Here is a 45,142-nt window from a genome sequence, read left to right as displayed (position 1 = left end):
CTCAGCGTGTTGATCGTGCCGTTGCTGGCGGTCAGATCGGTGGTGCTGACGTTGGTGGCGCTCAGCGTGTTGATCGTGCCATTGCTGGCGGTCAGATCGGTGGTGCTGACGTTGGTTGCGCTCAGCGTGTTGATGGTGCCGTTGCTGGCGGTCAGGTCCGTGGTGCTGACGTTGGTTGCGCTCAGCGTGTTGATCGTGCCGTTGCTGGCGGTCAGATCCGTGGTGCTGACGTTGGTGGCGCTCAGCGTGTTGATGGTGCCGTTGCTGGCGGTCAGATCGGTGGTGCTGACGTTGGTGGCGCTCAGCGTGTTGATCGTGCCATTGCTGGCGGTCAGATCCGTGGTGCTGACGTTGGTTGCGCTCAGCGTGTTGATCGTGCCATTGCTGGCGGTCAGATCCGTGGTGCTGACGTTGGTGGCGCTCAGCGTATTGATCGTGCCATTGCTGGCGGTCAGGTCCGTGGTGCTGACGTTGGTGGCGCTCAGCGTATTGATCGTGCCGTTGCTGGCGGTCAGGTCCGTGGTGCCGACGTTGGTTGCGCTCAACGTGTTGATCGTGCCGGCGGTGGCCGACAGATTGGACGTCGTGGTGTTTGTCGCACTGACTGTTCCCGCGGTGAGCGAGCCGGTGCTGATGCTGGTGGATGTGAGATTCGTGATCGTACCCGTCGCTGCGGTGAGTACGTTGGCCCCAAGGTTGCCGGTGAAGGTCCCGTTGGTTGCCTGAACACCGCCGGTCGTTACGGTGCCGGTGATGTTGGCATTGCCGGCCGTCAAGGAAGCGATGTTGGCGCCTGCTGCGGTCACGTTTCCGGTGACGTCAATGCCGCTGGCAGTCACAGAGCCGGCTGTCAGGGATGTTGTGGATACACCGCCGGGCGCGGCAAGCACACCGCCATTGTTGCTGTTATTGACGACGCTACCGGCATGGACATTCTGTCCACCAATGGTGACCTGTGCGTTGGCCATTGGCAGAGTCATCACGTAACCGGCGCCAACAAGCACCGAAGCGAGAAGACGGCTCACGCCCGGACGGCGAACAATGAAAGAGCGAACACTGGAGCGCTGTGATGTAGTCATTTGGACTTTCTTCCTTGAAGAAATCAGTTGCCATTTCTGGTCTTTCACACGCCCTCGTCGCGTGAAAGCAGGGTTGGGTTTCATCGAGTTACCCAATGCAACCGATGCTAGGAATCGAGGTCTTTGCTGAACATCACCGGTATCCGTAGTTATGGATGTATGCATGTCGGCCGATGCGATGCCGACGAATGCATACAAGGGCCCCGAAGCCAATGCGCATGCGGCTTTGCGGGCATCGCATGAATCGCGTATTGACGTTTGAAGATGCGGTCTCGCACGCGTTTCGTGTGTCGCGGTGCTACGTAACACGCGCGGTAACCCGCACGTAACAACGGCCTGAAAGCGGCCTTCGCAAGGCCTTCGCGCGCGCTCGTTCTTCAGCTCGTTTCGAGCAATTTCTTCAACGAAATCAAAGTACTACACGCGTCCTTGCGCTGTGGGTGCCGGCGTTCGTCCGAGTGGGCATCGTTCCTGCGGTATCTGAAACGAAAGACAACATTTCGAAGCTACCCAAGGGTGGCGAAAGAGCCAGAGGACGTCGCGTGATCAATTTTTTCTTGGACATCGGCAAAGGCATCGGCACGCGCAGTACGGACCAGGTCCGCTGCGGCAAGGCAGGAAACGACGCAGGACAGCGGACATGGAAATGAACATCCACTACACCTCTTCGGCCACTTCGACGCCGGTACCGACGGCAGCGCAGTTGTATGGCGGCGTCTTCCATGCCGCGCTGATCGTCGCGGACGACACCGCCTGCGCCGACCGCATGCGGCGCATCCTTTGCGAGCTCGCACCGCATCGCCGCGTGGTGGTGGCGTCGGGAAGGGCCGAGGCGTTCAATCTGCTGGCTGCGTTGCCTTACGACCTGGTGCTGGTTGACATGCGGCTGCAGGGCAACGACGGTGCCGCCGTTCTTCATCATGTGCGCCAGACCTATCCGCGCATCGAGTGCATCGGCATGTCGGCAACCGACGACCAGCAGCTTGTGAACGCCGCGATCGCCGCCGGCGCCATCGGGTATCTGCTTACCGAAACCGACGATGCGGAGCTCGCCTATCTGCTGCGCTCCATCGAGCGCGGCGGCTCGCCGATGGATTCGCGCATCGCGCGGCGCATCCTCGGTTCGATCGCCGCGTCCGCGAAGGCGCGCACGATCGAACCCATCCGCGTGCAGGGCGAAGCGCCGCATCAGCAGCAACAGCAGAAGTCGCAGGCTGACGTCTCCGATTCCAGGCTGCCGCAGGGCCTGCTGTCGCCGCGCGAGCTCAAGGTGCTGCGCCTGATCGCGCAGGGCTGGAGCAACCGGCAGATCGCCGAGGCGGTGTACCTGTCGGTGAACACCATCGAGTTCCACGCGAAGAGCATCTATCGCAAGCTCTCGGTCAAGTCGCGGACCCAGGCGGTCCACGAGGCGATGCAGCACGGGCTTCTGAACTGAAGTCCCCGCGGCGACAGCATCCGGCCGCGCGGTCGCGGCCTCCTGCTGGCCGGCTGTCGGTTTTTTGCCCGTAGTACTTTCCCTGTCCGTGCGCCATCTCCGCCGACCGGCGCGATCCCTCGCGCAGGCCCGAAGGAGGCTGCGCGCGGGGCTTGCGGCGGCCGGCCACGCGCGTGGCGCCCATTGAATATCCTTTCAGCGCCCCGCTACAATCGCGGGTTGACTCCTGCTCCAGCGAAGAAGACAAGAGGATCCCCATGAGTGACATGACCTCCGGCTCGCCCCGGATCGACACCAGCAAGCGCACGTGGTTGATTGCATCCAGCTGCGCTGGCGTGGCAGGCGGCGTGGCCACCGCCATCCCCTTTGTGAGCACTTTCCAGCCCTCCGAGAAGGCCAAGGCTGCGGGCGCCGCGGTCGAGGTCGATATCTCGGGCCTCAAGGTCGGCGAGAAGATCACCGTCGAATGGCGGGGCAAGCCGGTCTGGATCCTCAAGCGCACCCCCGAGCAGATCGCCGAACTCCCCAAGCTCGACAGCCAGTTGGCCGACCCCCTTTCCAAGCGTCATCCCGACGAATTCACCCCCAAGTACGCACAGAACGAGCACCGCTCCATCAAGCCCGACGTGCTCGTCGTGGTCGGCATCTGCACCCACCTGGGCTGCTCGCCGACCGACCGCTTCCAGGCCGGCCCGCAGCCTTCGCTGCCGAACGACTGGGAAGGCGGCTTCCTCTGCCCATGCCACGGTTCCACTTTCGACCTGGCCGGCCGGGTCTTCAAGAACAAGCCTGCGCCCGACAACCTGCCGGTGCCGCCGCACATGTACCTGTCGGACACCAAGCTCCTGATCGGTGAAGACTCCAAGAAGGCCTGAGGCGGAAGAAGAACATGGCTGAATTCCACGAGATTTCCCCCAACGCACCCGCCGGCGCCAAGCTGCTGAACTGGGTCGACAACCGTTTCCCGCTGAGCAAGCTGTGGAACGACCAGTGGGGCAAGTACTACGCGCCGAAGAACTTCAACTTCTGGTACATCTTCGGCTCGCTGGCGATGCTGGTGCTGGTGATCCAGATCGTCACCGGCATCTTCCTCGTCATGCACTACAAGCCCGACGCGAACCAGGCGTTCGCATCGGTCGAGTACATCATGCGCGACGTGCCGTGGGGCTGGCTGATCCGCTACATCCACTCGACGGGCGCCTCGGCGTTCTTCATCGTGGTGTACCTGCACATGTTCCGCGGCCTCATGTACGGCAGCTACCGCAAGCCGCGCGAACTGATCTGGGTGTTCGGCTGCGCGATCTTCCTGTGCCTGATGGCCGAGGCCTTCATGGGCTACCTGCTGCCCTGGGGCCAGATGTCCTACTGGGGCGCCCAGGTGATCGTGAACCTGTTCGCCGCCATCCCGTTCGTCGGTCCCGACCTGGCCCTGCTGATCCGCGGCGACTACGTGGTGAGCGATGCCACGCTGAACCGCTTCTTCAGCTTCCACGTGATCGCCGTGCCGCTGGTGCTGCTCGGCCTGGTGGTGGCCCACCTGATCGCGCTGCACGAAGTGGGTTCGAACAACCCCGACGGCATCGAGATCAAGGCCAAGCGCGGCCCCGATGGCCATCCGCTGGACGGCATTCCGTCGCATCCGTACTACACCGTGCACGACATCTTCGGCGTGGTGGTGTTCCTCACGATCTTCTCGGCGGTGATCTTCTTCGCGCCCGAGGCAGGCGGCTACTTCCTCGAATACAACAACTTCATTCCGGCCGACTCGCTGAAGACGCCGAACCACATCGCCCCGGTGTGGTACTTCACGCCGTTCTATTCGATGCTGCGCGCGACCACCGACGACATGGTCAACGTGTTCTCGCTGATCATCGTCGTGGCCGCGGCCTGGAACTTCATCAAGGGCAAGTCGGGCATGGGCCTGAAGATCGCGGCCGTCGTCGTCGCGATCGTGGCGGTCTTCCTGCTCAAGACCTTCGACGCCAAGTTCTGGGGCGTTGTCGTCATGGGCGGCTCGGTCATCATCCTGTTCTTCCTGCCGTGGCTYGACCACAGTGAAGTCAAGTCGATCCGTTACCGTCCGGGCTGGCACAAGTACGTGTACGGCCTCTTCGTGTTCTTCTTCCTGATCCTGGGCTATCTGGGCATCCAGCCTCCCGGCGTCTGGGGCGAACTGGCCATCGGTTCGTTCAAGCTGGACATCGCGCAGACCATCTCGCAGATCGGCACGCTCGTGTACTTCGGCTTCTTCCTGCTGATGCCGTGGTGGAGCCGCAAGGGCGAGTTCAAGACCGTGCCCGAGCGCGTGGTCTTCGCCGCCCATTGATGAGAACCAGAAGCCAAGAGAGCTGAGAGAAACACGATGAAGAAAAGCATTTCCGGCTGGCTCGCGGTCCTGGGTCTCGCGCTGGGCCTGACCTTCTCCGCGGCGGCATCGGCCGAGTCCGGGGGCATCGCGTGGGACAAGGCCCCCAACAAGACGAACGACGTGAGCGCGCTGCAGAACGGCGCCAAGCTGTTCGTCAACTACTGCCTGAATTGCCACTCGGCCGCCTTCATGCGCTACAACCGCCTGCAGGACATCGGCATCACCGAGCAGCAGATCAAGGACAACCTTCTGTTCACGACCGACAAGGTCGGCGAGACCATGAAGGCCAACATCGACGCGCGCCAGGCCAAGGACTGGTTCGGCACCACGCCGCCCGACCTGACGCTGGTCGCGCGCTCGCGTGCCGGCCACGGCGGCACCGGCGCCGACTACCTCTACACTTACCTGCGCACCTACTACCGCGACGAAACCAAGGCCACCGGCTGGAACAACCTCCTGTTCCCTAGCGTCGCCATGCCGAACCCCCTGTGGGAACTGCAAGGCGAGCGCCGCCCGGTCTACACCAAGGTCGAACAGCACGGCCACGAAACCGAAGTGTTCAAGGGCTGGGAGCAAGTCACTCCCGGCACCATGACACCCGTGCAATTCGACAATGCGGTCGGCGACCTTGTGAGTTACCTGCAATGGATGGCCGAACCGGCACAGAACACCCGCGTGCGCATCGGCGTGTGGGTGCTGCTGTTCCTGGCCATGTCGGTGGTATTCGTGTGGCGGCTGAACGCCTCGTATTGGAAAGACGTCAAGTAGTTCCGTGCATGCCGACCGGATACCCTCGGGCATCCGGTCCCACAGAGTGGGTTGCCAACGCGACCCACTCTTTTTGATTTTTAGGAGTCTCTCGCCATGATGGTCTTGTATTCAGGAACGACCTGCCCCTTTTCCCACCGCTGCCGCTTCGTGTTGTTCGAAAAGGGCATGGACTTCGAGATCCGCGACGTCGATCTCTACAACAAGCCCGAAGACATCAGCGTGATGAACCCGTACGGCCAGGTGCCGATCCTGGTCGAACGCGACCTGATCCTGTACGAGTCGAACATCATCAACGAGTACATCGACGAGCGCTTCCCGCACCCCCAGCTGATGCCCGGCGACCCGGTCGATCGCGCCCGCGTGCGCCTGTTCCTGCTCAACTTCGAGAAGGAACTCTTCGTGCACGTCTCCACCCTCGAGAACCGCACCACCAAGGGCAACGAGAAGGCGCTCGAAAAGGCCCGCTCGCACATCCGAGACCGCCTCACGCAGCTGGCACCCGTGTTCCTCAAGAACAAGTACATGCTGGGCGACAACTTCTCGATGCTCGACGTGGCCATCGCGCCGCTGCTGTGGCGCCTCGACTACTACGGCATCGACCTGAGCAAGAACGCCGCGCCGCTGCTGAAGTACGCCGAGCGCATCTTCTCGCGCCCGGCCTACATCGAAGCACTGACCCCGTCCGAAAAGGTCATGCGAAAGTAATTAAGATCGCCCCCAGGCTTCGCGCACTTCGTGTCGCTTCGCCAAGCCCCTTCCGGGGGCAACACCAGCGGYCCGGCAAAGCCGGTTCCGCGGTGTTCCGCGAAGAGACGGTGGCCGATTCGAGGCCGCGATTTCGCGATTGTTTGGTACCAATTTCATGATCAACGCGCTCGAGTCGTCCTCCACCCGCCCGTACCTAATCCGGGCGCTGTACGAATGGTGCACCGACAACGGCTTCACGCCCTACGTCGCGGTGCAGGTCGACGAAACTGTCCAGGTCCCGCGCGAGTACGTGAAGAACGGCGAGATCGTGCTCAACATCAGCTTCGACGCAACCAGCTCGCTCAAGCTCGGCAACGACTTCATCGAGTTCAAGGCCCGCTTCGCGGGCACGGCGCGTGAAATCAGCGTGCCGGTAGGGCGCGTGATCGCCATCTATGCGCGCGAGAACGGGCAGGGCATGGCGTTTCCGGCGCCGGCTCCGGCCGTTTCTTCGAACGGCGATGCCGACGACGCTCCGGCGCTCACCCAGGCACCCGCTCGTGCGCCGCTGCGCGACGCCTCGCGCGGCAGCAGCAGCGGCTCCGAGGGCGATGCAGGCAAGATCGTTCATCTGGTGACGGGCGAAGAGGGCAGCGAGACAGTCGATGCCGGCGCTCCCGCAGACCCGGTCGACGAGCCGCCGCGCCCGCCGTCCGGCGGCGGCAGCCGGCCGTCGCTCAAGCGCATCAAGTAACAGTCGGCCGGCCAGCGCTGCCACTAGAATCACGCACTCAAATTCAGCCGCTTTAGCTCAATTGGTAGAGCACCCGCCTTGTAAGCGGAAGGTCGTCAGTTCGATTCCGACAAGCGGCACCATTTAAATCAGAAGTTCTCAAATTCAACCCCTGAGCGATGTTTAGCTCAGGGGTTTTTTATTGGCTCATTGCTGAATTTGGTTCTCAATTTTAATATTTTCGTACTAATCAAATAGGTTTTGAAAAATATCTAAATCTGGGATAAAAAGAGTAACGCTAGGTTAAACTTATTATGAATGGCTGCATGAGCTGCCTTTCATCTAAAAAAGTTTGACCGGTGCAAGAGGGAGGATTGCATGCACGCGGACTTGGCGTTGAAGATGATGTCGGACCTGTTCTGGACGGGGCTGCTGGTGTGTCTTCCTCTTTTGGGGCTGACCATGCTGATTGGAGTATTGATCAGCATCCTTCAGGTAGTTACCCAGGTCCAGGAAATGTCGCTGACATTCGTTCCAAAGCTGCTTACAGCAGCGGCCGTCATGATCGTTGCCGGCCCGTGGATGCTCCGCAAACTCACTCAATTCACCGTCCAACTCTGGAGCGGTATTCCGTCGCTGTTCTGAGCTTCGAGTCTTGATGTGAGCTTTCTTCTGCTCAATTCGGCGTGGCCGAGCCTCGTCGGTCTGCTCGCGCTGCGAGTGGCTGCGACGCTGCTCATGACGCCAGTCCTCTATGCCATTCCGATGCCTGCCTCGGTACGGATGCTGCTGGTAATCGGCATTTCGATTGCATTGGCAGCAGGCTTGTCGGCCCCTGAGACGCAATTCAACGGATGGAGTGGTTTGCTAGCGGCGGCCATGTCGGAGCTCGCACTCGGCGCTGTCCTCGGTCTAGGAGTTCTGCTGGCCTTTGCCGCGTTTGCCATTGCAGGCCAACTGTTGGACGTGCAACTGGGCTTTGGCATGGCCCAAATCGTCGACCCCGTCACGAAGCGTCCGGTACCTATCCTCACTTCCGCATTTGGATATCTCGCGGTTCTGGTTTTCTTCCTGGTCAATGGGCACCACGCCCTGCTGAGGGGCATCGCCTATAGCCTAGAGCGATTTCCAGTTGGTGCGGCCTGGTCTGTCGCGGGTGCCGCGGCTCCTGTGCTGAAGCAGGCCGCCGGCCTCTTCGGCCTCGGCTTTGCGCTCGCCGCGCCCGTGGTCTTCTGCATCCTGCTGGTCGAGTTCGCCTTGGGAGTCGTCAGTCGCAACTTGCCCCAGATGAACATGTTCACGATGGGCATTCCTGTGAAGATCATCGTTGGTCTGGTTGCACTGTCACTCTGGTTCATGGGTATAGGCGGCGTGATGACCCGGACCTACGCAAGCATCACTGACGCCTGGGAAGGCATCTTTGCCGCGGCATCGCCGAAGACGGGACAGGGGCGCTGATGGCCGAACAGGATCTCGATCGCAACGAAGCGGCCACGCCATACAAGCTGCAGAAGGCCCGCGAGCGCGGGCAGGTTGCAAAGAGCGCGGATGTCGTCGCAGCCGTGGTGTTTACCGTTGCCATCGTGTACATGACCTGGCGCGGGTTTGGCGCCGTGTCTGCCCAGTTCCGTTTCGACCAGGCCGTGCTGATCCATGCCGGGCGAATGGACGCCTCAGGCGTCGGGCTCTGGCCAATGATCGACCGATCCCTGCGTGCCACGTTGACGCTTGCTGCGCCATTCTTCGCGGCAGTCATGCTCGCCGCGGTCATTGGCAACATGATGCAGACCGGCCCGATCCTGTCCGTCGATCCGGTGAAGATGGACTTCGATCGCATCAATCCTGTGAACGGTCTGAAGAAACTGTTTTCGATGCGCATCCTGTTCGACGGTGCGCGGGCGCTCATCAAGCTGGTGCTGCTCTCGCTGGTTGCCGTGCTGAGCCTCAAGGCGCTGACGAGCCAGTTCTATGCGCTGGCCTCTCTTTCGGCCATCGGCTATCTGCGCATCCTTCTGGACGATCTGGCAAGCATCGGTCTCAAGATGGCGTTGGTGCTAGGCCTGATCGCGTTGCTCGACCTGATGTACACGCGGCGCGAATTCGCGAAGAAGATGCGAATGAGCCAGCGGGAACTCAAGGACGAGACCAAGAACCGCGAAGGCGATCCGCGAATCCGTTCGCGTCTTCGGGAGCTGCGCCGCGAGATGCTCAAGCGCAGCCAAGCATTGCGCCAGACGCGCAATGCCGATGTGGTGATCACCAACCCCACTCACATTGCGGTTGCGCTGAAGTATGAGCACGGCCGGATGGCATCGCCTCAGTTGCTGGCCAAGGGAGCAGGGCACATGGCGGCTGCGATGCGCGAGATTGCTGCGCAACATCGCATCCCGGTCGTCCAGAACCCGGTACTGGCAAGGCGCATCTACAAGGACCTGCCGGTTGATCATCCGGTGCCGCCCGAGCTCTATGCACAGGTGGCGCAAATCATCGTGTGGGTCTTCGCGATGCGGGATCAGCAGCAAGGCCGCAGGACGGCGGGAGCATCGTCATCGTGAGCACATTGGCGAGAGTGCTTGGCAAGCACAGCGACATCGCTCTGGTGCTGCTGGTGCTGGGTGTGTTGGTCGTGCTGTTCGCGCCCATTCCCAGCGGCCTGCTCGATTTTCTGATTCTCTGCAATTTCAGCTTCGCCTTTCTGGTCCTGCTGCTGACCTTCTACATGGCAAGGCCCGTGGAGTTCTCGACCTTCCCGTCGCTGCTCCTGATTGCCACGTTGTTTCGCCTGTCCCTCAACGTGGCGGCCACCCGGCTGATCCTTTCCGACGGTGACGCGGGCCGCGTCATCGGTGCTATCGGCGCATTTGTTGTGGGCGGCAACTACGTCATCGGCCTGATCGTCTTCCTGATCCTGATCGTCGTGCAGTACGTCGTGGTGACCAGCGGTGCGCAGCGAGTGTCCGAGGTTGCCGCGCGATTCACGCTCGACAGCATGCCAGGCCAGCAGATGAGCATCGACGCCGATCTCAATATGGGCTTCATCGATCAGGCGGAAGCCCAGCGTCGCCGCAAGAATCTAGAGAAGGAAGCCGGCTTCTACGGTGCGATGGATGGTGCAAGCAAGTTCGTCAAGGGCGATGCCATCGCGGGCATCATCATCCTGCTGATCAACATCATCGGTGGACTGGTGATCGGCGTGATGCAGCATGGCATGCCATGGGGCCAGGCGCTTCAGACCTATACCCTGCTGACCATCGGCGACGGTATCGTGACGCAGGTGCCGGCCCTCGTGATTGCCGTCGGCACCGGCATCATCGTCACAAGATCGGCTTCCGATGCCAACTTGAGTCGAGAGGCGTTGCGGCAGGTGAGCTCGTTCCCCAAGACGCTTCTCCTGGTCGCCCTGGCCCTGGGAGGGCTGCTGGCGTTGCCGGGCATCCCGGCGCTGCCCACGCTTGTGCTCTCGATCTGTTTCCTGCTCGCAGCCGTGGTCCTGTATCGCATCGCGAACGCCAAGTCCGTTGCGTCGGGGGGCAGCACCAGCAGCGACGCCGTCGGCGATGTGGCGCCTGCCGCGGATGGTTCGTCGGCTGCGTCGGCCGATGATCCGTATGCGCTGCTGCAGGTCGAACCCATCGAGGTCCACCTTGGCGCCAACTGGGTTCCGGTGATCAACCAGCCCGGCAGCGTCTTCATGGAGCGAATTTCCACGTTCCGCAAGCAGCATGCACAGGAGTTCGGTCTCGTGCTGCCCCGCGTGCGGTTCCGGGACTCGACGAGGCTCTCGGCCGACCGATACGAAATTCACCTCGATGGCGTGCTCGTCGGCAAGGGTGAGGCGCGCGCCGACAGGCTGCTGGCCATTCACCCCGCAGGGGACATCAAGTCCATTCCCGGCGAGCCGACGCGCGATCCGACCTATGGCTTGCCGGCTCTCTGGATCGAGGAAAGCCGGCGCGACGCAGCAAGCCAGGCGAAGTACACCCTTGTCGATGCGCCGACCGTCTTCATGACGCATCTGACCGAGATGCTCCGCCGCGAATCGGCTACGCTGCTGACGCGGGCCGAAGTTGACCGGCTGCTGTCCCGCGTGAGGCAGAGCCAGCCCGGGTTGGTGGAAGAGCTCATCCCGACGGTGCTTTCATCGAGCGACGTCCAGAAGGTGCTGCAGAACCTGCTGAGGGAGAAGGTCTCGATCCGTCATGTGGAGGCGATCCTCGAGACGCTGGCGGATGCCGGCCGAACGACAAGGGATGCGAGCCAGCTGACCGAGATAGTCCGGCAGCGTCTCGGCCACGCGATCTGCCAGGGGCTTCTCGGGGAGGCCACTTCGCTGCAGGTGTTGACGCTCGATCCGGCGATCGAAAGCCAGTTCCTGCAAAGCATCCACGTCGCCACCGAGGCCGCGGGCGCACAGCCCTTCGTGCTAGACCCGCGGCTGACCGAACAGCTCATGAAGCGTCTGGTCCAGCAGGCCGAACGCATGATGAAGAGCAACCTTCTGCCCGTCCTGCTGTGCGCGCCCGAGTTGCGGCGCCACGTGCGGTCGCTGTCGGAACGGGTCATGCCGCATCTGCGTGTGCTGTCCATGTCTGAAGTGCCGCACACCATCGAGCTGAAATCTTTCAGCGTCGTCCAGCTTTGACGAACCAGGAATCCATTCATGACCGACGTACTCGCCATCAGTCTCAACGGCATGCAGCAGGACATGGCGCGCCTGGAGCGCATCAGCATGAACATGGCCAACGCAGCGACACCGGGCTACAAGCGGGAGGTGGTTGCTTCGTTGCCGTCGAACGGGGCAGCCTTCTCCGATGCCATGCAGGCCGCGGGAGCAATGACCGGCGACGCACGGGCCGAGACATCGGGTATCACGCCGGCAATGTTGCTGATCCAGAGCGATACGCGGCCCGGAACATTGAGGACGACGGGGCAAAACCTGGACGTCGCGCTGGCCACGCCCGGCTTCTTCGAGATTTCAACTGAAGCCGGGTTGGCCTATACGAGGCAAGGCAGCTGGCAACTCGACGCGCGCGGGCGTCTCGTCACCCCGCAGGGCAACCCGGTCATGGGCGTAGGCGGGGAGATCGTGCTTTCCCGCCCCAATCCCGTGATCGATGCGACTGGCCAAGTTTTCGAGTCCAGGCCGGGCGGCGGTGTCGAGTCGACCCCGGTCGCTCAACTGAAGGTCGTCCAGTTCGAAGATACCAAGAGCCTTCGGCGCATGGGCGAAGGACTCATGACAACCGATCAGGTGCCGATGCAGCTGAGAGACAGCGACGTGCAGCTGCGTCAGGGCTTCCTCGAGAACTCGAATGTGAACTCGATGCAGGAAATGGCCCAGCTGATCCAGTCGATGCGCCACTTCGAATCCATGCAGCGAGTCGCCTTGGGCTACGACGAAATGATCGGCGGCGCCGTCCGAAAACTCGGCGAGCTCTCCTGACGAATTCTTCCCCCAATCCCATCTTTCAATAGGCAACCATCATGTTCGATGCTCTCTACATCAGCGCGACCGGCATGCAGGCCCAGCAGTTGAACGTCGACACGATCGCGAACAACCTGGCCAACGTCAACACCACCGGCTTCAAGAAGAACAAGGTCAGCTTCACCGACCTGATGGTGCGCGAGGCTGGCCGCATGATGCCTGCTCAGGAGGATGCGGGCATCCTTGGCGCGGGAAGCCGCGTTGGGGCCGGCGTGGGCGTCGCATCGACCTCCAAGCTGTTTGATATGGGCGATCTCAAGAAGACGGAGTCGGCCTTCGACATCGCCATTCAGGGCGAAGGCTTTCTTGAGGTGACGATGCCCGACGGCTCGAGCGCCTACACCAGAGGCGGAACCTTCAGGATCAATCGCGACGGCTTGCTGGCGACGGCTGGCGGCTTTCCGCTCAAGCCCAACCTGGCCATTCCCGACAACGCGCAGAACATGCAGATAGACAGCGACGGCCGGGTGCGCATTCAGGTCGCGGGGCAATCGACGCCGGTAGATATTGGACAGCTGGAGTTGGTTCGCTTCACGAGCCCTTCCGGCCTGCTCGCGCAGGGCGACAACCTCTATCGATCGAGCTCCAGCTCCGGTGAGGCTATTGCCGGCAAGGCGACCGAAGACGGCATGGGTACCGTGGCGCAGGGTTTCCTCGAAGGATCCAACGTCAAGTTGAACGAAGAGATGGTGAGCCTCATGGTGGCTCAGCGCGTCTACGAGGCCAACGTCAAAGTCATGCAGGCGTCCGACGAGATGCTGGGAATGATCAATGGCCTGCGCAAGTAGTGGTTGCCTGCGGGGCGGCTCGATCGTCCTGCGTGCTGCGTTCCCGGTGCTCGCCGCGGTGGCGTCGGCCGCGGCTGGCGCCGCTCCGCCCGCGGCTGCCCCTCTGGTTTCCGTCGAGCTGCGACCACAGGTCAAGATCGAACAGGCCAATGTCCGTCTGGGAGACATCGCATTCCTGACGACACAAGACTTGTCCACGCTGCGCCGCCTGATGGCATTGCCGCTTGGGCCCGCGCCCCGGCTCGGATCCACCGCTCTTCTCGATCGCGACACCATCGCGCGATGGGTCGAGGCGCGAAGCGGCCTGCAGACCGTGGACAGTGCCCTTCGCATGCAACCGTCGGCGATCCAATGGAGCGGTGCCGCGGAGGTGGAGATCACAAGCGCCGCGCAGCAAGTGCCGGGCGAGACCGTTGTGGGTGCCGCGCGAGCGGCACTTCTGGATTGGCTGTCGCGGCGAAGCTTGCGGGCCGAAGTGGAGCCGGTATCCACGGCACGCGACCTGCTGTTGCCACCCGGCACTCCGACTTTGCGCGTGCGCCCGATGGCCGAACAGGCCCAGCCCGGCCGGCGAATGCTGGTATGGGTCGATGCATGGGTCGACGGCCGCTTCGTACGGACGACGGCCGTGACTTTCGAAGTAGGAGCCTGGGCACCGATGACCGTCGCAACGACCGAAGTCGAGCGCGGCGTGTCGGTCGATCCCGTCGTCATGCGCGGTGCAATGACGTCGCGCGAAATGGATCTGACGGCAATCAAACAGGGTTCGCCGGTGACGGCAAACGCTGCTATCGACATGAGCGATGGGCGTCAGCGCCTGCGGCGTCCGCTCAAACCCGGCGAAGTGCTCACGAGTTCGCATCTGGAGACGACCCCGGCAGTCACTCGCGGCAACTGGGCGCATCTTCTGGCGCGCAGCGGCGATGTTTCCGTGGAAAGCCGAGTCGAGGTGCTGCAGGACGGCCGCGAAGGGCAGGTCGTGCGCGTCAAGGTTCCGGGCGCAAGCGGGGAGGTGCTCGCCCGCGTTACCGGCCGAGGCCAGGTCGAGGTACAGCCGTGAATATCCGTGTTCTGAAACGGCGAATCGGCGAATGCTCCATGGCAGTGGTTGTCGCGCTGTCTGCCTTGTCGCCTGCCTCCGCCGAAAGCCTGTACCAGGAGGGTAGCTTCCGGCCCCTTACCGCGGACAACAAGGCGTTTCGCGTGGGTGATTCGCTGACCATCCAGGTCTTCGAGAACTCGTCTGCATCGACGTCGGCCAACACCGGTACCAAGCGCGGCAACGACATCACCGGCTCCGTGACGCATACAGGCAACAGGGTCGTGGGGCAGCTCGGAATCGGCGTCTCCGGGGAATTCGATGGCGGAGGCCGCACCCAGCGCGCCAACAAGCTGCTCGCCACCCTTACCGTGACGGTGCAGGAGGTGCTGGCCAACGGTGAGTTGAAGGTGGCGGGCGAGCAACTGCTCACGGTGAACGACGAGCTGCAGAAGGTCAACCTGGAAGGACGTGTCCGCCCGCAGGACATCTCCGATGGCAATGTGGTTCTGTCGACCCGCCTCGCAGATGCCCGGATTACCTATGTGGGCGAGGGCGATGTATCCGACCGCACGCGTCGCGGCGGATGGCGGCGAATTCTTGACTGGCTGGGCCTGTGATGCTCCGAATCATTCGAACTCTTCTCTTGCGCTGTGCGCTCCCGGTTGCGGCTCTTCTTTGCATCGGCATTTCCGCGGTGCATGCAGCCGATGCCATACGCGTCAAGGATCTCGGCAAGCTCAAGGGGTGGCGCGACAACGCACTGTTCGGCACGGGCATCGTGACCGGCCTTGCGGGCACGGGCGATTCGCCTGCCAACCGGGCCACCCGTCAATCGCTGGCCAACGTGCTTTCGCAGTTCAATCTCACGATTGCGCCGGAGGCCGTGCAGAGCCGCAACGTGGCCGTCGTGATGGTGAGCGCAAGCCTGCCCACTTTCGCCCGCGAGGGCGATACCCTGGACGTGACTGTGAGCTCCGCCGGCGATGCGCGCAGCCTGGTCGGCGGGACCTTGCTGATCACGCCACTGAAGGGCGCGAACGGCCGCGTCTACGCGTTGGCCCAAGGCGGGCTCTCGGTCGGCGGCTATCGGTATGACGCCAATGGCAACGTGGTCCAGAAGAACCATCCGACTTCGGGCTCCATACCCAACGGAGCGACCGTCGAAGTAGGAGTCAACGCGGCGATGCTCGACGAGAAGCAGAGCGTGACCTTCGTTCTCTCTGAACCCGACTACACCACGGCCAGTCGGGTCGCCGCCGCCATCAACAGCCAGCTCGGTAGCGGCCTTGCCAGGGCGAAGGACGCTTCCGGCATCGAGATCGCGGTGCCAGAATCGCAGCGTGGCGAACTCGTCAGCCTTTTCACCCGTATCGAGAACGTCACCGTAGAGCCCGACCGTCGCGCGAAGGTGGTCATCAACGAACGAACCGGAACAGTGGTGTCAGGAGGCGACGTGCGGATATCGAAGGTGGCGATCTCGCACGGTGACATCAAGATCGCCATCTCCAGCCAGAACACGGCCTCGCAGCCGATCAACATCTGGAATGGCGGGCCCGACATTCGCACTGCCATCGTGACCAACACGCGAGTCGACGTCGACGAGCAGAACGGCGCTGGCTTCGTGACTGGCTCCAACACGGTGTCCGACCTCGTCCAGTCGCTTGCGCGCCTCAAGACCAGCACTCGCGACGTCATTTCGATTCTCCGCGCCGTCAAGGCCGCGGGCGCGCTGCACGGCGAGCTGGTCGTGCAGTGACGGCGCCTACTTTCCGCAAATCCATCAACTTCCATCCAGAAAGCTTCGGGAGAAAGACATGACAGATGGCATCGAAGCCGTGACCCGATCGGCGCTGGCATTGGCGCTCGACGCCGCGAGCCTGCGCCAGCAAGCAATCGCGACCAACATCGCCAATGCCAACGCGGTCGGCTATGTGCCGCTGCGGGTGAGCTTCGAAGATCAGCTCGTCGAGGCACGGCGCAGCATCGAGCAGTCGGGGCGCGTCGATGCATTCGCGCTTGGCCAGGTGCGCCCTCGTGTGGAGGTCGCCGTCGACGACTTCGGCGTTCCAGGGCAGGTGCAGCTCGATGTGGAGGCGGCGGAGATGGCGCGCAACGCGGTTCAGTATCAGGCGCTGGTGAAGGGCCTCTCGCGTCATTTCGCAATTCTTTCGATGGCCGCCGGCGACGGCAGGAAATAAGCCATGGACTACACGCAAACCTTCGCAATCAGCGCGGCTGGAATGAACGTCGAACGCATGCGCGTCGAGGTGGCTGCGCTGAACCTGGCCAACGCCAATGCCGTGCAGGGAGTGGATGGCCGCAGCTATCAACCGCTGCGCGTGGTGGCCGAGGCTCGCTCGTCGACCGGTACGGCGATTGGCGCTGCGGACGGATTCGGCGCGTTGGTCAGCAACGGGTTGGATGCCTCCGACAACATCCTGCAGGCAGCCCCTCAGGTTCGTGTTGTAGCAGCTGGCGTTGCACCTCGAATGGTCTATGAACCAGGCCATCCGCTTGCGAACGAACGCGGTTTCGTGGCGTATGCCAACGTCGACTCCGCCACGGAGATGGTCAGCATGATGAGCGCGACCAGGGCCTACGAGGCCAATGTCTCGGCCATGAACACGGCTCGCACCCTTGCCCTCCGGGCGCTCGACATCGGAAGCAACGCATGACCGCATTCCTCCCCATCGAGGCTCTGGCCTCGCTCTCACCGCAGGCGCAAGCCATGGTGGCCGGCACAGGCGCACAGGTGCTGCAGGCCCAGGCCTCCACCACCATGCCTGGCGTGTCCGGTATTTCTTCCGAGGCTGTCGCCGGTTCATTCGGACAACTCGTTTCCGAGGGGATCTCCAAGGTCAACGGACAGTTGATCGGCAATCAGGTCGACCTGCAGAAGCTGGCCATGGGCGATGCGCAGAACCTGCACCAGATCATGATCAACCTGGAGGAGAGCCGCGTGTCCTTCCAGCTGATGATGCAGGTGCGTAGCCGCCTGCTCGAGGCCTACCAAGACATCATGAAGATGCCGATATGAACTTCTGGCAAGGATTGACGCTGCGCGCGCGCGCCGGTCTCATTGGCGGAGTGGTGGCCATTCTGCTGGCGACCGGCGGGCTCGCATGGTGGGTGTTCCACACCGAGTACCAGACCCTGTTTTCCGACCTGAAGCCGCAGGACGCGCAGGCAATGACCACCGAACTGGAACGGCTCAAGATTCCCTACCGCCTGGGCGACAGCGGCACGTCGATCCTCGTCGACAAGGCGACCGTGCATGCGACGCGCATCAAGCTGATGGGCAAGGAACTGCCGCTGCAAGGGGCGGTCGGGCTGGAGCTGTTCAACAACACGGACTTCGGCATGACCGAGTTCGCCCAGAAGATCAACTACCAGCGCGCGCTCCAGGGCGAGCTCACACGCACGATTCAGTCCTTGTCGGAAGTGCGCGAGGTCCGGGTGCTGCTGGCGCTGCCCGAACAGGGCCTGTTCAAGCAGGCGACCTCGAAAGCGAAGGCTTCCATCACGCTCATGATGCGGCAAGGGCAGGCACTGCGTCCCGAGCAGGTCATCGGCGTGCAAAGGCTGGTGGCGGCCGCTGTGCCGGGCATGGCGACGCAGGATGTCACCATCGTCGACGGCCATGGCGTGGCGCTCACCCGTGCGGAAGCGGGCAACGGCGATGCCGAACTGAACGGCGCGCGGCTGGAGCTCAAGCGCGACACCGAGGCATACCTTGCGCGAAAGGTTGCGGCCGTGCTCGACCGCAGCTTCGGTGCCGGACAGGCCTTGGCCAGTGTCGACGTGACGCTCAACATGGACCAGATCCGCACGACCACCGAAGACGTCCTTCCCGCCGCTACGCGCTCGGGCCTGCAGGCCACGGGGGTGGTGGTGCGGGAGCGTGAGGTCCTGCGCGACGGAGGTGCCGTTGCCGACGCCAAGCTCACCGATACAGGTGGCTCCCGCAGCGGCAGCGCGCAGCGCGACGTGGAATACGCCGTGGGACGCCGGGTCGAGCAGGTCGTAAGCCAGCCGGGTTCCATCCGCCGTATTCAGGTGGTTGCGGTCGTGCGCAAGGCATTGGACGTTGCACAGGAAGAGCAACTCAAGAAGGTCATTGCCGCGGCGGTAGGCGCATCGCCTGATCGGGGTGACGCTGTCGTCGTGCAATCGCTTGTTGGCGGCGCCATCCAGGCACCAGATGCTGCCGCGGCTGCCGCACCGAGCGATGCGAGTCCGGCCGTGATCGATGAGCGCAGTGACAGCTCTACCAGGACCTCCCTGATTGACCATGCGCCGCTCTCGTGGTGGCAACTGCTGGCTGCCGGAGTCCTTGTCGCCGCGCTGACTGCGCTTCTCGTACGGGCCAGCCGGGCAGGTACTGCTGCACAAGGGACGCAACCGCGCGGCACACCGCTCTCCGAATCAGAGCGCGCGGCCGCATTGCGCAAGGTACGCGACTGGATGCGCGAGCCCGTGCCCGGGCAGCCTTCTCCGGGGCATCCCGTTTCGGGAAATGCAGGTGTGCCGGGAATGCCGCCTGCCGGTATGGCGGGTATCAGGCGAGGCAATTGATGATGTCTGCGCTCAATCTGTCGTCGGGGCCGCAGCTGGAGGCCGGTGTGTCCGAGCCGCGCGGGGTGCGCCATGCGGCGCTGCTGCTGCACGCGATGTCTCCTGCCGACCGGGACTGGATGCTCGGCGAACTGCCTTCGTCCGAGCGCACCAACCTGCTTCCTCTGCTTGCAGAACTCGAAGCGCTTGGGATCGAGAGCGATCCATCTCTGATCGATGATGCAATCTCTAGTGCAACTCCGGCCGATTCTTCCACCGCGACGTCTTTCGCCGCCGAACGGCGCGCCGGCCCGATATCGGACGAAGCCGCCCTTCATGCGCTCGATGCCCAGCAGGTGCGCGCGCTGGTCGAATGCTTGCGATTGGAGCCGCTGGGGCTCGTCGGCGAGTTGCTGCGCCTGGCCGACTGGCCTTGGCGCGAAGACCTGCTTGCCGCACTCGAGCCGGCCCAGCGCAGAAAGATCGAGGCCGGTCTGTCCGAAACGCCTCTGGGCTATCAGGTGCCACCGGGCATGCGATCGATGCTGATATCCGGCGTGTCGGCAAGGCTGCACGAGCGCTCCGCCAGCGGTTCAGGCGGTTCATCGTCATGGAGCAGATTCAGCCAGCCCTTGCGGCAGGTGCTGGGCGGCATATCGCTGCGCGGAAGGTTCGGCCGATGAGTTCCCAATTGCCGGATGCGGGCGATGCCGCTGCCAGGGGAGAGGAGGACACGTCTCCGAAGGCGATCATTCTGCGCGATGTCGTCATGCAGGGCCGTGTTGCGCTGGCTCGGCCCCAGGACCGGGCGCGCCAGCCAGGCGGCATCGCCGAACGCCAGGCGGTATCGTCGCCTCCTACGGTGTCGAGCCCGGGTCTTGCGCACCTGCCGGCATCCCGGCGCGCTGAACCAGCGGTGCCGGCTCGGCCCGCGCTTGCGGATGAGGTACGCATCGAGGAGGAAGCGCGCCAAAGAGGCTATGAGGAAGGTTTCGCCAAGGGCAGCATCGAAGGTCGCGCACGCGGCGACGAGGAAGCCCGGCAACGCGCAGCCCAAGCCGCCGAGAAGGCCAGTCGCGAATTCGAAGAGCATGCGCAACGCCTGACCCGGGAGCTGAAGCAGGAGGCGCTTGCGGGCTACCAGGCGCGTGTCCGGGTTCTCGATGGCTTGATCGCAGCCTTGCCTCCAGGGATCGAAGCCCGGCTCGCCGGGGCGGAGGACGACATGCTTGCGCTGTGCTTCGAAGTCGTCTGTCGCGTGCTCGGCGAAAGCGTGATCCGTCCCGAGGCTCTGCGCGCGCATCTGGCGAAGGCGATGCAAGAGTTGCGCGGCCGGAAGCTGGCTGCGATCCACATGCACCCGGACGATCTCGCGTTGCTTCAGGAGGAAGGCCGCGAGTCATGGGCGAGCGGCGGCGTGCAGTGGATCGCCAGCACAGACGTCGAACTCGGAGGCTGCATCCTTCAGTCCCCGGAAGGCGGACTCGACGCTCGGTTCGAAACACAGCTGAACGCGCTGCGCGAGTCGCTGCTTCAGACCCGGGCCGTAGCCCGCACGTCGGAGTCCTGAATTGAGTGCGCTCGCCGTCTACCGCCAGGCCTTGAAAAGCGCTGAACTGAGCCGTCGTATCGGCTGGGTCAAGGAAATGCAGGGGCTGGCCATCGATGCATCGGGGCCGGATGCCTCCGTGGGCGAACTGTGCCGGATCATGCTCCGGGCCCAAGGTGCTTCCGGTAGCGCGAATCAGCCCAACCGGCAGACCAGCGTGCTCGCCGAAGTGGTCGGGCTGAAGCAGGGCCGCGTCACCCTGATGCCCTACGGATCGGTTGAAGGCATTGCCGTGGGCTGCGAAGTGCGTGCACTGGGCGCCGAATCACAGATCGGTGTGGGAGAGAACTTGCTCGGCCGCGTGATCGATGGATTTGGCGAGCCGCTGGATGGCGGAGCCAGGCCGCAGACGCAGCGGCGCATGCCCCTGAAGGCCGCGCCCATCAATCCGATGCGGCGTCCGCCCATCGATCGAGTTCTCGAGACCGGCATCCGTTCCATTGACGGCCTGTTGACGCTGGGCCAGGGGCAGCGGATCGGGATCTTCGCAGGCAGCGGCGTCGGCAAGAGCACCTTGCTCGGGTTGCTGGCCCGGCATGTGAAGACGCATGCCGAGGTGGAGTCGCAGGCGAACATCAACGTGATCGCGCTGATCGGCGAGCGGGGGCGTGAAGTGCGCGAGTTCATCGAGAGGCAGCTGGGGCCGGAGGGGCTGGCGCGATCGGTGGTGGTGGTCGCGACCTCCGATCAGCCGGCGCTGGCCCGGCTTCGTGCTGCCTACGCCGCGCTCGCCATCGCGGAGTACTTTCGCGACGGGGGTCACAATGTCCTGCTCACGATGGATTCGATCACCCGCTTTGCGATGGCAAGGCGCGAGGTCGGTCTGTCGGCCGGAGAGCCGCCGACTGCGCGCGGCTACACGCCTTCGGTCTTCGCTGAGCTGCCGGAACTGTGCGAGCGTTGCGGCACTGCGCCGGGTGGTGGCTCGATCACCGCGCTTCTCACGGTGCTGGTCGAGGGCGACGATTTCAACGAGCCCGTGTCGGACGCATTGCGCGCCATTCTCGACGGCCACGTCGTGCTCTCACGGCATCTGGCGCACAGGGGGCACTATCCCGCCATCGACGTGCTCAAGAGCGTGAGCCGGCTCATGCCCGAGCTCGCCAGCGACGAAGAGCGTCAACTGGCGGTCCTCGCCGTGCAGCAACTGGCGCTGCTCGAGCGCAACCGGCAGATGATCGACATCGGCGCGTACGAGAAGGGCTCCAGCCCCGAGCTCGATCGGGCCATCGAGCTCGAGCCGGGATTGCAGGCATGGCTCAGGCAAAGCGTGGGAGGTGCTTCCCGGCTGGAGGCCATCCAAGCATTGCGCGACATTCTGTCTCCAGGGCCGAAAGCGATGCCAGCCGCACCATCCACGGGGCACAGGCCATGAACAGCGCCTCGGCCAACATTCCATCGACTGTGCGGGACGTCGATGTCCGCGGCTTCGTCTATGAACTCGAACCGGTTCGCCAACGGCAGCAGTGGCGCCTGGACAAGCTCATGGCGTCCCTGTCCCACGCGCAACAATCCCTCGCGGAAACCGAGTCACGCATGAGCGAAATCCAGCAGGCGCATGACGAGCAGGCGCGCACGGCCAGCCAGGCTTTGCTGCAGCGCATGGATCCGGGTGCGCATCGGCATGCGCTCGGATTCCTCGCGCACCTGCGCGACCAGTGGAAGCAACTGGACATGCAACGGCAAGACCAGCTTGCTGAAAGGGACCGTCTCAGGACGGAGTGCATCGCAATGCAGCTGCGCCTCGACGGCCTGACCCGGCACAAGGAGGATGCCTTGACGCAATATGCCGACGAAATCCGGCAACGCAACAACAGCGAGCAGGACCGTGACTGGCTCGCGCGAACATCAGCAGGTCGCGGGCAGGCCGTGGAGTCTTCGCGATGAGCGCCGTCAAACCAATGCCTGATTCCGCTGCCGGTGCGGCAGCGCGACATGGCGCATTTGCCGGACAGGGCGATGCCGCTCAGCGGCAGGAAGCCTGGCAGCGCGAAATGGAGCGGGCGCAGATGTCGGCCTGGTTCAAGCCGTCGCCGGCCGGGGGGCAGGGCAATGTCGCAACCTCAGCCGATCGGGAGGGCGTGGCGCCGACTCGAGCAGGCATGCGCGAGGCTGCAGGTGCATCGCGGGCCACGGCCATTCCTGCTGCCTCCGTGGCTTCTTCATCGCTTGATATGCGGCGTAGTCTGCCGGCATCAGGCTCGCGAGCAGGGAGTGCCAGCTTTGCCGGTAGCACCGTGCAGCTGCCGCAGACCGCCAGCCATTCTCCAGTCCAGCTCAGGCCAGCTATCGCGGACCCATCCCAGGATGCGCGCCTGCCGACTGACCTCCAGCCCAGGATGGGCGCGGGAGTCCGCGTGCCGCCGTCGATGGACGATTCCGGGGCGGAAAGTGCCTCCGTACACGAGTCGCAAGGCGCGGAAGAGTCCGCTTCTTCGTCGATGGAAGAGCAGCCACCGCTGCGCCTGCACGAAGAATCTCTGCCCGAAGGCCAGGCGGTATGGATCGCGATGCGCGCGGACGATGAAGCGCTGACGGCCATGCTGCCCCGGATCGTCGCGGATCTCCAGCGAGCGATGACCCTGGAGCGTGGCCAGCGCCTGTATCAGGTCGTGTGCAACGGCAGGCTGGTTTGGCACGACGGTGCCGATGCGGCCGCATCCATCAGCAGTTCGACAGACAGCAGTTCATCTTCCGGCATCGATCGCCGGCCAACCGTGTTCGACACATTTCAATCCAAGGGGGCGTGATGGCAATCGATGCAATCGGCAGTACGGGCAGTACCAACCTGCAGGCCAGCAGCCTGGGCATGGAGGACTTTCTCAAGATCCTGCTGACCCAGCTGACCTACCAGGATCCGCTGAAGCCCATGGACAACCAGCAGTTCATGGCGCAGATGGCGCAGTTCACCAGCCTGGAACAGACGCAGCAGCTCAACAACAAGATCGCGACGCTCATTACCAACCAGGCCGCGCTGCAGTCGGTCGGCCTGATCGGCAAGACGGTCGACATCACCACGTCGAGCGGCACCGCGACGGGTACGGTGAGTGCGCTGTCGCTGTCGGGTGACGCACCGATGCTGACGGTACGTACGACGGCGGGCGCGACGCTCAGCAACATTTCCCTCAGCCAGCTCGTCTCGGTGCGGTGATCGTTGCAGCCTGATCTGAATTCGCAAAGGACACCTCATGCTTGAATCCATCTACGTCGGCATGACCGGCTTGCTCGGTTATTCGCGCGGCCTGCGCGTGATTGCCAACAACACGGCGAACATCAACACGCCGGGTTTCAAGAGCTCCAGCCTCCAGTTTGCAGACATGTTCTACACCGGTGGCAACCTTGCTGGCGGCAATGCCAGCCAGAACCGGGATCAGGTCGGATTTGGTCTGAACACGACCGGCACCGCCATGTCCTTCAAGCAGGGCGAGTTGCGCCAGACGGGCAACAGTCTCGACATGGCGGTGGATGGGCAGGGGTTGTTCGTCCTGCAGGACGCCGAAGGCAAGATCACCTACACCCGCGCAGGCCAATTCAAGTTCGACGACAACGGCGTTCTCGTCAGCCGGGCCAATGGGGAGAAGGTGATGGGCATGGACAGCAGTGGAGCGCTGGTCGAGATCTCGGTTGCCGGCCAGATGCTGGACCAGGGGCGTCCCACCTCGCGCCTCAAGTTCTCCGGCAACCTTTCCAATACCGTTACGGACCAGACCGCCGTCGGAACCGTCCAGGTGGTCGACGCAGGCGGCGCGGTTCATACGCTGAGCGTCAAGTTCGTCACTACCGAGGCCACGACTTCAGGCACGACGATGCGGGTGGATTTGCTGGACGGCACTGCGGTAGTCGGGAGTGGGTCCATGGTCTTCATTGGCGGCAAGCCAACACCGCAGACCAGCGTGGTGAACATGACCTATGTGCCCACCGGCCAGCCACCGATGACGCTGGCACTGGATTTCAGTGCCGACGTTGTGCTTTTTGCCGGCAGTACCACTCTGAAGATGGATTCGCAGGACGGCCTGGGGCCTGGGACGCTCAGCGGGACTGCCTTCGATGCCAACGGCGTATTGCGATTGAGCTACTCGAACGGGCAGACGGTCAAGGGTGCCCGCCTGGCATTGGCACGCTTCGATTCGCCCGATGCCGTCGCCGCACTGGGCAACAACCAGTTCGAGATGGTGAACAAGAACGCCTGGCACTACGGCAAGGCCGGCGAAGGCGCGTTCGGCAGCGTGCGCGCAGGGCAGATCGAAATCTCCAACGTCGACCTGTCGCAGGAATTCAGCGACCTGGTGATCATGCAGCGCGGCTATCAGGCCAGCTCGCAGGTGATTTCCACAGCCAACGAGATGCTGCAGCAGCTGTTCTCGATGAAAAGCAAATGAACGTCGAGTCGTCATCGCCGCTGCTGGACGCCACGGAGTCGGCGCTCAGGGCTCGTCCGCTGCGCAGCTGGGGTTCGAAGCAGAAGGACATTGTGCGCGACCGGTTCGCGGCATTGCATCGCGACTGGAGCGCCGAATGGATACCCGCAAGCGAAGCCGTGTCGACGGCGCCCGGCGTGGAAGTCATCGAGCCCGATGGAACCGTGGTGTTTCCCCTGGACGACAGTGCCTGCTGGGCGTTCGTCGCTTCCCCTCGCCGCAGTGCAGCAGCGGTTGGACGCGATCCGTTGTCGTCCGAGGGGCTCGACAGTTCATCCGCGGCACTCCAGGCCATCGCGAATCGCATGTTCTCTTTCGAAATGGCTGCTGCGGTTGCCGCACCTGCTTCTCCGGTGATTGCTCCCGCCATCGTGCGCGCGGCATGGGTGGATTGGCTGCAGCGCATTGGCGCGCTGCTGGCGGGGTATGGCCTGACACCGCAGCGGCCACAGGACGCACTCGGCGCCGCCATGGCCTCGAACTCCTGGTCCGGTGCGCTGCTCGTGCGATGGGCGTGGTGCGGCGGTGTATGGAGCCTGGGGCTGCCGTTCGAAGCGGTCGCTGTACTGCTTGGGCACGAGGGGGCAACATCTCGGCCCTCATCACCGGTCTCTGCGCCGCAGGAGCCCAAGGAGCGCCTTGATCGCGCTTTGGCAGGCCAGCAAATCTCACTGCGCGTCTTGCTCGAAGGCGCCGAGCTCAACCTGGGGCAGCTTCAGGAATTACGTCTGGACGACGTTGTTCCACTGGAGCATCTGCTCGACTCTCCGGCACTGGTCGTGGGCTCCGATGGCACGCCTGTCTGCAGCGGCTGGCTGGGCCAGAGCGAAGGCCGCATCGCCGTCGAACTGGCCGCGATGGCCGGTTCACCGGTACCGGCTGCGAAGGCAGCAGGTGCCACCCCCAACGCCAATACATTGAAGGGAAGAAAGTCATGACTCAAGCACTGGAAGGCATCGTCACCGACAACCGCATCGGTGCCGCCAACACTACGACCGAAGGCCGCGGCGAAACCAGAACGCGTGCAGCCGCAGGCGGCATGCCCACCGCGCAGATCATCGCGCTGCCGGATCTGCACCCCGGTTCCGAGGGAAATCCGGGGGAAGCGCCGATCCTCAAGGAGTGGAATCCGCTTCACCAGATCAAGGCCAAGCTGCAGGTGTGCGTGGGCGAGGCCACTATCTCGGTTGGCGAGCTGCTGGGCGCCAAGGAGAACCAGGTGCTGCGCCTGGACCGCAGCTTCGACCAGCCTGTGGACCTCACCATCGAAGGCAAGGTGGTGGCCCGTGGCCAGCTGGTGGCTGTTGACGGTCACTTTGCGGTTCGCATCACGGAGCTGCCTGTTGCACTGGGCTTGACTCCTGGATCCTGACGGATGAATGCGGTGCCTTGGCGGGAGCGTGTGAAAGTCGCCTGCCGGATATTCCTCATGAGTCTTGCCGTTGTGGTTGGGGCGTCGTTCGCCTTGCCGGGTGAGGCTCGGGCGCAGGCCCCGTCCGCCACAGCCGAGTCCGCCCATGGCGGCGGCTTGCCGGCAAACATTCCCGTCAAGCGCGAGCAGCCGGGGGAGGCCTCGACCGGATCGAGCGACTCCTGGTGGATTGTTGTTGTCGTTGCAGGAGGCCTGCTTGCCTTCGCGGTCGTCGCCGCTCGCCGGCGAGCGCGACCCGTCGAGGCCGAGGGGCTCTGGTGGGGGCGATTCGGCAGGTTCTTCGACGCGATGCCGTCGCGTGAGGTCCAGCGGGTGTCCAGCACGCCGCTGTCGCCTCGTCACAGCCTGCACGTCGTGGTGTGGAATGGACGGCGCTTGCTGCTGGGGTGCACCGACCAGTCCATCCAGCTCCTGGCGGAAGCGCCAGCGGCCTTGGATGCCGAAGAGCCGGAGCCCGCGGAGCAGGAGAGCCCGAGATGAGCTTCGGCATGCAGCAAATCGGCTCGTACGCAAACAAGCATTGGCGCATTTGTCTGGCGCTCGTGCTGGTGACCATCGCGTTGCTCGGCTGGCCGGTGAACGACGCCCGCTCTCAGGTGCCGGCAAGCACGGAGGCGCAAGTGGCGCCGGTGGATGCGACGCAGGCAGTCTCGCCACCTCCGCCCGCCTCGGCTCCCGCGCAGGAGCCTCCTGCAGTTGCGGCCAGCGCTCCTCCCGCTGCACCCAAGGCACCGGCGGCTGCAGCGAATCCGGCGCGATCCAGGACATCACCGTCGGCCACCGTCGCGCCTGCTTCGCCCTCCACCCCCGCGACCGAAACTGCGCAGGCCTTGCGCGTCGTGCTCGGCCTTACTGTGCTGGCGATTCTTCCGGCGCTGCTGGTCTGCCTGACTAGCTTTCTGCGGATCATCGTGGTGCTCTCGATGCTCCGTCATGCCATCGGCATGAACGAGACGCCGCCGAACACCGTGCTGATCGGGCTGGCGCTTTTCCTGACGCTTTTCACCATGTCTCCGGTGCTGCAGAAGGTCAACCACGATGCGTTCGAGCCATTCATGGCGGGCAAGCTGTCGATGGAAGAGGGCTACAGCAAGGGCGTCGCGCCGCTCCGCGAATTCATGGTGCGGCAGACACGCGAGGCCGATCTTGCGCTGATGGTGGAGCTGTCGAAGGCCCCTATGCCCAGGTCGATGGATGACATCAGCAACGTGCAGCTCATTCCGGCGTTCATGCTGTCGGAACTGCGCGCCGCCTTCCAGATCGGCTTCGTGATCTTTCTGCCGTTCCTGCTCATCGACCTGATCGTCTCGAGCGTTCTCATGGCGCTGGGCATGATGATGATGCCGCCCACCACCATCGCGCTGCCGCTCAAGATCCTGATGTTCATCCTCGTCGATGGCTGGAGCCTCGTGCTCAAGGCGCTGGTCGGCAGCTTCCACTGACGCGGCACGACGACATGACACGCCTGCGTTCGGCATTGCCCGCATCTCCACCACCGCCGCTTTTCGACGCGGCGGCGGATCTGCTCGAGAACACTGCAGATGCGCTTCCCGATGTCGGGGATCCAACTGCCGTACTCTGGGCACGTTGGCGGGAAGGGCAGGACGAAACTGCGCGTGAGCAACTGATCTGTCACTATTTGCCCTATGCACGCATGGTGGCCGCGACCGTCTACAGCCGGCGTACCCACAACGACGTGGAATTTGCGGACTATCTGCAATTGGCGCGTGTCGGCCTGCTGGAAGCCGTGGACCGCTTCGAGCCGGGGCAGGGCGCGCAATTCAAGACGTTCGCCGCCAAGCGTGTGCAGGGTGCAGTCCTCAACGGACTCACGCGCCTTACCGAGAAGAATCAGCAGATCAGCGTCAGCGTTCGTTTGCGGCAGGATCGGCTTGGCGCCGTCAAGGAGGCGGCCGCCGATGAGACTGCGGGTGAAGATCCGGCGGGAGGTGCGCCGGCTTCTGCTTCTGCACGCAGCACCGACAAGCTTTTCAAGTACCTTGCCGAAGTGGGTATAGGGCTTGCGCTGGGCGTCATGCTCGAAGATACGGGCATGGTCGATGCCGAGGCATTCGATGGGAATGGCCAAGTGCCGTCGGCGGAGGTGAGCTACTTCCGCAAGACCGAGATCGTCCAGCTGCGCACGGTGCTGCGTGATCTCGTAAGCCAGCTCAGCGAGCAGCAGCGGCTGGTGATACGCCACCACTATCTTCAGGAAATTCCCTTTGACGAAATCGCGGCACTCATGGGCGTGACGCGCGGGCGGGTCTCCCAGCTGCATCGCCAGGGCCTGACCCGGCTGCGTGAATTGCTGGGCAAGGACGCCCGCTGCGACGTGTCGTGGTGATCTTCTGCATTTTTGGCCGCTAACCTACATTCTTCATCTCATGACGGACTCGAACGCATCTCCCGCATCCGCCGCACGCCAGCGTCTTGACCGGCTCGACGGCTTCCTGCGCGAAGACCCCTCCAACAATGCACTGCTGATCGACGCATTCGAAACCGCGTTGTCGTGCGGCGAATGGGAACGTGCGCGCTTCCATCTGAAGCATGGCCAGACGCTGCTTGACGAGCCGCTCGCATGGCGCTTGCGCGAAGGCGATTTCTGGCTTGCGCAGCAGCGTTACGACGAGGCGCTCGAGGTCCTTGAAGCGCTGGCGAAGACGCCCGCGCCGCCTCCGGGGCTGACAGAAGTGCTTCTCCACAACCTGGCTTTCATCGAGCTTCGGCGTGGCCGTTATGCGGATTGCGTCAACCGGCTGGCGCCAATGCTGGAAGCGCAAGATGGTGCAGGGCAAGGAGCCGGCAACCGGCCACCAGTGACAAACCGCGCCTTGCAACAGGTCTGGCTGAGGGCACTGCACCACGACGGTCAGCTCGACCGCGCGATGGATTGGGCGCTAAAGGCCGAGCAGCAGAACAGTCTCGACGTGCAAGCCGCCGGTGTTGCAAGCCTCATTGCGGTCGACGCATCCGACTTCGCGGCTGCGCAGAGATGGTCCGTCGCCAGCCTGAACGACGGTTCGCCGGCCGATCACCCGGTCGAGAGCCTCGTGAGCCAGGCTTCCATCGCGCTGGCTGCGCGAGACGCCGGGCGCGCCATCCAGTTTGCCGATGCAGCCCTGAAGCGACAGCCCGAGGATGGCCGCGCATGGTCGATGCGCGGTTTTGCAGCATTGCTCGCCAACGATCTTGCTGGAGCGCGTGCCGCGTTCCTGAAGGCGGTCGCTGCCATGCCGCAGCACATCGGTACCTGGCATGGCCTGGGCTGGACGCAAATCGTGCAAGGCGATCTCGACGCGGCGCACAGCAGCTTCAGCACAGCCTTGGCGCTCGACCGCAACTTCGCGGAAAGCCACGGCGGACTTGCGGTGGTATTGGCCATGCAGTCGAAGCGACAGGCGGCCGCAGAGCATGCCGAGTTGGCCTTGCGGCTGGACAAGGCCAACCTGTCGGGGCGCTACGCACAGGCGCTGTTGAGCGGTGAGGTGAAAGATGCCAGCGACGTGCAGCGCTTTGCACGGCGCCTGCTCGGTGGCCGTACCGCCCCGCTGGGCGGAGACATGGGCGACATCTTTGCGCCTGAGGTGACGCCGCCTGCCAGCAGCATCGATAAAGCTGGCTAGCGCTTCAGGGCAGCGTTGCTTGCCCCGCTGTCTTTCGCATCCGCAAGCAGGAGGCTTCCTGCTTCGCGCAGCGCCGCATGGAGCTGCGGGTCGCTTTCCATGCGTTCGAGCACGGTGTCGACCATCTGGTCGAAGCCGCGGTCGTCCAGCCGGTCGCGGCCGAATGCCTGCACCAGCACCGATTCCAGAAAAAGTCGAAATGCCTTGCGCTCGCGATGCGGATCGCCGGCTGCGAGAGAGTGAACTCGCAATGCCACCATCTGCTGAAGCTGGACATCGTCGTTTCCGGGTTCGCTGCCCTTTTTCTCGTCGGCTTCGGACGATTGCCCGGTTCTGCCTTTCGCTGCCTGAGAATTGCGTTGGGCTCCCTCGCTGACAACCGGACGCTCCTTGGTCTGAGCCCGGAATTGCGCCGCGAATTGCGCGCGAATCATCGCAGCCAATTGCGTCGACGGATCAATCATGGGAATGCATGCTGGCAGCCAGTGGAGGCATTTGACGCAATCGCAGCGTCAATGCGGCCGTCCTTGCTGCTGATAGTTGGCCAGAAGCACGTGGTTGCCGGATTCACCTTCTGCGTCGGTCGATTCTTCATCAGGAGCGGCGTTCGCGGTCAAGGCATTGATGCCCGCGATGACTTTTTCTATATCGCCCGACAACGCACTGTTGGTGGTATTGAGCTCCAACCCTCGCCTGTAATGCTGCAAGGCTTCTTCGAAGCGGTCTTGGGCCAATGCGGCAAAACCACGAACGAAATGCGGCAGCGGGTCGGCGTCGGGCAAATCGAGCAACGGCTGCCAGGTCAGCAGCCCCACGCCGGCGCGCCCAGAACTGAATTGCAGCAAACCCAATTGATATCGTGCCATCGGAAAACCAGGCGCCAGCAAGGTCGCATTGGCAAACGCCGTTTCAGCTTGGCTCATGTCTCCGAGGGCGGCGAATTCCGCTCCCAGCAGAAACTGCGGCAGGCCCGCGCTCGGGTCAGCCGCGCTTGCTTTCTGGAACCATTCGATGGCCTGGGCTCCGTCGTTGGCCTGGCTCGCGCTCATGCCGTTGGACATCAGGGCATCGAATGAAGTCGGGTCTGGGCTTTGCATCTCAAAACAACCTTTGCTGCGATGACGCGAAAAGCGCCAAGGATGAGCGGTACTGGCGCTCGCCATCGCATTGTCACGCCTGAACGAGCTTGCCGGACGGAGGCGGAGTCGCTCAAGGGGGCATCGGCCTTCCTGCTAAACAAATCGCAAGAACGCTGGATGACTTGTCTCATGAACACCAGTACGTTGTATCCCCTCGCCACCGCTGCGCCGCAGGTCGAAGCCTCTCCATCGCAGGCAACTGATGCTCCTGCCGAGGCGTTTGCAGCCGCGTTGCGGCGCTCCGACTGGAGCGAGGCGGAGCGTCAATTGCGTGCCGGAGAAAGCCACGCAGGCGAGGGCGCCGAAACCTGGATCCTGCGCAGAAGCGACTGGTACCTTGCGCAGCAGCGATGGGATGAAGCAGCAACCCACTTGCACGGGGTGCTCGACCATGAAGCCACGACCAGCCTGTTTCAGACCGTGGTGCGCCACAAACTGGCATCGATCGCTTTCATGCGCGGGGATGACGCAGGCTGCGTGGCCTGGCTGTCGCCGCTGCTCGAAGTCGACGGTGTCGCAAACACCGCGGCCCAGGGAGGGCGTGCCTTGGAAATCCTATGGGTGAGGGCACTGCATCGTTCGCGTGCGACTGATCGGCTGCATCGCTGGGTTGCCCAGTTGGACGCCCGTGGCCTGCTTGATCCGGCAGTTGCCGGTGTAGCCAGTCTTGCCAGTGCGGAGCTTGGTGATCTGGCCTCGGCCAAGCGGTGGATTGCCATGGGACGGAGCAGAGAGGACGCGGTTTCCGCAGAGTGTTTGATTGCGGCGACCCATGTGGCGATGAGCAGCCGGGCTTCTCTTGAAGAGATCGGCAAGCTCGCCGAAGAAGCCTGCACGAAATGGCCTGCCGACGGACGTACGTGGACCGTGCGTGGCCTCTCCAGGCTCCTGATCGGGGACATAGAGGGTTCCAGCGCCGATCTGGAACGCGCCGTGGAACTGGCTCCTGGCTATGCGCTGGCTTGGCGTGGGTGGGGTTGGGCGCAGATTCTCTCGGGAAAAGCCGCGCTGGCGGAACAGAGCTTTCTGTCTGCGTTGAAGCTCGATGACCGGCACTCGGAAAGCCACGGAGGGTTGGCTGTAGCGCTGTTTGTGCAGCAGCGGACGGCTGAGGCGCGAGATTGCTCCGCAGAGTGCTCGAGACTGAACGCTGCAAGCCCGTCTGGGGCTTATGTGGAACGTCTTCTGTCGGGAGATCCGCAAGCAGGGTTGAATCTTTCGGAGATTCTTGCGCGGCTGGTCTAAGCCTCGTAGTTGTAGGCTGCTGCATAGTGCAGATGCCGTTCGGGCCGTTGCCCTCGTTGTCGTAGGTGTAGTTGACCGCGCTGGCGGAGACCAGGTACTCGGCGGTGGCCTGGTGGATGAGGCGGCCGTTGGCGTCGTACTGGCTGAAGCGCCCCTGCAGGGCATCGGTGCCGTTGGTGCCGCGCAGCATGCGGTGCAGGTTGACGTAGTCCGCGCCCAGCGCGCCAGGGGTGCTCTGGATGACACGGCTGGCGCCGTCGTAGCCGCGAGCCTCCACCAGGGCGCCGTCGCGCACCACGGTGCTCAGGCGGTTGAGGTTGTCGTAGCTGTACTCCTCCACGATGTTGCCGGCCACGGCCGTCCACTGGCCGTTGTCCTGCACGATGCGCACGCCTGCGTGCTCGTCGCGGGTGCGGTTGCCGTTCTTGTCATAGCTCAGCCTGTGGCCCTCGGCGCCCAGCACGCTGCCGTCGGCGGTGGCCGAATCGACCAGCGTCTGGCGGTTCATCTGGTCGTAGGCGAAGTAGCGGTCGGTCTCCTCGCCGCCCTCGATGGGCGTTCCCTGCGGGCCCTGTGCGGTCAGCGCGCTGTAGGCGAGCTTGGTGTGGATGTGGGTGCGGTTGCCGACCTTGTCGTAGTCGATGGTGATGTAGGCGTTGGTGTCGGCCACCCAGCGCGTCGTAGGCCATCTGGTTGTCCTGGTAGGTGACGCCGCCCTGTACGGTGGTCTCGCGGATGCGACGCCCGCCCAGGTCATAGGCATACGTCGTGACCTTGCCCACGCCCGCGTCGTCGATGCGCAGCAGCTGGCCCGCCTTGTCGCGCGAAGAGAATCTACTCCCTAGCTCTCTATTCGCCCAAGAGCGACCGAACCTCTAGCAGCTCAATCTTTCGCGGTTAATTGATCTGGGTAATAAATTGCCGGCTTTCAGTGGCCAAAAAGATAGTCCTGGCAAGGTGATCCCTGAAAATTTGACAGCAAAATTCATTTACTCCAGGGGAAGGCCAGGTCGCTTGATTTAAAAATCAAAAAAATTCAATTTCTCCCTAAAAACAGTCGCGCATCACCCAAATAGATGTTGGCCCTTAGTCGATCGCTTTCTCCGCTCAAACTAAGCAGGGCGCGATCCTCGTTGCAATCGAGTTTGATTGTGGTTGGTCCTGAATCTTCTGATTCGAATGTAGTGATGTAAATTTCTTTACAGTCTTCGAGGGGGAGGGATTCAAGAAATTTAGCAATCTGCGTAATATCTTCCGCGGAACCGGCGATATATCCGCCTTTCACATTTTCGGCAAACATGTCATTATAAATGTAGGCAGACCTTGGTAAAACCATGGTCCCTACGCCGATTGGCGAGCCTTTTGGAAATCGCAGCCATGCACCGGTATATTCGCCGTTGTTCTTGAGTACTTGTCCGCTTTTGTAAGCATCGCGAGTATCGGCAACTGCCAGCCTCGCCACCTCCGGCCAAAGAGCATGGTTTGCCCAGCAGCCCAAGTGAACAGGCGCTCCAACTAGAGATATCAATTCCTCTTTGTATACTGAGGCATAAGGATCAACAATAGGTACATGATTGAAGTCGAGAATTGAATTTATCTCTTCATTGCAAATTCGACAACGAAGTGCTGAGAACGAATGAGCCATGATTTTCCTTGTTGTTTAGCGTAATACATTGCCGCCGGTGGGCATCATTGGTGGGGTGTTTAAAGCACGCCAATATCCTTGATTATCGAAAGATCCTATCCAATAATCAATGCCGGGTGCGCGTGTTCCCGACGTTACGATATAGCTTCTTTTTTGACCAATCTCCCAAAGATACGCTAAATCACCGGCAACCCTTCCGGAGGGTGTTCTAGCGGAGGGCATTAAATGGTATGGCAAATCACCCGGATGAGAATGTACGATAAGACGCTGGACATCTAGCTTAAGTACATCAGAGACGCTGCTAGCGTCACCACGCATCAGCATCCGACTTCCATCACGAAGGCGTACTACTGCATGCTCCCATCCTGTAGCCTTGGTAAGAGCCGATACATCACCGAATGACAAGGTACCCCAAGGGGCTTCAATAGCCCGCGTCCCTTGGAATGACGCGCTCGATAGACGCTCGTGCAGCGCTAATTGTTTGGCGCTGAGAATGTCGATGCCTTCCGCCCTAGGGCCATAGGCAACGCTTCTCTCTGGGAAGGCTTGTGTTCCAACCTTGCCAACCAACAATGATTCGCTCACGCTTCCCAGCGAACGCAGTCCTGTCACCGTTGCGCCGGCCTCCAGTACAAACTGCGTTCCAGCAAAAAGGACTGTTGTGGCACCGTCACCAATGTACCCAGCAGTGAAGTCTCGCGCAGCTTGTATTCCATTGCTGACTCGCTGTGCTACAGGTGCCAAACCGCGCATGATGCTCTGAGCACCATCACTGCGCGGGGAGTAGTTCCAACTTTCCGCGAAGCCCTCTTGCACGCCAACCGCTGCGTCAGTGCCTGCGAGGGTGTACGGAATGGACGCCAAGCCTCCGAGTATTCTGCCCACTTGGTTGTAGGCTCCCCCGATCACCAGTTCGGTGGCTCCCACAGCCAAGTTGGCCGCTTGCGTCAGCGGAATGTTGGCGCCCGCATTGCTGAAGTGGTTCGTGCTATCGCCAAAGCCGCCTCCATCAACCGGCTGCGCCACCGATGCTGCGCCCGCAGCGTAGTACGCCTTTGCAAACTGCCCGCTCGGCGTGTCCCACATGCGGTTGAGCATCCTCTGGGTGTCGTCATAGGTGGTCGCCACATAGGTCGGTCTGCTGCGCCCTTCATTGCCGTAGTTTTCGTTGCGATAAGTGGCCTCTTGGGCAGCCTGCCTCATTTGCTCCTCGGCGATAGCGGCCCGGTTGCGACTCTCCAAGCTGATCGCGTTACCGCCGTATCCAGCCTGACTCACGTCATTCAAGTCCACGTACAGCGTCTGCCCCGGCAGCACGATAGGCATTCCCATGGCGTTGCGTCGGATCTGCCCAGTGGCCAATGCTTGTCCATACATCGCTTGCGCCTCAGCCGACGACATACCCGCAGAGCGGAATGCAGCCAGAGGCCCTTGATCCTGCCCAACCGTCACAACTCGCCGCCCACTCGCATCCGTGGTGTCGTCCATGACGTCCATGCCATTGCGCGCGTAGAGGCCGTCGGCGTTGCTCGTAGCACTCGTGGTGGGCAATCCCATTGGGTTGATGCTTGCACGACGCATCGCCATGTCGTCGGCGAAGCTGAATCCCGTTCCAGGCCCATCTGCGAAGTAACCCAGGATGCGCGCCTTCTCTTTGGCGCCAACCACCCCCGGCACGTTGTTGGCCTTTGCAAGAGCATCTCCAATGATGTTGCCGAACGCGTCTGCCGCAATTTGCGCGCCACTAATCTTGCCGCCCCGTACGACTGTCCCCACCAAAGCGCCACCGAATCCTGATACGAAGCTCTTCCCGAAATCGAACTGTGTTCTGGGGTCGTACTGCATCGCCGAGTTCAGCCCTTGGCTTACACCTGCACTCACCGCACTGGCTGCCACGCTCTTCCAGCTGAACTTGTCTTGCAATCCGGTCACGACTGCAACGCCTTGTGTGATGGTGCTGCCAAGAGCGCCGCGCATCGCTCCATTGAGAAATGCGCTACCCGTGTCAGGGAGTATGTTTGCACCCCCCAGGCCCGCCGATACCACGCCACCAATGGCACCCAGGGCCACTCCCTTCCAACTGAATCCATCTTGGACACCAATGGCATTGCCCACCACCTGACTCGCAATTGAGCCAGCTGCGCCGGCCGCGGCGCCTGCAGTCACCATGCCATAGCCAAGTTCTGACAGCGTTCCATAGGACAGGACGGTCACCACGACAGCCACGATGGCCACGATGACCTGCCCCAGTCCCCCGCACCCCCCCCCTGGCTCTGCGGCGTCGCCATCATCGTCGGCGAGTCATTGGCGATCTTGCTCGGGTCGTAAGGCTTGAACGTATTCGCGTTGTTCGCGCTGCTGGTGGCCGCCGGAATGCGCAGCACCTGGCCCGCGCGCAGGTCCGCATTGCCGCTCAGCCCGTTGGCATCCGCGATCAGGTACCACAGGCTCGAGTCGCCATACGCCCCCTTGGCGATGGTCTGCAGCGTGTCGCTCACGCCCACCGAGTAGCTGCCGGGCGTGCCCGCCGGGTAGTTGCCGTTGATGGGCTGATACCCGAAGCTGAAATCGCTCTGCGGCGTGAAGAAGGGTCCGTTCTGCGCCAGCGGCGTGCCGTCGAAGCGGGTGTCCGACAGCAGCCCGTAGCGTCCGAGCACCTCGCCGTTGACCACCATCTGGCGCTGGCCGTTGACGCGCTTGTCSGGCGTGCCTTCRTACGCGTAGTAGGCGTACAGGGCGTTGCCGTTGGCGTCGTTGAYGAAGTTGTGCGTGCGCAGGTCCGGCTGGGCGGTCTGGCCGACGTCGCCGGTGGACTTCAGGTGYCCGTTGGCGTCGTAGTTGTAGCCCATGATGCCYTGCGACAGGAGCGCGCCCGTGCCGGCCTTGGTGGTCAGGCTCACGCTGGCCGAGGTKCGRTAGCCCTCGGCCTTGTCCACCGTGTTGGTGGTGGTGGTGAAGGTGCCGTTGACGGTGTCGGCCACCAGGTAYGACAGGGCGTTGCCCTCGTTGTCGTAGGTGTAGTTGACSRCGCTGGCGGAGACCAGGTACTCGGCSGTGGCCTGGTGGACGAGGCGGCCGTTGGCGTCGTACTGGCTGAAGCGCCCCTGCAGGGCATCGGTGCCGTTGGTGCCGCGCAGCATGCGGTGCAGGTTGACGTAGTCCGCGCCCAGCGCGCCAGGGGCGCTCTGGATCACGCGGCTGGCGCCRTCGTAGCCGCGAGCYTCCACCAGGGCGCCGTCGCGCACCACGGTGCTCAGGCGGTTGAGGTTGTCGTAGCTGTACTCCTCSACGATGTTGCCGGCCAYGGMCGTCCACTGGCCGTTGTCCTGCACGATGCGCACGCCTGAGTGCTCGTCGCGGGTGCGGTTGCCGTTCTTGTCGTAGCTCAGCCTGTGGCCCTCGGCGCCCAGCACGCTGCCATCGGCGGTGGCCGAATCGACCAGCGTCTGGCGGTTCATCTGGTCGTAGGCGAAGTAGCGGTCGGTCTCCTCGCCGCCCTCGATGGGCGTGCCCTGCGGACCCTGTGCGGTCAGCGCGCTGTAGGCGAGCTTGGTGTGGATGTGCGTGCGGTTGCCGACCTTGTCGTAGTCGATGGTGATGTAGGCGTTGGTGTCGGCCACCCAGCGCAGGCGGCCCAGCGCGTCGTAGGCCATCTGGTTGTCCTGGTAGGTGACGCCGCCCTGCACGGTGGTCTCGCGGATGCGACGGCCGCCCAGGTCATAGGCGTAGGTCGTGACCTTGCCCACGCCCGCGTCGTCGATGCGCAGCAGCTGGCCGGCCTTGTCGTACGAGTAGCTCAGGTTCTGGCCGCGCGAGTTGGTCTGCTGAGTGAGCTGGCGCGCGTTGTTTGCCTTAAGGCGTAGTGCCCGTGATCGTTCAACTGTTTTTTATGAATTTATCACCCAACATTTTCTCCATGCAAACGAAGCCACATTCATTGCTCATTCATACAAGAAAGAATGCTGAGCCTCCAGAAATTTCTCTTAAGCCTCAACTTAAATTGCATGCAAAAGGAGAATATTTATTCATAAAAATCAGGCTCAGCTATCAATTCAACATCCTCAGCGGTGGCGCGAAGCACATCAAGAAGTTGTCTAGCAAGTGTCTTTTGATTTTTAATATCTGATGTGTTCTGAGGAAAAACCGAAGCACTATATTTAAAAAAGCTCCACGACTCCTCTCCAAATCCGAGGCGATTTTTATCGTGGCCTGGGTTTTCTTCTATTTTTAACACATTGCCTTGAAGAAGCAAGTAGCCTCCTCGCACCAATGAGTCGGGAAATTGATTGTTTAAATATTCAATCAAATCTTCTTTTGATTTTTTTGATTCGACAAGAATTTCAAAAGTCAGATCCATGATTTTTCCAATCTTATTCATCTTAATTCAAGGGAATAAACGGCCCTTGATTAAAAGGAGAAGTCCTCTTGGCAATAGAAAATTGAATGCTTGTCACGGATGGCGGAAGTTTTGGATGAACATCTGTCCACATGATTCTTTCCAAATCGAAAGACGCACTTCTTGCGGTAATTCTTTCTTGATTTTCCGCATTTTTCAGTAGAATTTTTTGATTCCGCCCTGAAGTTTCAGCCATGCGCTTATTGAGTAGCGCCGCGAAATCATTGTCGCTCACGATATGAATTAAATCGATATCCGTTACACGATCTACCTTGCCATATCCACGGCTTCCGTGAACATATGTTTCACCCGGTGGCAGGCCTTCCCTACTCATTGCGTCACGCATTGCAGTAGAGAAGTCATCAAATTCTCTACGAGATAGTCCGCGTGGTACAGGCGGGCCTTCTAGTTTCAAACCGGGCATCGCCACCGTTGCTGCGCCCCCAAGTCCAACGAATGCACCGGAAAAATCCCTTACCGCCGCCAATGCCCCACTGAAGCGAACGTCAAACGGCTGACTCGGGTCAAGTGCGATGGCCATACTAGTACCCGCTTGGCTTGCCAGCGGAATCGCACCCGCCGCAGCGCTCGGAATGTTCAGAGCGCCTCGGACTAACTCTTCTCCAGCCATCAGTGGGAACATCGCCGTTGCTCCCACTGTGTTGATGGCCCTGTCGACGAACCCATCGCCATTGGTGATGCCAGCTACTGCCCGGTCGTAGCTGGTCTTCACGCCCCCCTCTCGAACATGCAGTGCACTGGACAGATTGGCCATCTGCTCCACGTAACTCATTTCGGTTGAGTTGCCAGCAGGCACCATCTGCGTCATGCCCGTGGGCAGACCGTTCATCATGTCATACACCGGCTGCTCGACCATCGGCCGGCCACGTTGACTTAGCCAGCTTATGTCGTTATAGGAAGCTGATACGGAGGGCATTGAGCGGTAGCCCTCATTGCCATAGTTCTCGTTGCGATAAGTTGCCTGTTGTACAGCCTGTCTCATCTGCTCTTCAGCTATAGCAGCCCGGTTGCGACTCTCCAAGCCGATCGCGTTACCGCCGTATCCAGCCTGACTCACGTCGTTCAAGTCCACATACAGCGTCTGCCCCGGCTGCACGATAGGCATTCCCATGGCGTTGCGTCGGATCTGCCCGGTGGCCAGTGCTTGCCCATACATCGCTTGCGCCTCAGCCGACGACATGCCTGCAGATCGGAATGCGGCCAGAGGCCCTTGATCTTGACCCACCGTCACAACTCGCCGCCCACTCGCATCCGTGGTGTCGTCCATGACGTCCATGCCATTGCGCGCGTAGAGGCCATCAGTGTTCCCCGCAACACTCGTGGTTGGCAGTCCCATCGGGTTGATGCTCGCACGACGCATCGCCATGTCATCAGCGAAGGTGAATCCCGTTCCAGGCCCATCCGCGAAGTACCCCAGGATGCGCGCCTTTTCTTCGGCACCAACTACCCCTGGCACATTGTTGGCCTTGGCTAGAGCATCTCCAATGATGTTGCCGAACGCATCCGCGGCTATTTGAGCGCCGCTGATCTTGCCCCCGCGTACAACGGTTCCTACAAGAGCGCCGCCGAATCCGGACACAAAGCTCTTCCCGAAATCGAACTGTGTTTTGGGGTCGTACTGCATCGCTGAATTCAGCCCTTGGCTTACGCCAGCGCTTACCGCACTGGCTGCCACGCTCTTCCAGCTGAACTTGTCTTGCAGCCCGGTCACGACTGCAACGCCTTGTGTGATGGTGCTGCCGAGGGCTCCACGCATTGCTCCGTTGACAAACGCGTTGCCCGTGTCGGGAAGTACGTTTGCGCCACCCAAGCCCGCTGATACCGCACCGCCAATAGCCCCCAGAGCCACCCCCTTCCAGCTGAAGCCATCTTGAGCGCCGATGGCGATACCTACTGCCTGGCTTGCGATGGAGCCGACGGCGCCCCCGATGGCCCCTGCAGCAACTGTTCCAGCTGTCGTTACAGCTCCACCAGTGGCCCCAAAGGCCGCGCTCATTGGCCCTGACAAGGCTCCTGCAGTGAAGTACGTCACAACGATGGCCACGACAGCCACAATGATCTGACCAAGCCCCCCGCACCCACCGCCCTGGCTCTGCGGAGTCGCCATCATCGTCGGCGAGTCGCTGGCAATCTTGCTCGGGTCGTAAGGCTTGAACGTATTGGCGTTGTTCGCGCTGCTGGTGGCCGCCGGAATGCGCAGCACCTGGCCCGCGCGCAGGTCCGCATTGCCGCTCAGCCCGTTGGCATCCGCAATCAGGTACCACAGGCTCGAGTCGCCATACGCCCCCTTGGCGATGGTCTGCAGCGTGTCGCTCACGCCCACCGAGTAGCTGCCCGGCGTGCCCGCTGGGTAGTTGCCGTTGATGGGCTGATAGCCGAAGCTGAAATCGTTCTGCGCCGTGAAGAATGGTCCGTTCTGCGCCAGCGGCGTGCCGTCGAAGCGCGTGTCCGACAGCAGCCCGTAGCGCCCGAGCACCTCGCCGTTGACCACCATCTGGCGCTGGCCGTTGACGCGCTTGTCGGGCGTGCCTTCGTACGCGTAGTAGGCGTACAGGGCGTTGCCGTTGGCGTCGTTGACGAAGTTGTGCGTGCGCAGGTCCGGCTGGGCGGTCTGGCCGACGTCGCCGGTGGACTTCAGGTGKCCGTTGGCGTCGTAGTTGTAGCCCATGATGCCCTGGGCGGTGATCCCGCCGGTGTGCACCGAGGTGGTCACGCTCAGGCTGGCTGCAGTGCGGTAGCCCTCGGCGCGCTCCACCGTGTTGGTGGTGGCGGTGAAGGTGCCGTTGACGGTGTCGGCCACCAGGTACGACAGGGCGTTGCCCTCGTTGTCGTAGGTGTAGTCGACCACGCTGGCGGAGACCAGGTATTCGGCGGTGGCCTGGTGGATGAGGCGGCCGTTGGCGTCGTACTGGCTGAAGCGCCCCTGCAGGGCATCGGTGCCGTTGGTGCCGCGCAGCATGCGGTGCAGGTTGACGTAGTCCGCGCCCAGCGCGCCAGGGGCGCTCTGGATCACGCGGCTGGCGCCGTCGTAGCCGCGAGCCTCCACCAGGGCGCCGTCGCGCACCACGGTGCTCAGGCGGTTGAGGTTGTCGTAGCTGTACTCCTCSACGATGTTGCCGGCCACGGCCGTCCACTGGCCGTTGTCCTGCACGATGCGCACGCCTGCGTGCTCGTCGCGGGTGCGGTTGCCGACCTTGTCGTAGTCGATGGTGATGTAGGCGTTGGTGTCAGCCACCCAGCGCAGGCGGCCCAGCGCGTCGTAGGCCATCTGGTTGTCCTGGTAGGTGACGCCGCGCCGCATCGTCGCCTTGCAGCGATCACCTCAATGCGTAGAAAACGTTACTCCTTCTGCACACCAGCTTAAGAAAGAATCGGAGTTTGATTTTTGCATTGAAAAAATGGGCCAAGTTGCAAAATCTTAAAAACCCATTAAACCCGAAAAGATTTCAGGCTATTACTTCATTTTTCAACATAAAGTAGGAATTCCGTTGAATTTCAACTTCGGCATTTCTTCCAGTCTTTGAAGATAAAGCGATATGATTTGGTCATCTCCCAGAATACCTGATGATGGCTCATCGCTCAGAAAAGTCATGTGATAGAACCCATTCTCTAGACTAATTATTTGACGCTCAGAAATATTTCTCGACCAATTCATTAAGTCAAACAAATCTCTTACGCAAATGATTTCATCTTTGACTTCAATGCCGGCGCGCAACTTGTAGGCGCTCTTTGTTACATGATCTTCATTTGGGTAGCCTGCATATATGTTGAGAATAAAATCACCAGGAGTTCCAAGATTTATCCCAACAATGCCGCCACGTAAAGCTTCAGCCTCCACAAGGTCGGGGTTTTCAAAATTGGAAGAAAGATAATCCTCCCCTTCTTGAATTTTTTCGGTCGCAAATGGGGAATAAAATATCACTCCCATTCCTGTTATTCTTAGTTTTATTGAGCCAAGAGCGGTCATCTTAATATCCATAGTAAATCAACAGCGATTCTATCGCTTCCTGCGGGGTAACATTTGATCCATTTGGAATGGGGCTTCCTTTTGGCGTTCGAACATCTCCTCTGATTCCTTGAATTTCTGGTCGTGCATACGCACTTCGATATTTTTCAAGCAATTGCATGGAAGTGAGCCCCGGATTATCTCCTAGGTCGATTCCTTCCGCCGCAGTCGCCCGATGCAAGCGAATATGCGCTTGCCCAGCGGACTCTGCGGAGCCTGATGGATAATACCTTGGAGTGCTTTTTTGGTCAAAAACGGAAAGCTCGGGACGGCCTTCGACATTCACTCGCTCTACAAGATGTGCTCCCTGTCCCTTGGCTGTTAGACGCCAACTGCCAGATCCAATAGGCCCGATAAAGTCCGCATCCCCAGGAATTGGAGCTCCTCGCGTAACTCCCAATGGATTGCCGTGAGCATCTATTGCAACCAACTTGGGGAGGGCAACCGCACCAGCTTGTCGATTGCGCGCGAGCTGCGCAGGCAATTGCCCCGCTTCGATCGCGTAATCTTGTACACCTATTCCGCGAAGCCCTGCCGCGCCCAATTTCGACACATTTCGAATCGATTGCGCACCGCCAAGAATCCCTGCTGCAATAGCCGCTGTCTGACCAGCATTGATTCGCGCTGCTCCGATCTCGTCGCCTCCAGCGCGTAGTGCTTCTGCTCGCGCATAGTTCTCAGCAATGTTATGGATCACCTGACCGGCAACAACTCGCGGAGAAGTCACTAGATTGGCAACGCCTTGCGCGAGCGCCCCTTGTTCAATCCAGGCCTGTTGGATGATTGGACTGTCGTGATTGATGCCCCCTGTGAGGATGTCACCAATCTGAAGCACGGTATTGCCCAAGATTCGAACCGTGCCATTGACCGCATCAATGCCCGTTTGCACGACACCTTGAAGCCCTCCAATGAATTGGTCTCCGAGTTCGCTTCCTGTCGTAGTAGGTCCACTGAGTTCACCTCCAAGAGGCGCTGCCGCCAGCGCTGGGGCCGGCGTGTAATAGATCATCTGAGTGCCAAGTGCAGGCGTTGGCTTAACGTCAAATATGGAATGCCCAGGAATTGAGGGCAGTTGCCCAAAATCCTCGATCGCGCGCTCAATCATGAGTGTCTTATCTTCGGGGTCGGTACGCTCGAAGATTGGTGTGCCATCCGATAAGGATGGCATCGCCTTGTGGTTAGTCCAGTAGCTTCCACTTACGTCTACACGGAATTGCGGCCCGCCGGTATAGGCCGACGCATCTGCTACCAGCACATCGTTGGAACGGTCTACTCCGCTCGAACGCCACTCGGCGTTTTGAGATATCGATGGCACGAAAGCATTGACTTGAGCAAAGTCGTAGCGAGGTGGTGTGTTGTTGAAAACGATGTGTTCGCCCGTTGTCGGGTCGACATACGGTCTGCGCCTCGTTCCCTCTCCTCGATAGCTGCTGTCGCTGGTGCTGCTCCGTGCGAGAGCATCCCCAATGACATTACCGAAGGCATCGGTCGCCAACTGGGTGCTGTTGATCCGCCCATTGATCGCCAACTGCGATACCGCAGAGCCTGCGACTCCCATCGCAACGCTCTTGAACGGATCGAAGGCCACGCCCTGCCCATAGTTCATTAAGCCGCTGAGGCCTTGGCTGACCACTGGTGCCAGTGCGCTCGCGGCCACCGACTTCCAGCTGAAGCTGGGCTGCAGGCCCATGGCCACGCTCACACCCTGTGTCACCGCGTTGCCAAGAGCCCTCTGGATCACCTGATTGCCAAGTGAGCCTGCGCCTCCGGCCAAGTCGGTTGCACCCGTGAAGTTCACGCCGGAAAGACCGCCGTTCACCCCGCCGCCAATCGCCGCGAGCGCAACGCCCTTCCAAGAAAAACTATCCTGCGCGCCGATGGCAATGCCAACACCTTGGCTGACAACGGAGCCCGCAACCCCGGCGACCGCGCCCGACACCGCGAGGCTGCCGTAAGCGCCAGCGCTGATCGCGCCCGCAACCCCACCAGAAATTCCCGAGACGTTTACGAGATACCACTGCTGAGTGAATGCCGCGACCACGATGGCCACAACAGCAACAATGATCTGGCCAATCCCCCCGCAGCCACCCCCCTGGCTCTGCGGCGTCGCCATCATCGTCGGCGAGTCATTGGCAATCTTGCTCGGGTCGTAAGGCTTGAACGTATTCGCGTTGTTCGCGCTGCTGGTAGCCGCCGGAATGCGCAGCACCTGCCCCGCGCGCAAGTCTGCATTGCCGCTCAACCCGTTGGCATCCGCGATCAGGTACCACAGGCTCGAATCCCCATACGCCCCCTTGGCGATGGTCTGCAGCGTGTCGCTCACGCCCACCGAGTAGCTGCCGGGCGTGCCCGCCGGGTAGTTGCCGTTGATGGGCTGATACCCGAAGCTGAAATCGCTCTGCGGCGTGAAGAACGGTCCGTTCTGCGCCAGCGGCGTGCCGTCGAAGCGGGTGTCCGACAGCAGCCCGTAGCGCCCGAGCACCTCGCCGTTGACCACCATCTGGCGCTGGCCGTTGACGCGCTTGTCGGGCGTGCCTTCGTACGCATAGTAGGCGTACAGGGCGTTGCCGTTGGCGTCGTTGACGAAGTTGTGCGTGCGCAGGTCCGGCTGGGCGGTCTGGCCGACGTCGCCGGTGGACTTCAGGTGTCCGTTGGCGTCG

General features: G+C 61.9%; 43 protein-coding genes, 1 tRNA gene and 2 pseudogenes. 34 read left to right on the top strand and 12 right to left on the bottom strand.

The features are described from left to right. The coding region (locus QMO14_RS21735; protein WP_367618164.1) for a beta strand repeat-containing protein at window positions 1-1,079 on the bottom strand (1,079 nt) is incomplete at its 3' end. A gap of 640 nt (window positions 1,080-1,719) precedes the next feature. Here QMO14_RS21735 and QMO14_RS21730 point away from each other — a divergent pair. The 33 genes from QMO14_RS21730 (at window position 1,720) to QMO14_RS21570 (ending at window position 30,030) form a co-directional block, all read left to right on the top strand. Further along, the gene (locus QMO14_RS21730) at window positions 1,720-2,517 is read left to right on the top strand and encodes a response regulator transcription factor (protein WP_301509687.1); all 798 of its coding nucleotides are present in this window, start codon (window positions 1,720-1,722) and stop codon (window positions 2,515-2,517) included. Between the two features lie 257 nt (window positions 2,518-2,774). After that, window positions 2,775-3,392, top strand: coding sequence for a ubiquinol-cytochrome c reductase iron-sulfur subunit (gene petA / locus QMO14_RS21725; RefSeq protein ID WP_301509686.1), 618 nt, complete (start codon window positions 2,775-2,777; stop codon window positions 3,390-3,392). 14 nt (window positions 3,393-3,406) lie between these two features. Beyond that, window positions 3,407-4,843, top strand: coding sequence for a cytochrome bc complex cytochrome b subunit (locus QMO14_RS21720; RefSeq protein WP_301509683.1), 1,437 nt, complete (start codon window positions 3,407-3,409; stop codon window positions 4,841-4,843). A 36-nt stretch (window positions 4,844-4,879) separates the two neighbouring features. Then, the gene (locus QMO14_RS21715) at window positions 4,880-5,653 is read left to right on the top strand and encodes a cytochrome c1 (protein WP_019654379.1); all 774 of its coding nucleotides are present in this window, start codon (window positions 4,880-4,882) and stop codon (window positions 5,651-5,653) included. 96 nt (window positions 5,654-5,749) lie between these two features. Beyond that, window positions 5,750-6,361, top strand: coding sequence for a glutathione S-transferase N-terminal domain-containing protein (locus QMO14_RS21710; RefSeq protein ID WP_007835362.1), 612 nt, complete (start codon window positions 5,750-5,752; stop codon window positions 6,359-6,361). A 157-nt stretch (window positions 6,362-6,518) separates the two neighbouring features. Beyond that, window positions 6,519-7,097, top strand: coding sequence for a ClpXP protease specificity-enhancing factor (locus QMO14_RS21705; RefSeq protein ID WP_301509676.1), 579 nt, complete (start codon window positions 6,519-6,521; stop codon window positions 7,095-7,097). 46 nt (window positions 7,098-7,143) lie between these two features. After that, window positions 7,144-7,219, top strand: a tRNA-Thr gene (locus QMO14_RS21700). A gap of 235 nt (window positions 7,220-7,454) precedes the next feature. Next, on the top strand, window positions 7,455-7,721 hold the full coding sequence (locus QMO14_RS21695) for a flagellar biosynthetic protein FliQ (RefSeq protein ID WP_301509674.1): 267 nt from the start codon (window positions 7,455-7,457) through the stop codon (window positions 7,719-7,721). A gap of 15 nt (window positions 7,722-7,736) precedes the next feature. Beyond that, window positions 7,737-8,534 (top strand): flagellar biosynthetic protein FliR, encoded by a 798-nt coding sequence (gene fliR, locus QMO14_RS21690; protein WP_301509672.1) that lies wholly within the window; start codon window positions 7,737-7,739, stop codon window positions 8,532-8,534. Further along, the gene (locus QMO14_RS21685) at window positions 8,534-9,631 is read left to right on the top strand and encodes a flagellar biosynthesis protein FlhB (RefSeq protein ID WP_301509670.1); all 1,098 of its coding nucleotides are present in this window, start codon (window positions 8,534-8,536) and stop codon (window positions 9,629-9,631) included. Before fliR ends, QMO14_RS21685 begins: the two co-directional genes overlap by 1 nt. Next, window positions 9,628-11,718 (top strand): flagellar biosynthesis protein FlhA, encoded by a 2,091-nt coding sequence (flhA, locus tag QMO14_RS21680; RefSeq protein WP_301509669.1) that lies wholly within the window; start codon window positions 9,628-9,630, stop codon window positions 11,716-11,718. Before QMO14_RS21685 ends, flhA begins: the two co-directional genes overlap by 4 nt. Window positions 11,719-11,736: 18 nt before the next feature. Continuing rightward, on the top strand, window positions 11,737-12,519 hold the full coding sequence (locus tag QMO14_RS21675) for a flagellar hook-basal body protein (protein ID WP_301509668.1): 783 nt from the start codon (window positions 11,737-11,739) through the stop codon (window positions 12,517-12,519). Window positions 12,520-12,560: 41 nt separating this feature from the next. After that, window positions 12,561-13,349, top strand: a complete 789-nt coding sequence (gene flgG, locus QMO14_RS21670) for a flagellar basal-body rod protein FlgG (RefSeq protein ID WP_301509667.1) — start codon at window positions 12,561-12,563, stop codon at window positions 13,347-13,349. Next, window positions 13,333-14,409, top strand: coding sequence for a flagellar basal body P-ring formation chaperone FlgA (gene flgA, locus QMO14_RS21665; RefSeq protein WP_301509666.1), 1,077 nt, complete (start codon window positions 13,333-13,335; stop codon window positions 14,407-14,409). Before flgG ends, flgA begins: the two co-directional genes overlap by 17 nt. Continuing rightward, window positions 14,406-15,008, top strand: coding sequence for a flagellar basal body L-ring protein FlgH (locus tag QMO14_RS21660; protein WP_301509665.1), 603 nt, complete (start codon window positions 14,406-14,408; stop codon window positions 15,006-15,008). Before flgA ends, QMO14_RS21660 begins: the two co-directional genes overlap by 4 nt. 77 nt (window positions 15,009-15,085) lie before the next feature. Beyond that, complete coding sequence (locus QMO14_RS21655; RefSeq protein WP_301509663.1) at window positions 15,086-16,147, top strand: flagellar basal body P-ring protein FlgI; 1,062 nt, start codon at window positions 15,086-15,088, stop codon at window positions 16,145-16,147. A gap of 58 nt (window positions 16,148-16,205) precedes the next feature. After that, complete coding sequence (locus QMO14_RS21650; protein WP_301509662.1) at window positions 16,206-16,589, top strand: flagellar basal body protein; 384 nt, start codon at window positions 16,206-16,208, stop codon at window positions 16,587-16,589. Window positions 16,590-16,592: 3 nt separating this feature from the next. Then, window positions 16,593-17,066: a flagellar basal body rod protein FlgC gene (gene flgC / locus QMO14_RS21645; protein ID WP_301509660.1), complete on the top strand. Its 474-nt coding sequence runs from the start codon at window positions 16,593-16,595 to the stop codon at window positions 17,064-17,066. Next, the gene (fliE, locus tag QMO14_RS21640; protein ID WP_301509659.1) at window positions 17,063-17,428 is read left to right on the top strand and encodes a flagellar hook-basal body complex protein FliE; all 366 of its coding nucleotides are present in this window, start codon (window positions 17,063-17,065) and stop codon (window positions 17,426-17,428) included. The genes flgC and fliE overlap by 4 nt, the downstream gene beginning before the upstream one ends. Continuing rightward, window positions 17,425-18,966 carry a flagellar basal-body MS-ring/collar protein FliF gene (gene fliF / locus QMO14_RS21635; protein ID WP_301509657.1) on the top strand — a complete coding sequence of 514 codons (1,542 nt, stop codon included), beginning with the start codon at window positions 17,425-17,427 and terminating at the stop codon, window positions 18,964-18,966. The genes fliE and fliF overlap by 4 nt, the downstream gene beginning before the upstream one ends. After that, window positions 18,966-19,628 carry a hypothetical protein gene (locus QMO14_RS21630; RefSeq protein WP_301509656.1) on the top strand — a complete coding sequence of 221 codons (663 nt, stop codon included), beginning with the start codon at window positions 18,966-18,968 and terminating at the stop codon, window positions 19,626-19,628. The genes fliF and QMO14_RS21630 overlap by 1 nt, the downstream gene beginning before the upstream one ends. Continuing rightward, window positions 19,625-20,515: a FliH/SctL family protein gene (locus tag QMO14_RS21625; RefSeq protein ID WP_301509654.1), complete on the top strand. Its 891-nt coding sequence runs from the start codon at window positions 19,625-19,627 to the stop codon at window positions 20,513-20,515. The genes QMO14_RS21630 and QMO14_RS21625 overlap by 4 nt, the downstream gene beginning before the upstream one ends. Window position 20,516: 1 nt before the next feature. Then, window positions 20,517-21,929: a FliI/YscN family ATPase gene (locus tag QMO14_RS21620; RefSeq protein ID WP_301509653.1), complete on the top strand. Its 1,413-nt coding sequence runs from the start codon at window positions 20,517-20,519 to the stop codon at window positions 21,927-21,929. Next, window positions 21,926-22,441, top strand: a complete 516-nt coding sequence (locus QMO14_RS21615) for a hypothetical protein (RefSeq protein ID WP_301509651.1) — start codon at window positions 21,926-21,928, stop codon at window positions 22,439-22,441. The genes QMO14_RS21620 and QMO14_RS21615 overlap by 4 nt, the downstream gene beginning before the upstream one ends. Continuing rightward, window positions 22,438-23,304, top strand: a complete 867-nt coding sequence (locus tag QMO14_RS21610; protein ID WP_301509649.1) for a hypothetical protein — start codon at window positions 22,438-22,440, stop codon at window positions 23,302-23,304. Before QMO14_RS21615 ends, QMO14_RS21610 begins: the two co-directional genes overlap by 4 nt. Next, window positions 23,304-23,705, top strand: a complete 402-nt coding sequence (locus tag QMO14_RS21605) for a flagellar hook assembly protein FlgD (RefSeq protein ID WP_301509647.1) — start codon at window positions 23,304-23,306, stop codon at window positions 23,703-23,705. The genes QMO14_RS21610 and QMO14_RS21605 overlap by 1 nt, the downstream gene beginning before the upstream one ends. Window positions 23,706-23,742: 37 nt before the next feature. Further along, the gene (locus QMO14_RS21600; RefSeq protein ID WP_301509646.1) at window positions 23,743-24,933 is read left to right on the top strand and encodes a flagellar hook protein FlgE; all 1,191 of its coding nucleotides are present in this window, start codon (window positions 23,743-23,745) and stop codon (window positions 24,931-24,933) included. Continuing rightward, complete coding sequence (locus QMO14_RS21595; protein WP_301509645.1) at window positions 24,930-25,910, top strand: FliM/FliN family flagellar motor C-terminal domain-containing protein; 981 nt, start codon at window positions 24,930-24,932, stop codon at window positions 25,908-25,910. Before QMO14_RS21600 ends, QMO14_RS21595 begins: the two co-directional genes overlap by 4 nt. Then, window positions 25,907-26,344, top strand: a complete 438-nt coding sequence (locus QMO14_RS21590) for a FliM/FliN family flagellar motor C-terminal domain-containing protein (protein WP_301509644.1) — start codon at window positions 25,907-25,909, stop codon at window positions 26,342-26,344. Before QMO14_RS21595 ends, QMO14_RS21590 begins: the two co-directional genes overlap by 4 nt. A gap of 57 nt (window positions 26,345-26,401) precedes the next feature. Further along, the gene (locus QMO14_RS21585) at window positions 26,402-26,884 is read left to right on the top strand and encodes a flagellar biosynthetic protein FliO (RefSeq protein ID WP_301509643.1); all 483 of its coding nucleotides are present in this window, start codon (window positions 26,402-26,404) and stop codon (window positions 26,882-26,884) included. After that, entirely contained in the window at window positions 26,881-27,846 is a 966-nt protein-coding gene (gene fliP / locus QMO14_RS21580) for a flagellar type III secretion system pore protein FliP (protein WP_301509642.1), read from the top strand. The genes QMO14_RS21585 and fliP overlap by 4 nt, the downstream gene beginning before the upstream one ends. Window positions 27,847-27,860: 14 nt before the next feature. After that, window positions 27,861-28,751, top strand: coding sequence for a sigma-70 family RNA polymerase sigma factor (locus QMO14_RS21575; protein WP_301509641.1), 891 nt, complete (start codon window positions 27,861-27,863; stop codon window positions 28,749-28,751). Window positions 28,752-28,791: 40 nt separating this feature from the next. Next, the gene (locus tag QMO14_RS21570) at window positions 28,792-30,030 is read left to right on the top strand and encodes a tetratricopeptide repeat protein (protein ID WP_301509640.1); all 1,239 of its coding nucleotides are present in this window, start codon (window positions 28,792-28,794) and stop codon (window positions 30,028-30,030) included. On the opposite strand, the gene QMO14_RS21565 is transcribed toward QMO14_RS21570, so the two are convergent. Next, complete coding sequence (locus tag QMO14_RS21565; RefSeq protein WP_301509638.1) at window positions 30,027-30,494, bottom strand: hypothetical protein; 468 nt, start codon at window positions 30,492-30,494, stop codon at window positions 30,027-30,029. The genes QMO14_RS21570 and QMO14_RS21565 overlap by 4 nt on opposite strands. Before the next feature lie 48 nt (window positions 30,495-30,542). After that, complete coding sequence (locus QMO14_RS21560) at window positions 30,543-31,127, bottom strand: tetratricopeptide repeat protein (RefSeq protein WP_301509636.1); 585 nt, start codon at window positions 31,125-31,127, stop codon at window positions 30,543-30,545. A 171-nt stretch (window positions 31,128-31,298) separates the two neighbouring features. Between QMO14_RS21560 and QMO14_RS21555 the strand changes: the two genes are divergently transcribed. After that, complete coding sequence (locus tag QMO14_RS21555) at window positions 31,299-32,414, top strand: hypothetical protein (RefSeq protein ID WP_301509635.1); 1,116 nt, start codon at window positions 31,299-31,301, stop codon at window positions 32,412-32,414. Window positions 32,415-32,842: 428 nt separating this feature from the next. Here QMO14_RS21555 and QMO14_RS33415 read toward each other — a convergent pair. From QMO14_RS33415 to QMO14_RS21515, 9 genes and pseudogenes are all read right to left on the bottom strand, one after another. Beyond that, window positions 32,843-33,223, bottom strand: a pseudogene (locus tag QMO14_RS33415) (hypothetical protein); the annotation flags it as partial. Window positions 33,224-33,450: 227 nt separating this feature from the next. Next, a complete protein-coding gene (locus QMO14_RS21550) occupies window positions 33,451-34,059 on the bottom strand; it encodes a hypothetical protein (protein ID WP_301509633.1) in 609 nt (202 codons plus the stop codon). 15 nt (window positions 34,060-34,074) lie between these two features. Then, entirely contained in the window at window positions 34,075-36,294 is a 2,220-nt protein-coding gene (locus QMO14_RS21545; RefSeq protein ID WP_301509632.1) for a hypothetical protein, read from the bottom strand. Further along, window positions 36,270-37,517, bottom strand: coding sequence for a LysM peptidoglycan-binding domain-containing protein (locus QMO14_RS33410; RefSeq protein ID WP_367618165.1), 1,248 nt, complete (start codon window positions 37,515-37,517; stop codon window positions 36,270-36,272). Before QMO14_RS33410 ends, QMO14_RS21545 begins: the two co-directional genes overlap by 25 nt. Before the next feature lie 228 nt (window positions 37,518-37,745). Next, window positions 37,746-37,895, bottom strand: a pseudogene (locus QMO14_RS21535) (RHS repeat domain-containing protein); the annotation flags it as partial. A 185-nt stretch (window positions 37,896-38,080) separates the two neighbouring features. Continuing rightward, a complete protein-coding gene (locus QMO14_RS21530) occupies window positions 38,081-38,416 on the bottom strand; it encodes a hypothetical protein (RefSeq protein WP_301509631.1) in 336 nt (111 codons plus the stop codon). 22 nt (window positions 38,417-38,438) lie between these two features. Next, the gene (locus tag QMO14_RS21525) at window positions 38,439-41,744 is read right to left on the bottom strand and encodes a LysM peptidoglycan-binding domain-containing protein (protein WP_301509629.1); all 3,306 of its coding nucleotides are present in this window, start codon (window positions 41,742-41,744) and stop codon (window positions 38,439-38,441) included. 198 nt (window positions 41,745-41,942) lie between these two features. After that, entirely contained in the window at window positions 41,943-42,443 is a 501-nt protein-coding gene (locus QMO14_RS21520; protein ID WP_301509627.1) for a hypothetical protein, read from the bottom strand. Between the two features lies 1 nt (window position 42,444). Further along, window positions 42,445-45,142: LysM peptidoglycan-binding domain-containing protein (locus QMO14_RS21515; protein ID WP_301509625.1), on the bottom strand; the 2,698-nt coding region annotated here is incomplete at its 5' end.

The sequence above is a fragment of the Variovorax sp. CAN15 genome, assembly GCF_030462475.1.
Classification (GTDB): domain Bacteria; phylum Pseudomonadota; class Gammaproteobacteria; order Burkholderiales; family Burkholderiaceae_C; genus Variovorax.
This window is presented reverse-complemented; position numbering and strand designations above follow the sequence as displayed.

What these genes read in the sequence shown, in the direction of transcription:
- flgA (WP_301509666.1), top strand. Translation starts at nt 13,333, where the DNA reads ATGGCCTGCGCAAGTAGTGGTTGCCTGCGGGGCGGCTCGATCGTCCTG.
- QMO14_RS21555 (WP_301509635.1), top strand. Translation starts at nt 31,299, where the DNA reads ATGAACACCAGTACGTTGTATCCCCTCGCCACCGCTGCGCCGCAGGTC.
- QMO14_RS21595 (WP_301509645.1), top strand. Translation starts at nt 24,930, where the DNA reads ATGAACGTCGAGTCGTCATCGCCGCTGCTGGACGCCACGGAGTCGGCG.
- QMO14_RS21630 (WP_301509656.1), top strand. Translation starts at nt 18,966, where the DNA reads ATGATGTCTGCGCTCAATCTGTCGTCGGGGCCGCAGCTGGAGGCCGGT.
- QMO14_RS21685 (WP_301509670.1), top strand. Translation starts at nt 8,534, where the DNA reads ATGGCCGAACAGGATCTCGATCGCAACGAAGCGGCCACGCCATACAAG.
- flgC (WP_301509660.1), top strand. Translation starts at nt 16,593, where the DNA reads ATGGACTACACGCAAACCTTCGCAATCAGCGCGGCTGGAATGAACGTC.
- QMO14_RS21610 (WP_301509649.1), top strand. Translation starts at nt 22,438, where the DNA reads ATGAGCGCCGTCAAACCAATGCCTGATTCCGCTGCCGGTGCGGCAGCG.
- QMO14_RS21625 (WP_301509654.1), top strand. Translation starts at nt 19,625, where the DNA reads ATGAGTTCCCAATTGCCGGATGCGGGCGATGCCGCTGCCAGGGGAGAG.
- QMO14_RS21695 (WP_301509674.1), top strand. Translation starts at nt 7,455, where the DNA reads ATGCACGCGGACTTGGCGTTGAAGATGATGTCGGACCTGTTCTGGACG.
- QMO14_RS21710 (WP_007835362.1), top strand. Translation starts at nt 5,750, where the DNA reads ATGATGGTCTTGTATTCAGGAACGACCTGCCCCTTTTCCCACCGCTGC.
- flgG (WP_301509667.1), top strand. Translation starts at nt 12,561, where the DNA reads ATGTTCGATGCTCTCTACATCAGCGCGACCGGCATGCAGGCCCAGCAG.
- QMO14_RS21605 (WP_301509647.1), top strand. Translation starts at nt 23,304, where the DNA reads ATGGCAATCGATGCAATCGGCAGTACGGGCAGTACCAACCTGCAGGCC.
- QMO14_RS21530 (WP_301509631.1), bottom strand. Translation starts at nt 38,416, where the DNA reads ATGGATCTGACTTTTGAAATTCTTGTCGAATCAAAAAAATCAAAAGAA.
- fliF (WP_301509657.1), top strand. Translation starts at nt 17,425, where the DNA reads ATGAACTTCTGGCAAGGATTGACGCTGCGCGCGCGCGCCGGTCTCATT.
- QMO14_RS21675 (WP_301509668.1), top strand. Translation starts at nt 11,737, where the DNA reads ATGACCGACGTACTCGCCATCAGTCTCAACGGCATGCAGCAGGACATG.
- QMO14_RS21715 (WP_019654379.1), top strand. Translation starts at nt 4,880, where the DNA reads ATGAAGAAAAGCATTTCCGGCTGGCTCGCGGTCCTGGGTCTCGCGCTG.
- QMO14_RS21520 (WP_301509627.1), bottom strand. Translation starts at nt 42,443, where the DNA reads ATGACCGCTCTTGGCTCAATAAAACTAAGAATAACAGGAATGGGAGTG.
- QMO14_RS21590 (WP_301509644.1), top strand. Translation starts at nt 25,907, where the DNA reads ATGACTCAAGCACTGGAAGGCATCGTCACCGACAACCGCATCGGTGCC.
- fliE (WP_301509659.1), top strand. Translation starts at nt 17,063, where the DNA reads ATGACCGCATTCCTCCCCATCGAGGCTCTGGCCTCGCTCTCACCGCAG.
- QMO14_RS21560 (WP_301509636.1), bottom strand. Translation starts at nt 31,127, where the DNA reads ATGCAAAGCCCAGACCCGACTTCATTCGATGCCCTGATGTCCAACGGC.
- QMO14_RS21550 (WP_301509633.1), bottom strand. Translation starts at nt 34,059, where the DNA reads ATGGCTCATTCGTTCTCAGCACTTCGTTGTCGAATTTGCAATGAAGAG.
- QMO14_RS21615 (WP_301509651.1), top strand. Translation starts at nt 21,926, where the DNA reads ATGAACAGCGCCTCGGCCAACATTCCATCGACTGTGCGGGACGTCGAT.
- QMO14_RS21585 (WP_301509643.1), top strand. Translation starts at nt 26,402, where the DNA reads ATGAGTCTTGCCGTTGTGGTTGGGGCGTCGTTCGCCTTGCCGGGTGAG.
- QMO14_RS21650 (WP_301509662.1), top strand. Translation starts at nt 16,206, where the DNA reads ATGACAGATGGCATCGAAGCCGTGACCCGATCGGCGCTGGCATTGGCG.
- QMO14_RS21570 (WP_301509640.1), top strand. Translation starts at nt 28,792, where the DNA reads ATGACGGACTCGAACGCATCTCCCGCATCCGCCGCACGCCAGCGTCTT.
- QMO14_RS21600 (WP_301509646.1), top strand. Translation starts at nt 23,743, where the DNA reads ATGCTTGAATCCATCTACGTCGGCATGACCGGCTTGCTCGGTTATTCG.
- QMO14_RS21575 (WP_301509641.1), top strand. Translation starts at nt 27,861, where the DNA reads ATGACACGCCTGCGTTCGGCATTGCCCGCATCTCCACCACCGCCGCTT.
- QMO14_RS21705 (WP_301509676.1), top strand. Translation starts at nt 6,519, where the DNA reads ATGATCAACGCGCTCGAGTCGTCCTCCACCCGCCCGTACCTAATCCGG.
- QMO14_RS21565 (WP_301509638.1), bottom strand. Translation starts at nt 30,494, where the DNA reads ATGATTGATCCGTCGACGCAATTGGCTGCGATGATTCGCGCGCAATTC.
- QMO14_RS21730 (WP_301509687.1), top strand. Translation starts at nt 1,720, where the DNA reads ATGGAAATGAACATCCACTACACCTCTTCGGCCACTTCGACGCCGGTA.
- fliP (WP_301509642.1), top strand. Translation starts at nt 26,881, where the DNA reads ATGAGCTTCGGCATGCAGCAAATCGGCTCGTACGCAAACAAGCATTGG.
- petA (WP_301509686.1), top strand. Translation starts at nt 2,775, where the DNA reads ATGAGTGACATGACCTCCGGCTCGCCCCGGATCGACACCAGCAAGCGC.